Source organism: Streptomyces sp. NPDC028419, assembly GCF_055565515.1.
This window is the reverse complement of sequence record NZ_JBVHUE010000009.1, coordinates 182,727-237,657: the sequence shown is the minus strand read 5'-3', so window position 1 is coordinate 237,657 and position 54,931 is coordinate 182,727. Positions and strand designations below refer to the sequence as shown.

The window sequence follows — 54,931 nt, the reverse complement described above, 5'->3', positions numbered from 1 at the left end:
ACCACCCCCCCCCCCCCCCCCCCCCCCCCCCCTCTCCCCCCCCCTCCTCCTCCCCCCCCCCCCCCCCCCCCCCCCCCCCCCCCCCACGGCGGTGTCAGGCGCCGGTGCCACCGTTGAGGTGGTGGACGCGGACCATGTTGGTCGTGCCCGGGACGCCGGGGGGCGAACCGGCCGTGATGATCATGGTGTCGCCCTGGTTGTAGCGCCCGAGCTTGAGCAGCTCGTCGTCCACGAGGTCGACCATGGCGTCGGTGTTGTCGACGTGGCGGACCACGTACGACTCGACGCCCCAGCTCAGCGACAGCTGGTTGCGGGTGCTCTCGCTGGTCGTGAAGGCCAGGATCGGCTGGACCGCGCGGTAGCGGGACAGGCGGCGGGCCGTGTCACCGGAGTGGGTGAAGGCGACCAGGGCCTTGCCGTCGAGGAAGTCGGCGATCTCGCAGGCCGCACGGGCGACGGAGCCGCCCTGGGTGCGCGGCTTCTTGCCCGGGACCAGCGGCTGCAGGCCCTTGGAGAGCAGCTCCTCCTCGGCCGCCACGACGATCTTCGACATCGTCTTGACGGTCTCGATCGGGTAGGCGCCGACCGAGGACTCGGCCGACAGCATGACCGCGTCGGCCCCGTCGAGGATGGCGTTCGCGACGTCGGAGGCCTCGGCGCGGGTCGGCCGCGAGTTGGTGATCATCGACTCCATCATCTGGGTCGCGACGATCACCGGCTTGGCGTTGCGGCGGCACATCTCGATGAGCCGCTTCTGGACCATCGGGACCTTTTCGAGCGGGTACTCGACGGCCAGGTCACCACGGGCCACCATGACCGCGTCGAAGGCGTCGACGACGGCCTCCATGTTGGCGACCGCCTGCGGCTTCTCGACCTTGGCGATGACGGGGACCCGGCGGCCCTCCTCGTCCATGACCTTGTGGACGTCCTTGACGTCGTTGGCGTCACGGACGAAGGACAGGGCGACCATGTCGCAGCCCATCCGCAGCGCGAAGCGCAGGTCGTCGATGTCCTTCTCCGACAGGGCGGGGACGTTGACGGCCGCACCCGGCAGGTTGATGCCCTTGTGGTCGGAGATGACACCGCCCTCGATGACGATGGTCTTGACCTGGGGACCCTCGACCGAGGTCACCCGGAGCTCGACGTTGCCGTCGTTGATCAGGATCGGGTCGCCCTTGGAGACGTCACCCGGCAGGCCCTTGTAGGTGGTGCCGCAGATGGACTTGTCGCCCGGGACGTCCTCGGTGGTGATGGTGAACTCGTCACCGCGCACCAGCTCGACGGGACCCTCGGCGAAGGTTTCCAGACGGATCTTGGGACCCTGGAGGTCGGCGAGGACGCCGACGGCACGCCCGGTGTCCGCGGAGACCTTCCGGACGCGGTCGTACCGCTCCTGGTGTTCTGCCTGGGATCCGTGGCTGAAGTTGAATCGGGCCACGTTCATACCTGCCTCGATGAGCGCTTTCAGCTGCTCATACGAGTCGACGGCGGGGCCCAGCGTGCAGACGATTTTGGAACGGCGCATGGAGCGGATCCTATCGGTTTGTTTCGTAGCGGAATATTCCGTCTGGTGGAAAGTCCAAAGTGACTAACGGGTAACCAGCTCGTACGCCTGCGTGGCGATCTCCAGCTCCTCCTCCGTCGGTACCACGGCCACGGCCACCCGGGCGTACTCGGCCGAGATCAGCCGGGGCTCGGAGGAGCGCACCGCGTTGGCCTCCAGGTCCAGCGCGAGCCCCAGCTCGGCGAGACCGTCCACGGCAGCTTCGCGCACCTGGTGGGCGTTCTCGCCGACCCCGGCCGTGAACACCACCGCGTCCACCCGGCCGAGCACGGCCGAGTAGGCACCGATGTACTTCTTCAGGCGGTGGACGTACGCCGCGAAGGCGACGCCGGCCGCCTCGTCGCCCTCGCCCGCGCGCCGCAGCACCTCGCGCATGTCGTTGTCCCCGCACATGCCCAGCAGACCGCTCTTCTTGTTCAGGAGCGAATCGATCTCATCCACCGAGAGGCCGCCCACCCGGGCCAGGTGGAAGACGACGGCCGGATCGAGGTCCCCGGAGCGGGTTCCCATGACCAGGCCCTCCAGCGGGGTGAGCCCCATGGAGGTCTCCACGCACACCCCGCCGCGGACGGCCGAGGCCGAGGCGCCGTTGCCCAGGTGCAGCACGATGACGTTCACGTCCTCGGGCGCCCTGCCCAGCAGCGCGGCGGTCGTGCGGGACACGTAGGCGTGCGAGGTGCCGTGGAAGCCGTACCGCCGGATGGAGTACTTGTCGGCGGTCGCGGCGTCGATCGCGTACCGGGCCACGTACTCCGGCATCGTCGCGTGGAAGGCCGTGTCGAAGACCGCGACCTGCGGGAGGTCCGCGCGCAGCGCGCGGGCCACCTCGATGCCGGTCACGTTCGCCGGGTTGTGCAGCGGCGCCAGCGGCACGAGCGCGCGGATCTCCGCCAGCACCTCGTCGTCGATGACGGTCGGCCGGGTGAACCGGGTGCCGCCGTGCACCACCCGGTGGCCGATGGCGGCCAGTTCGGGGGAGTCCAGGCCCATGCCGTCGGCGGCCAGCTCGGCCGCGACGGCCGTCAGGGCCGCCCGGTGGTCGGCGATCGGCCCGAGGACCTCGCGCTTGGCCTCGCCGGCCTCCGGATCCGGGTCGGCGGTGAGCCGTTCGTGCACCAGCCGGGAGGTCTCCTCGCCGATGCGCTCCACCAGCCCGACGGCCAGGCGGGACCGGTCCGCCATGTCGAGCAGCTGGTACTTGACCGACGAGGAGCCGGAGTTGAGGACGAGTACGCGCGATGCGGTCACGGGTGCGGAACCTTCTCGTGTGGGGGGTGCGGGGTGGTCGTGCGGCGTGCGGGGTCAGCCCGCGGTGGGCTTGGACTGGGCCTGGATCGCGGTGATCGCCACCGTGGTGACGATGTCCTGGACCAGCGCGCCGCGCGAGAGGTCGTTGACCGGCTTGCGCAGGCCCTGCAGGACCGGGCCGACCGCCACGGCGCCCGCGGAGCGCTGCACGGCCTTGTAGGTGTTGTTGCCGGTGTTCAGGTCCGGGAAGATCAGTACGGTCGCCCGCCCGGCCACCTCGGACTCCGGCAGCTTGGTCGCCGCCACGGACGGCTCGACGGCGGCGTCGTACTGGATCGGGCCCTCGATCAGCAGGTCCGGGCGCTGCGCGCGGACGATCTCGGTGGCCTTGCGGACCTTGTCGACGTCCGCGCCCGAACCGGAGGTGCCGGTCGAGTACGAGAGCATCGCGATCCGCGGCTCCAGCCCGAAGGCGGCGGCGGTGGTGGCCGACTGGATGGCGATGTCGGCGAGTTGCTCGGCATTGGGGTCCGGGTTCACGGCGCAGTCGCCGTAGGCGAGGACCTTGTCGGCCAGGCACATGAAGAAGACCGAGGAGACGATGGACGCCTCCGGCTTGGTCTTGATGATCTCGAAGGCGGGCCGGATGGTGGCGGCGGTCGAGTGCACCGCGCCGGAGACCATGCCGTCGGCCAGTCCCTCCTGGACCATCAGCGTGCCGAAGTAATTGACGTCCGTGACCACGTCGTTGGCCAGCTCGACCGTCATGCCCTTGTGGGCGCGGGCCGCGGCGTAGTACTCGGCGAACCGTTCCCGCAGCGGCGAGGTCCCCGGGTCGATCAGCTGCGCCGCGCTGATGTCGATGCCGAGGTCGGCGGCCTTCTTCAAGATCGCCTGCTCCTCGCCCAGCAGGGTCAGGTCGCACACCCCGCGGCGCAGCACCACGTCCGCGGCGCGCAGCACCCGCTCCTCGGTGCCCTCGGGCAGGACCACCCGGCGCCGCTCGGAGCGGGCCTGCTCCAGCAGCTCGTGCTCGAACATCATCGGCGTGACCCGGGTGGAGCGGGTGAGCGAGATGCGGTCGCGCAGCGCGGCCGTGTCGACGTGCCGCTCGAAGAGGCCGAGCGCGGTCTCCAGCTTGCGCGGGGTCGCGGAGTTCAGGCGGCTCTGCAGCGCGAAGAGTTCGGCGGCGATCGGGAAGCTGTTGCCCGCGACCGAGACGACCGGGGTGCCGGGCGCCAGCTTCGAGGCCAGCGTCAGGATGTCCTTGCCGGGGCGCTCGTTCAGGGTCAGCAGCACGCCGGCGATCGGCGGGGTGCCGGAGGTGTGCGCGGCGAGCGCGCCGATGACCAGGTCGGAGCGGTCCCCGGGGGTGACGACCAGGCAGCCGGGGGTCAGCGCGTTCAGGAAGTTCGGCAGCATGGCGCCGCCGAAGACGAAGTCCACGGCGTCGCGGGCCAGCCCGGCCTCGTCGCCGAGCAGCACCTCGCCCCCCAGCGCCCGGGTGATCTGGGCGACGGTCGGCGCGGAGAGCGTCTTGTCGTCCGGCAGCACGTAACAGGGCACGGGAAGGCGCGCGGCCAGCCGCTCGGCTATCACCTCGCGTTCCTCGGGGACCACCCGGTTGACGATGACGGCCACGACCTCGCAGCCCAGGCTCTCGTAGGCCCGGTAGGCGTTGCGGGTCTCCGCGCGGACCGACTCGGAGCTCTGCTTGGTGCCGCCGACCACCGGGACGACGACCGCGCCCAGCTCGTTGGCCAGGCGGGCGTTGAGCGCCAGCTCGTCCGGGAGGTTGGTGTCGGCGTAGTCGGTGCCGAGGACCAGCACGACCTCGTAGTCGCGGGCGGCCCGGTGGTAGCCGTCGACGAGCTGGGAGACCAGTTCGTCGGCCCCCTTCTCGGCGAGCAGCGCGGAGGCCTCGTGGTACTCCATGCCGAAGGCGGTGGAGGGGTCCTGGTCGAGCCGGTAGCGCGCCTTGAGGAGGTCGAAGAGGCGGTCGGGCCCGTCGTGCAGCAGCGGGCGGTACACGCCCACCCGACCCGTCTGGCGGGTCAGCAGCTCCATGAGTCCGAGCTCGATGACCTGCCGGCCGTCCCCCCGGTCGATGCCGGTCACGTACACGCTGCGCGTCACGCGTGCTCTCCGTCCATGTGTGTCGGTTGGCGGCGTCACCGCCGGCCCCGGACGGGGCAGGCTGCGGATCTTCCGAGTCAATTTACCCATTTAGTATGGGCTTGCCCTCTTGACAATACCTCTGCTGATGGATAGGGCGCCCGCCGGGAAAAAGGCCTGTCCAGGGGGGTCGAAAGGCCCTCGGGGGGCAGCCGCTCGGAGCGCGGCCCACCGGTGGCCCGTGGAACAATCGGACAGGCTTCATCAATACGGCCTTCATCTGTACGGCGGTCCGCCCGCACGCGGTCCGCTCGGTACGACCAGGAGCAGGAGACACAGCACGATGCGTATCGGAGTTCTCACCGCAGGCGGCGACTGCCCGGGCCTCAACGCTGTCATCCGGTCGGTCGTACACCGTGCCGTGGTCGGACACGGCGACGAAGTCATCGGCTTCGAGGACGGTTTCAAGGGTCTCCTCGACGGTCATTACCGCCCCCTCGACATCAATGCGGTCAGTGGCATTCTGGCCCGCGGCGGAACGATTCTGGGCTCAGCCCGGATGGAGCGCGCCCGGCTGCACGAGGCCGCCGAGAACGCGGTGGAGCTGGCGCAGCGGTACGAGATCGACGCCCTCATCCCGATCGGCGGCGAGGGCACGCTGACCGCGGCCCGGATGCTGTCGGACGCGGGCATGCCGGTGGTCGGCGTGCCGAAGACCATCGACAACGACATCTCCTCCACCGACCGTACCTTCGGCTTCGACACCGCCGTCATGGTGGCCACCGAGGCGATCGACCGGCTCAAGACCACCGCCGAATCGCACCAGCGCGTGATGGTCGTCGAGGTCATGGGACGCCACGCGGGCTGGATCGCCCTGGAGTCCGGCATGGCGGGCGGCGCCCACGGCATCTGCCTGCCGGAGCGGCCGTTCGAGGTCGACGCCCTGGTGAAGATGGTGGAGGAACGATTCGCCCGCGGCAAGAAGTTCGCGGTCATCTGCGTCGCCGAGGGTGCGCACCCGGCCGACGGCTCCATGCCGTACGAGAAGGGCGCGATCGACCAGTACGGTCACGAGCGCTTCGCCGGGATCGGCAACCGTCTGGCCGTCGAGCTGGAGCGGCGCCTGGGCAAGGAAGCCCGCCCGGTCATCCTCGGCCACGTCCAGCGCGGCGGCACCCCGACCGCCTACGACCGCGTCCTCGCCACCCGCTTCGGCTGGCACGCCGTCGAGGGCGTCCACCGCGGCGACTTCGGCAACATGACCGCGCTGCGCGGCACCGACATCGTGATGGCCCCCCTCGCGCAGGCCGTCACCGAGCTGAAGACCGTCCCCGAGGACCGCATGTACGAGGCGGAGTCGGTCTTCTAGAGCGCCCCGGCCGGCGCCATCCGGCCCCGCGCCCGGGACCTTCGTCCTGGATCCGCGCGCCGAAGGGCCCCGATCTCGTCCCCTCCCGGGACCGGTCGGGGCCTTCGCGCATCCGCGCCGCCGGCGCTACGGCACCTGCGCGAGCTCCCAGAACCGGTCCACGATGCCCACCAGGAACTCGCGCCCCGCGTCCCCGCTGTCGGCCCGGCCGCCCGAGCCGCCCCAGCTCAAGGTGGACAGCATCCGGGCCTGGTAGTCCCCGTGCAGCAGCTCCAGCACCCGCTCCAGCTGGGCCTTGGGCACGGGGAGCAGCTTGGCCAGCGGCTTCACGTGGGCCTGCCAGCGGGTGGTGACCGCGTTGCGCAGCAGCTCCGCCAGCTCGTCCTGCTTGCCCGTGGCGGTCACGAACTGGGCCAGCGTCAGCCCCAGCACCGAGGAGAGGGTGGCCGACTGGCGCTCGTTGCCCTTCCAGCGCCCGGTGTCCTCCATCTTCTGGTAGGAGGCGGGCTCCAGCCCGACCCGCCGGGCCAGCTCCTCCGGTGACACGCCGCGCGCGATCCGGTGCTCCCGCAAGGTGACCGGTTCGGCCAACAGCTCGCCGGGCGCGCACCACAGCACGCCGGCGAGGGCCGTCAGCTCGGCCGAGGTCGGCGTGATCTCGCCGCGCTCCCAGGCCATGACGGTCTCGGGGGTCACGAGGAGTCCGTACTGGGCGCGCAGGCCGTAGGCGACGTGGCCGGGTGCCATGCCCAGGGCCGCCCTCAGGCGGCGGGCGGCGGGCGCATTGAATGGGGGGCTGGAGTGCACGAGCCACACCGTAGAAGCGAAATGGGTTTGGCGACTACAGACCGTTCAAACAAGCCCACAACTCGTAGGAACCTCCTACGGTGTTCAGGTATTTCGTCCGGTATTTGCGCGACCGTCCGGTAATCGGATCGTGTGAAGATCCATTTCTCGGGGTCCGCTTCAAGCCAAGGCTACGTCCGCCGTTCGAGTGAACCCCGTCACACCCCGTCACGTCCCCTGAACCACTGCGGCCACGCGGGCGTGCACCAGACGGGGGCCCTCGTACACGGGGGTGGCGAGGGCCCTCCATAGACCTTGCCTTGACGTGGACGTCAAGGATTACGGTCGGCCCATGCGAATCGGCGAACTGGCGGAGCGGGCCGGCACCACCACCCGGGCCCTGCGCTACTACGAGGACCGGGGTCTGCTGCCCGCACGGCGGACCGGCAACGGCTACCGCTCGTACGACGAGGACGACCTGCGGCTGCTGCGCGAGATCCGGGTGCTCCAGGACTTCGGCTTCGAGCTGGAGGAGACCCGGCCCTTCGTGGACTGCCTGCGGGCCGGCCACCCGGCCGGCGACGCCTGCCCCGCCTCCCTCGCCGTCTACCGCCGCAAGCTCGCCGAGCTGGACTCGCTGATCGGCAAGCTCGCCGACGTACGCGACCAGGTCGCGCGGCAGCTGGCGAGCGCCGAGGAGGCCGCCGGAGAGGCGGCCACCCCGCGCTGCGAGACCACCGCACGGGACTGACGACACACGACGAACGACAAGGGAGAAGAACATGCCGCGTGCCCACGGAGTGGACGAGGTCACCGACGAGACCTTCGCGGCGGAGGTGCTCGCCGAGCGCGGGCGCCCCGTGCTGGTCGAGTTCACCGCCGACTGGTGCGGGCCCTGCCGCCAGCTGGCGCCGGTGCTGTCCGCCGTCGCCGCCGAGGAGGCGCACCGCCTGAAGGTGGTGCGGATCGACGCGGACAGCAACCCGCAGACCATGGTCCGCTACGGCGTGCTGTCCATGCCCACCCTGCTGGTCCTGCGCGACGGCGAACCGGTGAAGACGCTCATCGGGGCCCGGGCCAAGCGCCGGCTGCTCCAGGACCTCGAAGACGTCCTGGAGCAGCCGGCTCCCGTCACGGCCTGAGCCACACGGTGGACAGCGGCGGCAGCGTCATCCGCAGGCTGGCCGCCCGCCCCTGCGCGGGCACCGGCTCCGGCCGCAGCGGCCGCAGGTGGCGCACCCCGCTGCCGCCGAACCGCTCCGCGTCCGTGTTCAGCACCTCGTGCCACTCGGCCACCTCCTCCGGCACGCCGATCCGGTACCCGTGGCGCACCACCGGGGAGAAGTTCGAGACGCACAGCAGCTGCGAGCCGTCCACCGCGTAGCGCAGGAAGGCGATGACGTTGTCCTCCGCCGCGTCCGACGCCACCCAGGCGAACCCCTCCGGCACGGTGTCCCGCTCCCACAGCGCGGGCGTTGCCGTGTAGGTCCGGTTCAACTCGCCCACCAGGGCGCGCACCCCGCGGTGGTCGGCGGCCGCGGCGTAGGAGGAGTCCAGCAGCCACCAGTCCGGCCCGTGCGCCTCCGACCACTCGGCGCCCTGCGCGAACTCCTGCCCCATGAAGAGCAGCTGCTTGCCGGGGTGGGCCCACATGAAGCCCAGGTACGCCCGGTGGCAGGCCCGTTGCTGCCACCAGTCGCCGGGCATCTTCCCCACCAGCGACCGCTTGCCGTGCACCACCTCGTCGTGCGAGATCGGCAGCACGTAGTTCTCGCTGTAGGCGTAGACCATCCCGAAGGTCATGTCGTGGTGGTGGTACTTGCGGTGCACCGGCTCCTTCGCCACGTACCGCAGCGTGTCGTGCATCCAGCCCATGTTCCACTTCAGCCCGAAGCCGAGCCCGCCCGCGTCGGTGGGCCGGGTCACGCCCTCCCAGGCCGTGGACTCCTCGGCGATCGTGACCACGCCCGGGCAGCGCCGGTAGACCGTCGCGTTCATCTCCTGGAGCAGCGCCACCGCGTCCAGGTTCTCCCGCCCGCCGTGCTCGTTCGGCGTCCACTCGCCCTCGCCGCGCGAGTAGTCCAGGTAGAGCATCGAGGCCACCGCGTCCACGCGCAGCCCGTCGACGTGGAACTCCTGGCACCAGTACACGGCGTTCGCCACCAGGAAGTTGCGGACCTCCTTGCGCCCGTAGTCGAACTCCAGCGTCCCCCAGTCCGGGTGCGCGGCCCGCTGCGGGTCGTGGTGCTCGTACAGCGGCCGTCCGTCGAACTCGGCCAGCGCCCAGTCGTCCCGCGGGAAGTGCGCGGGCACCCAGTCGACGATCACCCCGATCCCGGCCCGGTGCAGGGCGTCGACCAGGCCGCGGAACTCGTCGGGCGTGCCCATCCGCGAGGTGGGCGCGTAGAAGCCGGTGACCTGGTAGCCCCAGGAGCCGCCGAAGGGGTGCTCGGCGACCGGCATCAGCTCGACGTGGGTGAACCCCAGCTCCTTCACGTAGGCCGGCAGCTGCTCCGCCAACTGCGCGTAGCTCAGCCCGGGCCGCCAGGAGGCCAGGTGCACCTCGTACACCGACAGCGGCGCCTGGTGCGCCGGCCGCAGCCCGCGCGAGGCCATCCACTCGGTGTCCCGCCAGGTGTAGTGCGAGGCGGTCACGATCGACGCGTTCGCGGGCGGCACCTCGGCCCGCCGGGCCATCGGGTCGGCCCGCAGGGTGTGGCTGCCGTCCGGGCGCGTGACGTCGTACTTGTACATCGCGCCCTCGCCGACGCCGGGCAGGAACAGCTCCCACACCCCGGTCGCGCCGAGCGAGCGCATCGGGTGGGCCACCGCGTCCCAGTAGGAGAAGTCGCCCGTGACCCGGACCCCCAGGGCGTTCGGCGCCCAGAGCGTGAAGCGGGTGCCGGCCACGCCCTGGTGCTCCATCGGCTCCGCGCCCAGCGCCGTCCACAGCTCCTCGTGCCGGCCCTCGCCGATCAGGTGCAGGTCCAGCTCGCCGAGCGCCGGCAGGAAGCGGTAGGGGTCGTGGACCTCCACCTCGTCGCTGTCGTACGTCACCAGCAGCCGGTAGTCGGGCACGCCGGTCAGCGGCAGCAGCCCGGAGAAGAAGCCGTCGCCCTCGTCGTGGAGCTCGGCGCGCAGCCCCTTGGCGACGATCGTGACCGCCTTCGCGTGCGGACGCAGCGCCCGGAAGGCCACCCCGCCCCGGTGGGTCCGGGCGCCCAGCACCGCGTGCGGATCGTGGTGGCGGCCCTCCAGCAGCCGGGACCGTTCGTCCGCGCCCAGCGCCGGTGCGGGCCGGACGCCGTGCGGCGGGGCGGTCCGCCGGGCCCGGGGCGTGCGCGGTTTCTTCGCCGCCTCCGCGGGGGCGGCGGGGGCGGTGGTCGGGCGGGACGTCGGCGACGGCTGTCGGGCGGCGCTCACGTGTGCGGCCTCCTAGGGGGCTGCTCGCGGGGGTGGGGTGTGGTGGGGGAGAGCGGGAGGGAATCGGCGGCGGGCGGCGGGGGCGGCAGGCGGTGGGCCGGCCGCTCGCGTTCGGAGAGCCGCCGGACGGCGGCCATCGGGACGTGCAGCCAATCGGGGCGGTGCCGGGACTCGTAACGGGCCTCGTAGACCGCCTTGTCGGTCTCGTAGGCGCGCAGCAGGACGGGGTCCTCGCGCGGGTCGCGGCCGGTGGTCCGGGCGTACCCCTCGCAGAACGCCGCCCGGCAGGCGTCCGCCCAGGCGGGGGCGAACGGCCGGTGGGAGCGGGCCGCGTAGTCGAAGGAACGCAGTATCCCGGCGATGTCCCGGACCGCCGGTTCGGGGCGGCGCCGGTCGGCCAGCGGCCGGGCCGGTTCCCCTTCGAAGTCGATCAACGACCAGCTGCCGTCGAGGGTGCGCAGGGTCTGCCCCAGGTGGAGGTCCCCGTGGATGCGCTGGGCGCGGACCCCCGCCCCCCGCGAGGACGCCAGCGCGTCGAAGGCGCCGCGCAGCCCCGCCTCGTACGGGCGCAGTGACGTCACCTCACGTGCGGTGGCGGCCAGCCGCGCGGTCATCCCGGCGGCCAGCCGGGCCGTCTGCTCCGGGCCCAGCGCGACGGTCGGCAGGGCCTCGGCCAGCGCGCTGTGCACCTCGGCGGTGGCCCGGCCCAGGGCGTGCGCCTCGGCGGTGAAGTCGGCGCCCGCGCCGAGGCGGTGCAGCGCGAGCTGCCAGCCGTCGTCGGAGCCCCGCAGGTAGGGCTGGAGCACGCCCAGGGTCAGCGGCTCGGACCCGGGCAGCTGGGCCTCGTACCAGGCGACCGGCGCCGGCACCCGGGTGCACCCGGCGGCGGCCAGGGCCCGCGGCAGCTCCAGGTCCGGATTGACCCCGGGGCCGACCCGCCGGAACACCTTGAGGATGTACGCGTCCCCGTAGATCAGCGAGGAGTTGGTCTGCTCGCCGGACAGCGGCCGGGCCGCCAGCGTCGCCGGGATCGGCGCCGCCGGGTCCCGGTCGAAGCGGAGCGGGCCGAGGGAGCCCGGGGCGCGCAATCGTTCCAGCAGCAGGGCCGCGAGCCGTGGATCGCCCAGGCCCTCGTAGATCGTCTGGCCGGCGTACGGGCCCTCCTCGGCCCGGCCGATCAGCGCGGGCGCGAGCGCGGGCGGCAGCTCGGGACGGATGCCGAGCAGCAGTTGGTAGCAGTCGCCGTCCACGTCGAGCAGGAGGTGCAACAGCCCGGGCGAGGACCCCGGCGGCAGCAGTTCGGCCGCCGAGACCGGGCGCAGGGTGGCGATGGCGCGCCCCTTGCCGGCGAACCAGCGCTGTCTCGGCAGCCAGGCGCGCAGCAGGGGTTCGAGCGGGCGGAGCCGGTCCGGGTGGGGGGTCCCGCGATCGGCCGCCCGGCGGTCCGGCCGACCGACCTCGCTCCGGGTGGATGCAGCCTCCGACATGGCATCGCGTCCTTTCCCCGGGCCGTCACAGAATGCGCAGAGTGTCCCGGATCGCGGCAGTTGCTGTCCGGTGGTGTGTGCGAGTGTCGGGTCAGGATGGTCCGTACAGGGCGGCGATTGACCCATTCGCCGCCCACGGATCCGCACGTGGTGAGGTCCTCTCCGCCGTGCGGCGGGCGCCGTCCGCTACTGCTCGGCGCGCAGCCGGAACCAGTAGAAACCGTGCCCCGCCAGGGTCAGCAGGTACGGCCACTCGCCGATCGGCGGGAACCGGACGTCACCGGTGAGTTCCACCGGCACCCGCCCGTTGAAGGACCGCAGGTCCAGCTCCGTCGGCTGCGCGAAGCGCGAGAAGTTGTGCACGCACAGCACCAGGTCGTCCGCTTCGCCCCCGGTGGAGGGTGCCTCGCGGAGGAACGCCAGCACCGCGGGGTTGGACGACGGGAGTTCGGTGTAGGAACCGAGGCCGAAGGCGGGGTTCGCCTTGCGGATCTCGATCAACCGCCGGGTCCAGTGCAACAACGACGAGGGCGAGGACATCGCGGCCTCGACGTTGGTGACCTGGTACCCGTAGACCGGGTCCATGATGACCGGCAGGTTGAGCCTGCCCGGATCGCACGAGGAGAAACCGGCGTTGCGGTCCGGGGTCCACTGCATGGGGGTCCGGACCCCGTCCCGGTCGCCCAGCCAGATGTTGTCGCCCATGCCGATCTCGTCGCCGTAGTACAGGATCGGCGAGCCGGGCAGGGACAGCAGCAGGGCGGTGAACAGCTCGATCTGGTGCCGGTCGTTGTCGAGCAGCGGGGCGAGCCGTCGCCGGATGCCGATGTTGGCCCGCATCCGCGGGTCCTTGGCGTACTCGGCGTACATGTAGTCGCGCTCTTCGTCCGTCACCATTTCGAGGGTCAGCTCGTCGTGGTTGCGCAGGAAGATGCCCCACTGGCAGCTCGCCGGGATCTCGGGGGTCTTGGCGAGGATCTCGGAGACCGGGTAGCGCGATTCGCGGCGCACCGCCATGAAGATGCGCGGCATGACGGGGAAGTGGAAGGCCATGTGGCACTCGTCCCCGCCCTTGCTGTAGTCGCCGAAGTAGTCGACGACGTCCTCCGGCCACTGGTTGGCCTCGGCGAGCAGCACGGTGTCCGGGTAGTGCGCGTCGATCTCGGCGCGGACCCGCTTGAGCAGGGTGTGGGTGCGCGGGAGGTTCTCGCAGTTGGTCCCCTCCTCGGCGTAGAGGTACGGGACCGCGTCGAGCCGGAAGCCGTCGATGCCGAGGTCGAGCCAGAAGCGCAGGGCCGAGACGATCTCCTCCACGACGGCCGGGTTCTCGTAGTTGAGGTCCGGCTGGTGGGAGAAGAAGCGGTGCCAGTAGTACTGCTTGCGCACCGGGTCGTAGGTCCAGTTCGAGGACTCGGTGTCGACGAAGATGATCCGGGCGTCCTGGTACTGCTTGTCGTTGTCGGCCCACATGTAGTAGTCGCCGTACGGGCCGTCCGGATCCTTGCGCGACTGCTGGAACCACTCGTGCTGGTCGCTCGTGTGGTTCATGACGAAGTCGATGATCACGCGCATGCCGCGCTGGTGCGCCGCGTCGACGAACTCCACGAAGTCGGCGAGGTCGCCGAACTCCGGCAGCACGGAGGTGTAGTCGGAGACGTCGTAGCCGCCGTCGCGCAGCGGCGAGGCGAAGAAGGGCGGCAGCCAGAGGCAGTCGACGCCGAGCCATTGGAGGTAGTCCAGCTTGGCGGTGAGCCCCTTGAGGTCGCCCACTCCGTCGCCGTTGCTGTCGTGGAACGAGCGGACGAGGACCTCGTAGAACACCGCCCGCTTGAACCAGTCGGGGTCGCGGTCCTTGGCGGGGGTGTCCTCGAAGAGGTCGTGGACGGGATCGTTGATCATCATGAGGTGGGTGACCCTCCGGTGAGCGGGGACGGTCGCAGAGCGGCCAGCACGTGCGCGGGCGTACGGCCCGGTTCCAGACGCACGTAATTCGCCCTGCCCCAGTGATAGGTCTCGCCGGTGAGCTCGTCGCGCACCGCGAGGGACCCGTGCCAGTCGAGGCCGAGTACCGGCATGTCCAACGAGACCGTCGCCTCCTGGGTGTGGTGCGGATCGAGGTTGACGACCACCAGGACGCAATGCGATCCGCCGTGCTTCGAATAGGCGATCACTTGCTCGTTGTCGGTCGGATGGAAATGCACGTCGCGCAGTTGCTGGAGTGCGGGATTGCGCCGGCGCAGCCGGTTCAGCGCGGTGATCAGCGGGGCGATCGTACGGCCCTCGCGTTCCGCTGCGGCCCAGTCGCGCGGACGCAGCTCGTACTTCTCGGAATCGAGGTACTCCTCGCTGCCCTCCCTCACCGGGGTGTTCTCGCACAGCTCGTAGCCGGCGTAGATCCCCCAGGTGGGCGAGAGGGTCGCGGCCAGCACGGCCCTGATCTCGAAGGCGGGGCGGCCACCGGTCTGCAGGTACTCGTGCAGGATGTCCGGCGTATTGACGAAGAAATTGGGCCGCATGCAGGAAGCCGAATCACCCGACAGCTCGGTGACGTATTCGGTGAGTTCCCGCTTCGTATTGCGCCAGGTGAAGTACGTGTAGGACTGCTGGAACCCGATCGCGGCGAGCGTGCGCATCATCGCGGGCCGGGTGAACGCCTCGGCCAGGAAAATCACGTCGGGATCGCTCTTGTTGATGTCCGCGATCACCCTTTCCCAGAAGACGACGGGCTTGGTGTGCGGATTGTCGACCCGGAAGATGCGTACTCCGTGGTCCATCCAGTACCGCAGGATGCGCAGGGTCTCCGCGACGATCCCGGCCATGTCGGTGTCGAAGTGGATCGGATAGATGTCCTGGTACTTCTTCGGCGGGTTCTCCGCGTAGGCGACCGTCCCGTCCGCGCGGTGGCGGAACCACTCCGGGTGCTTCTCCACCCACGGGTGGTCCGGCGAGCACTGGAGGGCGAAGTCGAGCGCGATCTCCAGGCGCAGCTCCCGGGCCCGGGTCACGAAGCGGTCGAAGTCCTCGATCGTGCCCAGCTCGGGGTGGACGGCGTCGTGCCCGCCCTCGGTGGAGCCGATGGCCCAGGGCACACCGGGATCCCAACTGCCCGCGGAGAGCGTGTTGTTGGGTCCCTTGCGGTACGTGCTCCCGATCGGGTGGATCGGCGGCAGGTACACCACGTCGAAGCCCATGGCGGCGACGGCCGGCAATCGCTCGGCCGCGGTCGCGAAGGTGCCGCTGACCGGAGCCGCGCCGGGCTCCAGCACCGCGCCCTCCGAGCGCGGGAAGAGCTCGTACCAGGCACCGAAGAGAGCCCGCTTGCGCTCGACCAGCACGGCCAGCGGCTTCGAGGCGCTCACCAGCTCCCGGAAGGGCTTGCGGGCGAGCGCCGCGTCGACCTCGGGGGCCAGGGCCGCGGCCAACCGGGCCCCGGCCGGGCGGTCCCCGTCGCGCATCGCGTCGGCGGCGGCCAGCACCGCCTCGCGCCCGTCCCGCTTGGGGACCTTGGCGGCGGCCCGCTCGTACAGCTCGGCCCCCTCCAGCAGCACCAGGTCCGCGTCGATCCCGGCCGGCACCTTGATCGCGGCGTGCGCGCGCCAGGTCGCGACCGGATCGCTCCACGCCTCGACGACGTACGTCCACCGCCCCTCCGCGTCGGCGGACACCCGGGCGCCCCACCGGTCGGTGCCGGGCGCCAGCTCGCGCAGGGGCACGGGCGGGCGCTGGCGCCCGCTCGGATCTCGCAGCACCACGTGCGCCGCGACCGCGTCGTGTCCCTCGCGGAACACGGTGGCGGAGACTTCGAATACCTCGTCCACGACCGCCTTGGCGGGTCTGGCGCCGCAGTCGACGGCGGGGCGGACGTCCAGCACGGGAATGCGACCGATCATGATGGGATCACCTGGGGGCAGTTCGCAGGGCTCGGTGACAACGGGACAGCCGATGACGTTCCGGCTGGTCGTGCACGCTCTGTTCGCTCTGTTTCTAGCCGCTCAGTGGACGGCTGGGCTGCGGGCATGGCCGCTCCTGTCCGCGTTCACTCGGGTGGCGGGAGGTGGGGCGGGGGGTGTGCCGTGCGCGGTACCCGGGGAGCCCTTCCCACTCTCGGCCCGCCCAATCCGCGCGCTTGGTTAACTACTCGTACGTAAGGGCGAGCGCAAGGGACGAGGGGCCGCCGTGGCCGGCCGGCACTACGTCAGATCGGTTGCCGTGCCGGGGCCTTGTCCGGCGGTGGAGGCGGGATGGCCGAGGAGCGGGCGCGCCGCTAGCCTTCCCGGGGTGATGCGCGGGTGCACAGCGTGGTGCGGCCGCTCCGGTGCGTATGCCCCTGCGAAGGTGGACTCGTGAAGGCTATCCGTCGATTCACCGTGCGCCCTGTCCTGCCGGAACCCCTCCTGCCGCTCGCCGATCTCGCGCGCAACCTGCGCTGGTCGTGGCACGGGGAGACCCGGGAACTCTTCCAATCCGTCGACCCCGAGGGCTGGCTGGCCGCCGGAGGTGATCCCGTCCGGCTGCTGGGGGACGTCGCCGCGGCCCGGCTGGAGGAACTCGCGCGGGACCGCAGGTTCCTGCGCCGGCTCCACGCCGTCTCCGCCGACCTCGACGACTACGTCCACGGCGAGCGGTGGTACCAGGGGCAGGAGAACAGCGCCGAGCTGCCCGCCGCCATCGCCTACTTCTCGCCCGAGTTCGGCATCACCGCCGCGCTGCCGCAGTACTCCGGCGGCCTCGGGATCCTCGCCGGCGACCACCTCAAGGCCGCCAGCGACCTCGGCGTCCCGCTCATCGGCGTCGGCCTGCTCTACCGCCACGGCTACTTCCGCCAGTCCCTCTCCCGCGACGGCTGGCAGCAGGAGCACTACCCGGTCCTCGACCCCAACGAACTGCCCGTCTCCCTCCTGCGCGGCCCCGACGACCTCCCCGCCCGGATCACCCTCTCCCTGCCCGGCGGCCGCAGCCTGCACGCGCACGTCTGGCAGGTCCGGGTCGGCCGGGTGCCGCTGCTGCTCCTCGACTCCGACGTCGAGGACAACGACACCGCCGCGCGCGAGGTGACCGACCGCCTCTACGGCGGCGGCAGCGAGCACCGGCTGCTCCAGGAGATGCTGCTCGGCATCGGCGGCGTCCGCGCCGTGCGGACGTACTGCGCGCTCACCGGCCACCCGGACCCCGAGGTGTTCCACACCAACGAGGGCCACGCCGGCTTCCTCGGCCTCGAACGCATAAGGGAACTGGCGGGCGGGGGACCGACGGGCGGGGGCCTGGCCTTCGACGCGGCCGTCGAGGCGGTCCGGGCCGGAACCGTGTTCACCACCCACACCCCGGTCCCCGCGGGCATCGACCGCTTCGAGCGCGGGCTGGTCGCCCGGCACTTCGCCGACGGCGGCGAACTGGTCGGCGTACCCGTGGACCGGATCCTCGAACTGGGCGCCGAGAGCTACCCGGGCGGCGACCCCGGCGTCTTCAACATGGCCGTCATGGGGCTGCGGCTCGCCCAGCGGGCCAACGGGGTCTCCACCCTGCACGGCGCCGTCAGCCGCGGCATGTTCGCGGGACTGTGGCCGGGATTCGACCCCGCGGACGTCCCCATCGTCTCCGTCACCAACGGCGTGCACGCACCGACCTGGGTCGCCCCCGAGGTGGTCCGCCTCGGCGCCCGCCAGATCGGCGCCGGGCGCACCGAGGACGCCCTGTCCGTCGGCGGCTCGCAGCGCTGGGACGCGGTCGCCGACATCGCCGACCAGGACGTGTGGGACCTGCGCCGGGTCTTGCGCGAGCAGCTCGTCCAGGAGGTCCGCGACCGGCTGCGCGCCTCCTGGCGCCAGCGCGGGGCCGGGGACGCCGAGCTCGGCTGGGTGGACTCCGTCCTCGACCCCGACGTGCTCACCATCGGCTTCGCCCGCCGGGTGCCCTCCTACAAGCGGCTCACGCTCATGCTGCGCGACCCGGAACGGCTGCGCCGACTGCTCTTGGACCCCGAGCGGCCCGTGCAGATCGTCGTCGCGGGCAAGGCCCACCCGGCCGACGACGGCGGCAAGCGGCTCGTACAGGAACTGGTGCGCTTCGCCGACGACCCGCGGGTGCGCCACCGCATCGTGTTCCTGCCCGACTACGGCATGGCCATGGCGCAAAAGCTCTACCCCGGCTGCGACGTGTGGCTGAACAACCCGCTGCGCCCGCTGGAGGCCTGCGGGACCAGTGGGATGAAGGCCGCGCTGAACGGCTGCCTCAACCTCTCGGTCCTGGACGGCTGGTGGGACGAGTGGTTCGAGCCGGACTTCGGCTGGGCCATCCCCACCGCCGACGGCTACGGCACCGACGAGGAACGGCGCGACGACGTCGAGGCGAACGCCCTCTACGACCTGATCGAGGACCGGGTCGCCCCGCGCTTCTACGACCGCTCCGGGCGCGGAGCGCTGCCCGTCCGGTGGATCGAGATGGTCCGGCGCACCCTCGTCTCGCTCGGACCGAAGGTCCTCGCCGGGCGCATGGTCCGCGAGTACGTGGAGCGGCTGTACACACCGGCCGCGCTGGCCCACCGCACCCTGACCCCGGACGCGGCGCGGGACCTCGCCGCCTGGAAGGGCCGGGTGCGGGCGGCCTGGCCGCGGGTCGCCGCGCTGCACGTGGAGGCGCTGGCCGCGGGCCCCGGCCCCGTGGGGGGCACCGCCGAACTGGGCGCGACCCTCACCCTGCGGGTCCAGGTCGCGCTGGACGCGCTCGGGCCCGACGAGGTCGAGGTGCAGGCCGTCGCCGGACGGGTGGACGCCCAGGACGTCATCGGCGGGGCGCGGACCTTCCCGCTGAAGCCCGCCGCCGGACCCGACCTGGAGGGCCGCTGGCTGTACGAGGGCCCGCTCGCCCTGGACCGTACGGGACCCTTCGGCTACACCGTGCGGATCCTGCCGGCCCACCCGCTGCTGGCCACCCCCGCCGAACTCGGCCTGGTCGCCGCCCCGGTGGACCCGTCGGCCGCCCCGGGCGGCGGGGTGGTGCTGCGCTGAGCCCCGCGCACCGGGGTCAGGGGGCGGGCGGCGGATCCACCAGCCGCCCGCCCTCGACCAGCATCCCGGCCCGCTTGATGTTGCGCAGGGTCGGGATCACCTCCACCTGCCGCACGCCCTCGACCGCGCCGATCCGCTCGGTCAGGTAGGTGTAGAGCGCGTCCCGGTCCCGGCACACCACCACCGCCAGCAGGTTCGCCGCCCCCGTGACCGCGGCCGCGAAGGGCACCTCGGGGTGGGTGGTGAGCGCGGCGCCCACCTCCGCCAGCCGGGCCGGCGCCGCCGTGATCAGCAAGGTGGCCTCCGCCTCGTACCCCAGCACGCCCGGGACCGTCTCCACGTCGAAGTAGAGCGCCCCCAGCTCGCGCAGCCGCTCCAGCCGACGGCGCGCCGTCGACTCCGACAGGCCCGAGGCGCGTGCCAGTTCCGGATAGCCGGCCCGGCCGTCCTGGCCCAGCACCGCCAAGAGGGCCAGCTCCGCCTCGTCCAGGACGTACCGCTCCCGCGACGGGGGCGGCCCGGCGGCCGGCTGCGCGAGCGCGGCCACCTGCTCGGGACCCAGCACGTCCATGCCGAACCAGGCCAGGGGCCCGCCGACGAAGGTCCGCAGGATGGTGTGGGCGCTGATCCCCGTCACCCGCCGGGTGCTCGGCAGCTTGTCCAGCAGCAGCCCGTCCCGCTCCCGCCGGCTCCGGGCCTTGGTCATGCAGTGGATCTCGGTCCCGCCCGAGGCGAGCTGCACCCACGCGATGTCCGGGCGCCGCGCCAGCGCCCCCGCCACCGCGAGCGCCGCGTCCGGTGCGCACTGCACGCGCAGCCAGGACTCCAGCAGCCCGACCCGGCTGCCGAGCGGCAGCCCGACCACGCGCACCAGCCCGGTGGTGCGCATCCGGCGGTAGCGGCGGACCACCGTCTGGTCGGAGACTTCCAGCACCTCGGCGAGGCGGCTGAAGGGCGCCCGCCCGTCGATCATCAGGGCCTGGATGAGGGCGTGGTCGAGCCGGTCCAGCTCCGCGGTCTTCATGGTTTCCATCATCCCAGAGCCGCCGGTGACGGAAATCCGGCAGGACACGGGTCCTGGATGGGTGATCCGGTGGCCGGCTGAAACCTTGGGAGCACCGGGTGCCAGAGCCCCGGCCGCCGGAACTCCGGCCCCGGACCGACAGGACCCGGAGCCCCCGGACCCGGACCCCAGAACTGCCCAAGGAGATTCCCCATGCGTAAGTGGCTGCCGTTGACCGCGGTCTGCCTCGGCGCGTTCATGCTGCTGGTCGACGTCACGATCGTGACCGTCGCCCTCCCCGACATGGCCACCGACATGCACAGCGGATTCGCCGGGCTCCAGTGGGTGATGGACGTCTACGCGCTCGCCCTCGCCGCCCTGCTCCTCGGCGCGGGCTCGCTCGCCGACCGGATCGGCCGCCGCCGGGTCTACCTCGGTGGCCTCGCCGTCTTCGCCGCGGCCTCGCTCGCCTGCGGCCTCGCCGACGGCCCGGGCACCCTGATCGCCTTCCGCGCCGTGCAGGGCATCGGCGGCGCCGCCATGTTCGCCACCACCATGGCCCTGCTCAGCGCCGCCTACCAGGGCCGTGACCGCGGGATCGCCTTCGGCGTGTGGGGCGCGGTCAACGGGGCCGCCGCCGCGGCCGGGCCGATCATCGGCGGCCTGCTCACCGAGCACTTCGGCTGGCGCTGGATCTTCTTCATCAACCTGCCGGTCTGCGCCCTCGCCGTCCTCGTCACCCTCAAGGCCGTCGCCGAGTCCCGCAATCCGCACGCCAAGGGCATCGACCTGCCCGGCATGGTCACCTTCACCGTCGGCGCCGCCGCCATCACCTACGCCCTGATCCGGGTCGGCGAGAACGGATGGACCTCCATCACCACCCTCGGCCTCTTCGCGCTCGCCGTCCTCTCCTTCGTCGGCTTCGTCGTGGTCGAACTGCGCGCCGCCCATCCGATGCTGGACCTCTCGCTCTTCCGCAGCCCGGTCTTCGTCGCGGTCATGGCCGCCGGACTGCTGCTCTCCGGCGCCGCCTTCTCCTACCTCATGTACACCTCGCTGTGGCTCCAGAGCGCCGAGGGCATGAGCCCCGTCGGCGCCGGCCTGGTGCTGGTGCCGCTCAGCCTGGCCGCGTTCCTGGTCGCCGCGGTGGCCGGGCGGCTGCTGCACGGGCTCTCGCCGCGGCTCACCATCGGCGGCGGGCTGCTGCTGATCGGTGTGGGGGCGCTGCTCCAGGCCCTGATGCTGGACGCCGGTGACGGCTGGTCCGCGCTGGTCCCGGGGCTCGCGGTGACCGGGGTGGGCGTGGGCATGGCGACCCCGGCGCTGGCCGCGGCCGCGATGGGCGCGGTGGCCCCGGCCCGGGCGGGCATGGCGGGCGGCGCGCTGAACACCGCGCGCCAGCTGGGCACGGCCCTGGGCATCGCGGTCCTCGGCGCGGTCTTCCACGCCGGCCTGGTCTCCGGGCTGGGCGATGCGCCGGGCGCCCGCCCGACGGCCGACGCGCTGGCCTCGGGCGGAGCCGGGCAGCTGCTCGGCGCGGCCCCGGCGGGGGAGGCCCGGCAGGCGCTGGACCACCTGGTCGACGCGGCCTTCGCGAGCGGGCTGCGGGAGACGTTCCTGGTGTCGGGGGCGATGGGCCTGGTCGGGGCGGCGCTGGTCTTCGTCCTGGTACGGAGCACCGCGGGCACCCCGGCTCCGGCCGCTGCCCCGGGGGCCGCCGGGTCGGTGGTCGCCCAGCCGAACGGGGAGCGTACGCCCGTACGACCGTGAGCGCGTCCGGGCCAACGATCCGGCCCCGCTCGGGTGAACCTTCGAACGTGCTGTGCATGGCGAACCGTTTGGGCGACCCCGTCCGCTCCTACGCTGCCGGCGGATGCCCACCGGACCCGGTATCCGTGGAACCCGAGAAACGGACTCCCCATGCGTCTTCGCACCACTGCCGCAGCCACGTTCGTCAGCGCGCTGGCCCTCGTCCTCCCGGCCGCGGGCCAGGCGCTGGCCAACGACGACGACGGCCACCACACGCTCGGCGAGCTGCACTACAGGATCGAGGGCGACGGCTGGGAGACGATCCGTCCGCCGGAGAACGACACCTGCTACCGGCTCACGGGGACCGACTGGGACGACGCCGCGACCAGGGTGAAGAACGAGACGCGCTCGCTGGCGCTGCTGTTCGAGGACCGCAGCTGCGGCGGCCGGCCGGAGCGGACCCTCAACCCGTGGGACTCGGTGAACGGTGTGGAGGTCCGCTCGGTCCTCTTCAAGCCGGCCGACGACGATGACGACCACCACGGCGGTCACGGGCGCTGGGACGACGACGATGACGACCGTCACCACCAGCGCCGGGACGGCGAGGGCCGGCACGAGCAGGGCGCCCGCGACGAGCAGAGCCGCATGGAGGACGACGGCCCGGAGCCGGCGACCCCGGACCAGGCGTCCCCGGACCAGGCCCAGCGCCCGGACCAGGAGCAGGGCCCGGACCAGGCCCAGCGCCCTGACGAGAACCAGCGACCGGACGAGAACCAGCGCCCGGACCAGGAGACGGGCCCCGACGAGGCGATGGGCCCGGACGAGAACCAGGGTCCGGAGGAGAACCAGCGGCCGGACCAGAACCAGGGGCCGGACGAGAACCAGCGCCCGGACCAGAGCCAGGGCCCGGACCAGAGCCAGGGCCCGGACGAGGCGATGGGTCCCGACGAGGCGACGGGCCCGGACCAGAGCCAGGGCCCGGACCAGGCGCAGGGGCCGGACCAGAGCCAGGGCCCGGACCAGGCGCAGGGGCCGCGTGAGGACGAGGGCCGGCGCGCCCAGCAGGCCCCGCGGAGCTACCGCGGCGACCGGATCGCGGCGAAGGCGGACGACGACTCCGACGACCACCTCATCCACGACGACGGCCTCGGCTTCTTCGAGGACGGCTTCCTCGGCCACCTCGGCTGACCCCGGCACCACGTGAAGGGCCCGGCCCCCCTGGCAGCGACCAGGGGGGCCGGGCCCTTTCGGCCGCGCGGCTACGCCGCCTCGGCCTCCGCCGCCAGGCCGCCCGCCAGCCACGCCACCACGTCCGCCGCCGTGTAGGGGGTGGCGTCCGGGGACACCTCCGGCAGGAACGAGAGGTCCTTGCCGATCGTCACCAGCGGCGGTTCGACCCGACCGCCCGGGCGCCGCTGTGCCAGCCCGATCGTGGCCAGCAGCCCGTTGCACAGGCACTGCTTGCCCTCGGCGGCGGCCGCCTCGCCGCCCTTGCGGACGTACGCCGCCACCGGCTCCGCGGCGCACCGGTACACCAGCCCGCGCGGGCCGCGCACCGGCGTGCGCAGGAAACCCAGGTCGCAGACCCGGCGCCGGGCGGCGGCGACCTCCGGCTCGGAGACCGTGCCCGGCAGCTCCGCCACCTTGAAGGGGAAGGCGGTCGGCGAGGCGTTCGGGTCGTTGCGGACCACCAGCGTCCCCGCCCGGGCCCGCTCCAGCACCTCCGCGCGCAGGTGGCGGGCCATGCCGGACTCCTCGCACAGGGCGAAGGCGCTGCCGATCTGCACCCCGGCCGCGCCCTGGGCCCGCGCGGCCGCCAGCGCCCGCGGCGACGCCTGGCCGCCGGCCAGCCAGAAGGGCAGCCCGAGCGCGGCCATCTTGGCGAGGTCGGGATGGTCGCGCGGTCCGTAGACCGGCTCGCCGGCCGCGTCCAGGGTCATCGGACCGCGCGGCGGGGCGCTGTGGCCGCCGGCCGAACTGGTCTCGATGACGAACCCGTCGGGCCGGGTGGCCGCGTCCCGGGCGAGGTAGGTGGCCAGCACCGGCAGCGACACGATGGCGAGCACCCGCGGGCGCCGCAGCGGCCCCGGCAGGTGCCCGGCGAGCAGGGCCCGCGGGTCGAAGAGCTGGTCCAGCGGCTCCTCGTCGCCCTCGACGTGGATCCGGGAGACGACGGGCTCGTAACGGGCGAGGCGGGTCGCCAGCGCGGGGATGTGCCCGGGGACCCCGGCGCCCACGCAGACGTAGTCGGCCCCCGCCAGGATCGCCCCGAACATCGCGGGCGCGGTCGCCAGCTGGATCTTCTCCAGGTAGTTGATGCCGACGGGGCCGTCGTGGCCCTCCTTGGCGAGCCACACCTCGACGAAGTTCCCGAGCACGGTGAGGACTTCGGCCTGGCTGCCGCCGGTGGCGCGCAATCGCGGGGTGGTGCGCATCGGGGCGCCGTCCGCGAGGTCGCCCTCCTCGCGGAAGTAGCAGTCGAGGGCGGTCCGGGCGAGCTCGGGCAGCGGGAAGGCGGCGAGCGCGCGGCGCGCGTGGCCGCCGGGGTCGCCGGTCTGCAGGACGCGGGCCAGGACCACGTCGAGGGCCGTGCCGGAGACGACGCCCAGCTGGCCGGTGACGGCCACCGCGCGGGCGAGCCGCCAACCGGAGACCCCGACGCCCATGCCGCCCTGGATCAGCCACGGGTGGTCCTCGGACCCGGTGCGCGCGGGGGTGTCGGCGAGGGGCTGCTGTGCTGTCGCGGGCATGTGTGCGTCCGTCCGTGCCGGTGCGGGTGTCCCGAACCTACGGTTCCGTAGGTTCGCTCCCGTTCAGTGTGAACCGGCCCGGCACGCCTGTCCGGCGCCGAAGGTCCCGCACCCGCGGGGAGCAGGTCCCGTAGCGGAGCGGCCGTTCGGCCGTGGCCCCGGACATGGGACAGGGCCGCCCGGGGAGGTTTCCTCCCGGGCGGCCCCGTGTCAGGTCAGTTGGTGCTCACCGTCCCCGAGGGGATCAGAAGGTGAGCTTCCAGCTGTTGATGTAGCCGACGTCCGCGCTCGCGAGGTCCGCGACGCGCAGCTTCCAGACACCGTTGGCGACCTCGGAGGAGGCGTTCACGGTGAAGGACTGGACGATGTTGTCCGCGCTGCCGCCGCTGCGGTTGCGCAGGTTGTACACGCTGCCGTCGGGGGCGACCAGGTCGACCTTGAGGTCACCGACGTAGGTGTGGACGATGTTCACGTCGACCTTGAGGGTGCTCGGCGCGTTGCCCGCGCGGGCCACGGTGATCGGCGACTCGACCGTCGAGTTGTCGTTGATCGTGTAGTCGGTCGTGTTCTCGAAGACGTTCTGGTCCGTGGTGCCGACGGTCCAGGTGAAGGACGTCGTACCCGTCTTCGAGGCGGAGTCGGTCACCGTGACGGTCACGTTGGACGTGCCGGCGGTGGTCGGCGTGCCCGAGATCAGACCGGTCGAGGCGTTGATCGACAGGCCGGCCGGGAGGCCGGTCGCCGCGTAGCTCAGCGCGCCCGGGTTGGTGCTGGTGGCCTGGACCTGCAGGCTCACCGCGGTGTTGACCTTGGTGTTCTGGTTGGCGATCGCGGTGACGGAGACGCCGCTCTGCGGCGGGCGGGCTCCGACGGCGATACCGGCCCAGGCGTTGGCCACGTTGTTGTAGGTGGCCGAGCTGGCGCCGTACAGGTCGGCCGCCGCCTGCAGGGTCGCCGTACGGGCGGCCGCGTAGTTGGTGTTCGACTTGAAGTAGCCGACCGTCAGGGCGCGGAACCAGATCTTCGCGGCGGCGTCGCGGCCTATCGCGGTGACCGGGAGGTTGTCCGAGGTCGGGGAGTTGTAGCTGACCCCGTTGATGACCTTGGCGCCGGAGCCCTCGGACATCAGGTAGAAGACGTGGTTGGCCGGGCCCGACGAGTAGTGCACGTCGAGGTTGCCGAGGCCGGAGTACCACGAGTCCTTGGACCCGCCGTCCTTGCTCGGCTTGTCCATGTAGCGCAGCGGGGTGCCGTCGCCGTTGATGTCGATCTTCTCGCCGACGAGGTAGTCGCCGACGTCGTTGGCGTTGTTGGCGTTGAACTCGACGGCCGCCGCCATGATGTCGGAGGTCGCCTCGTTCAGGCCGCCGGGCTCACCGCTGTAGGTCATGTTGCCGGTGACCGAGGTGAGGCCGTGGGTCATCTCGTGCGCCGCGACGTCGATCGAGGTGAGCGGGTGCGTGTTGCTCGTACCGTCGCCGTACGTCATGCAGAAGCAGGAGTCGTCCCAGAACGCGTTCACGTACGCGTTGCCGTAGTGGACCCGGCTGTACGGGGCCACGCCGTCGTTGCGCAGGCCGTTGCGGCCGTGCACGTTCTTGTAGTAGTCCCACGTCAGCTGAGCGCCGTAGGCCGCGTCCGCACCGGCGGTCGCGCGGTTGGAGGCCGCGCCGTTGCCCCAGGTGTCGGTGGTGTTGGTGAAGAGGGTGCCGGTGCCCGACGAACCACCGTTGAGGTCGTACGTCTTGTGGTTGCCGCGGCTCGCGTCGTTCAGCGTGTAGTTGCTGCCCGACTGCGTGCTGCCCAGGGTGACCTGGCCGCTGTACATGGTGTTGCCGACGCCGGACTCGATCTTCTGCCACTCGGTGATCTTGGCGCCGGTCTTGGCGTCGGTGACCACGTGCAGCTCGCTCGGGGTGCCGTCGTGCTGGACGCCGCCGACCACGGTCTCGTAGGCGAGGACCGGGGCGCCTTCGGCTGCCCAGACGACCTTCTTCGCGCCCTTGGCCGCCTTGACGTCCTTGCCGCCCGCCGCGGACGCGGCGGAGAACGCCGTGCCCTCGGCCGCCGACGGGGTCACCGCGGCGGTGGTGTCGACCTTGATCTCGGCGTTGGTGGCCTTGGTGACGCTCTTGGTGACGCCGCCCTTGGCGTGGACGGTCAGGTCACCGCCGAGCACCGGCAGGCCGCCGTAGGTGCGCTCGTAGGTGGTGTGGGTGGTGCCGTCCACGTCCTTGACGACGTCGCGGACGATCAACTTCTCCTGGTCGCCGAGGCCGAGGGCCTTGGCAGCCTGCGCGGTGGTCGAGTTGGCCTCTGACAGGAGCGTCGCACGCTCCGAAGCCGACAGGTTGTAAGCGGCCGCGCCCGGGTTGGGCTGAGCGGCGGTGCGGGCCTGCGACGCGGTGGCGTCGGCGGAAGCGGTGCCGGTCTGGATGCCTACGGCCAGCAGTGCGGCGGCGGCAACGAGAGCGCCGGCCGCGGTGGCACGCCGGTGGGGGGTGGGACTCAACGCAGACTCCTTCTGCAAGGGGGTTCCGGAGGCTGGGTGGGTCTCCGGGCAGAACAGGCTGGTGCGCAGAACGGATCGAAGAGTGCCATCAACCGAGTGGGATGTCAGGGGCGCGTCAAAAGGTTGGCCAGAAACGGTTCGTTGTCCGAAGAGACGAGTCCGCTATACGAACTGTTCACCAACGTGTGCGTGCTGGAAGGGCGGTACATGTGGAACCGGTCGTACCGGCCGCTAACGAACGGGCAACGAGACGCCTCGTTCACGTAAACGGCACTTACCGTACGGGTGTTTGTCGTAGTGTTTCCCGGTGCGACGCATGTTCGGGGCCAGGGGAAGCCACGGGCATACGCCATCGTCATAGTCCACGTGCCAGGGGGGCCCATGAGGCATGTCCATTTTCCTGCGCAAAGAGTGGCCGGAACGGCGCAGGGGACAGCTGCGCCCGTGCGACGCCTCGGTGACAAAGCCCGTTGGTACCTGCCCGCGGCCCTGACCGCGGACCTCGTCGGCGCGGCCGTGCCCGTCGGCCTGGTCTTCGAGGCCGCCGAACAGGCCCGACCCCTCTACTGCGCGCTCGGCGCGGCCTTCGCCTGGGTCACCGTGCAGGCGCTGCGCCGCCGTTATGCCTCCCGATTGCTGGGAGAATCGCGCGGCGTCCTGCCCGTCGTGCACGACTGGCTGATTCTCATCGGCGTTCTGGCCGTGGCCCGCGTGGTGACGGACGAGAGCACCCCCCGGATGGCCGCGCTCGGGGCGCTGTTGCCCGCCCTCCTCATCACGGTCGCCTGCCACAAGCTCACCTACCGGCACCTCTCCGGCGCCCGCCGCGAGGCCCAGGCGGTCAGCCGGGTGCTCGTCATCGGCGAGCCCGAAACGGCCGAGGACGTCATCGCCCACCTCGCCGCGCGCACCGACCACCCGTACGTGGTCGTCGGCGTCGTGCCGGTCGGTCAGGGCGCGCTCGGCAGCGGCCTCCCGGTCGCGGCCCGACTCGCGCCGGACATGCCCGCCCTGCCCGGCGGCGACGCCGGGGCCGTGCTCGAAGCGGTCGCCAGCCACCACGCGGACCTGGTGCTCGTGGCGCCCGGCGCCCGGATGGCGGGGGAGCGACTGCGCCGGGTCGCCTGGGCCCTGCACGACGCGGGCCTCGAACTGGCCGTCTTCCCCGGTCTGGTGGAGGTATCCGTCAAGCGGCTGGAGACGCTGACCGTCGGTGGGCTCACCGTGCTGCGGATCGCGCCGCCGGTCCGCCGCGGCGTCCAGCCCGTACTGAAGTCCGTACTGGACCGGGTCGGGGCCGCGCTCGGGCTGCTGCTCCTGTCCCCGCTCTTCCTCGGGGTCGCCCTGGCGATACGTTTCGGCTCCCGCGGCCCGGCCTTCTACAGCCAGCGCCGGATCGGCCGCGACGGCGCCCCCTTCGTGATGTGGAAGTTCCGCACGATGGTGGTCGACGCCGACGCGAAGAAGGCGGAGCTCACCGGCGCCAACGAGAACGACGGCCTGATGTTCAAGATGCGCCGCGACCCGCGGGTGACCCGGGTCGGCCGGCTGCTGCGCCGGACCTCGCTCGACGAACTCCCCCAGCTCCTGAACGTGCTGACGGGCGACATGTCCTTGGTCGGCCCGCGCCCGCCGCTGCCGGACGAGGTGGCGCGGTACGACGAGGTCGCACTGCGCCGGCTCACCGTGCGCCCCGGGATGACCGGCCTGTGGCAGATCAGCGGACGCTCCGACCTGTCATGGGACGAAACGATTCAGCTTGATCTGCAGTACGTCGACAACTGGTCCTTCACCAGCGACGTCGACGTCGTGGCCCGTACGTTCCGCGCCGTCGTCGACGGTCGCGGAGCGTACTGAGGCCGGCGGATGCGTTCAGTTCCCGACCTGGGAGTCCAGCCACCACCGGTAGGTGGACGTGATGCCCTCGCGCAGGCCGATGCCGGGCTTCCAGCCCAGCGACGTCAGCCGGCCCACGTCCAGCAGCTTGCGGGGGGTCCCGTCGGGCTTGGACGTGTCCCAGGCGAGCCGACCCCGGAAGCCGGTCACCTCGGCGACCGTCTCGGCCAGTTCCTTGATGGTGAGGTCCTCGCCGCAGCCGATGTTGACCGGCTCGTCGCCGTCGTAGGACTCCAGCAGCACCACGCAGGCCGCCGCGAGGTCGTCGACGTGCAGGAACTCCCGGCGGGGAGTGCCCGAGCCCCAGAGCGCGACCTCGTCCTTGCCCGCCGCGGCCGCCTCGTGGAAGCGCCGGATCAGGGCGGGCAGGACGTGCGAGGACTCCAGGTCGAAGTTGTCGCCCGGGCCGTAGAGGTTCGTCGGCATGGCCGAGACGTACGAGGCCCCGTACTGCTTGCGGTACGACTGCACCTGGACGATGCCGGCGATCTTGGCCAGCGCGTACGCCTCGTTGGTCGGCTCCAGCGGGCCGGTCAGCAGCGCGTCCTCGCTGATCGGCTGCGGCGCCAGCTTCGGGTAGATGCAGGAGGAGCCGAGGAAGAGCAGCCGGCCCACTCCCGCGTCGTGCGCGCCGGCGATCACGCTGAGCTGGATCTTGAGGTTGTCCTCCAGGAACTGCACCGGGTAGGTGCTGTTGGCCATGATCCCGCCGACCTTGGCGGCCGCCAGGACGACGGCGTCCGGGCGGACGTCCTTCAGGTAGGCGGCGGTCGCGGCGGCGTCCCGCAGGTCGAGGTCCGCACGGCCCCGGGTGAGCACGTCGTGGCCGTCGGCGGTCAGCCGTCGGGCGACCGCGGACCCGACGAGGCCGCGGTGGCCGGCGACGAAGACGCGGGCGTGCGGGGGCAGGAGCGGGAGCGAACTTGTCATACCGGCGATGATGCCAGTCCGCGGGGCCGGTCCGCGGCCCAGGTGCCGGCGTGCGCCCCGGCAGATCCGGATCAGTGGACTCCGCAAGTGCCGTGTACGGTACGCATCCAGTTCCCCGGCTCCCGCCGGACCCGGACCCGGACCCGCGGCCGGACCCGGATCCGGGCCCGCAGTCCCGCGGGTACTCCCGCCGCCGCGCCCGGGGGCCGACCGTCCGGGCCGAACTCCGGGGCGCCGCCCCGCCGCAGTGGGGTGGGCCGCGCCCACCCGTACCGAACCGCAACGACCACCAGGGGAACCACATGGGCAAGACCGCACTGATCACCGGCGTCACCGGACAGGACGGCTCGTACCTCGCCGAGCTCCTGCTCTCCAAGGGCTACACGGTGCACGGCCTCGTGCGGCGGTCGTCCAGCTTCAACACCGAGCGCATCGACCACGTCTACCAGGACCCGCAGACCGCCAACCGGTCCTTCGTCCTGCACCACGCCGACCTCTCGGACGGTGTCGCCCTCGTGAACCTGCTGCGCGACATACGGCCCGACGAGGTCTACAACCTCGGCGCGCAGTCCCACGTCCGCGTCTCCTTCGACGCCCCGCTCTACACCGGCGACGTGACCGGCCTCGGCGCGCTGCGCCTGCTGGAGGCCATCCGGGCCAGCGGTGTGGACACCCGGATCTACCAGGCCTCCTCCTCGGAGATGTTCGGCGCCACTCCGCCGCCGCAGAACGAGGGCACCCCCTTCCACCCGCGCAGCCCGTACGGCGCCGCCAAGGTCTTCGCGTACTGGACCACCGTGAACTACCGCGAGGCGTACGGCATGTTCGCGGTGAACGGCATCCTCTTCAACCACGAGTCCCCGCGCCGCGGCGAGACCTTCGTGACCCGCAAGATCACCCGCGCGGTGGCGCGGATCAAGGCCGGCCTCCAGGAACACCTCTACCTGGGCAACCTGGACGCCGTGCGCGACTGGGGCTACGCGCCCGAGTACGTCGACGCGATGTGGCGCATGCTCCAGCAGGACGAGGCGACCGACTACGTCGTGGCGACCGGCGTCGCCGCCACCGTCCGCGAGTTCGTCGAGGCCTCCTTCACCCACGCGGGCCTCGACTGGAACGAGCACGTGCGCTACGACGCCAAGTACGAGCGCCCGAGCGAGGTCGACGCCCTCATCGGCGACGCGAGCAAGGCCCACGCGCTGCTCGGCTGGAAGCCGACGGTCCTGGTGCAGGAACTGGCCCAGATCATGGTGGACGCCGACGTGCGCCAGGTCGAGGACCAACTGGCCGGAGCCACCGTCCGCATCGACCGCTGAGGTGCTGTAACACCGCGCGCCTCGCTTAAGGTTTGCCGTGTCCCGGTCGTGTCTTCCAGGGCGTGACCGGGCCTTTCCCGCCGTATGTCCGCACCGCACCCTCCATCCTGATCCCCGTTGATTCCAAGTTGGTATGCAATGGGTCAAGTGAGGTGACCAGGCCGTCCAGTGAGCCCTAGTCTGCGCCAGTACATATGGCTGTTCGGATAGTTTCAGCCAATTGAAACCGGGCTATTGCCCTGGGGGGCTCATGCGTAGATCCAGAGGGCTGACTGCTGCCCTCGCCCTGTCACTGGTCGGTGCCGGCGCCGGATTGGGCCTGGTGCTCATGCCCCAGGCCTCCGCCATCACTCCGCCCGTGGCCTTCACCGCCGACGACCTGCCGACCTGGCAGCCGAACGGCATCGTCTTCGCGATGGCGCAGACGAACGGGACCGTCTTCGCCGGTGGCACCTTCTCGACGGTCCGTCCGCCGGACAACGCCGGCAGCGGTTCCGAGCAGGAAGCGGTCAACTTCGTCGCGCTGGACGCCGCGACGGGCAACCCGACCGACTGCAAGCTCAGCTTCACCGTGGGCGACGGCACGGCGACCGTGCGCGCCCTCACCGTCTCCAAGGACGGCAAGACCCTGTACGCGGGCGGCTACTTCGGCGCCGTGAACGGCACCCCGGTCGCCAGCCTCGCCGCGATCGACATCGCCACCTGCGCGCCCAAGGCCACGTTCCACCCGAGCTTCCCCGCCACCGTGCGCGCGCTCGCCGTCACCGACGACACCCTGTACGTGGGCGGCGACTTCAACACCGTCGAGGGCCAGACCCGCGGGCGGTTCGCCGCGGTCGACGCGACCTCCGGTGCCCTCAAGCCCTTCGTCGCCGACGCCGACGAGCCGGGCCGCGCCATCGCGGTCACCCCGGACGGCAAGAACGTGATCCTGGGCGGCGACTTCTTCGACGTCAACGGCAAGGACTCGCACGCGCTGGCCGTGGTGAACGCGACCACCGGCGCGCTCACCAAGACGTACAGCAACATCCCGAGCAACTCCGTCGTCAAGACGATCGCCACCGACGACAACGGCGGCTTCTACACCGGCAACGAGGGCTCGGGCGGCGGCGTCTTCGACGGCCGCATCGGCCTCAACCTCAGCGACTTCAACGAGAAGTGGCGCGACCGCTGCCTCGGCGCGACCCAGGCCGTCCTGCCGTACGACGGAGTGCTCTACAGCTCCTCGCACGCGCACGACTGCTCGCTGGAGAACGAGTTCCCCGACGGCAAGCGGAACTTCCTGCTGGCCGAGCCGACCAACCACACCGGTCCGGCTCCCGCGCCCGTCGACGGCTTCGTGCACAGCCCGCGCAAGCTCGGCTGGCACCCGACCGCCAACGACGGCATCGGCGAGGGCATCGGCCCGCGCGTCATGGCCGTGTCGGAGAAGAGCGACGTCAAGTACCTCTGGGTCGGCGGTGAGTTCACCCTCATCAACGGCAACCCGCAGCAGGGCCTGACCCGTTTCGCCTCCACCGGTGACGTCGGCGCCCCGACCACCCCGGTCGCCAGCGCCGCGAGCGTCAAGCCCGGCGAGGCCCAGGTCCGCTGGCGCACCAGCTACGACCAGGACGACAGCAAGCTGACCTACCGCATCTACCGCAACGGCTCGGCGAACCCGATCGCCTCGGTGGTCGCGGACTCCGTCGAGTGGGAGCGCCCGCAGGCCTCCTGGGTCGACACCACGGTCAAGCCCGGCCAGTCCTACACCTACCGGGTGACCGCGAGCGACGCGGCGGGCAACACCAGCGCCCTGTCGGCGAACGTCTCGGTCACGGTCCCGACCTCGGTCCAGACCTACCCGAACCAGGTCCGCGCGGACGGCGCCAACCTGTACTGGCGCTTCGACGACACCGTCAGCCCGTACGTCGCCGACTCCTCCGGCGGCGGCAACACCAGCGGCATCCAGCTGAACGCCCCGGCCCTGCGCCAGAGCCCCGGCGCGGTCTCCGGCACCAGCACGGCCATGGGCTTCAACGGCACCAGCCAGCAGGTGTACAGCGACCACCGCCAGACGGTGGGCAGCTCGTACTCGATCGAGACGTGGTTCAAGACCAACACCACGCGCGGCGGCAAGCTGATCGGCTTCGGCAACAACACCGACCGCGCCAGCTCGTCGAACGACAAGCAGATCTACATGACCAACACCGGTCGCCTGATGTTCGGCACCTACAACGGCTCGCCGCGCACCATCTCCACCGGTCTGTTCGACACGTACAACGACAACAAGTGGCACCACGTGGTCGGCACCCAGGGTCCCGGCGGCATGGCGCTCTACGTCGACGGCCAGAACAAGGGCACGCTGAACGTCACCAACTTCACGTCCTACGCCGGCTACTGGCACGTCGGCGGCGACAACCTCGCCAACTGGCCGTCCCGCCCGACGAGCAACTTCTTCGCCGGTCAGATCGACGAGACGGCCGTCTACCCGAACGTCCTCACCCAGGCCCAGGTCAAGAACCACTTCGACCTGGCGAAGGCGCCGACCGACACCGTTTCCAAGGTCTCCGCGAACGAGGACACCTACATCAACCAGGGCGCCCCGAGCACCGCCTACGGCACCTCGTCGTCGCTCGCGGTGCGCGGCACCTCGGCCTACGAGACGTACCTGCGCTTCAACCTCCCGGCCGCTCCGGCCGGTCAGGTCCTGAAGGCCGCGTCGCTCCAGGTCAAGACCAGCACCCAGGCGAGCGCCGGGACGACCGACACCATCAACGTCGTCCCGATCACCGGAACCTGGAACGGCACGGACACCACCTTCAACACCAAGCCCGCCCTGGGCGCCACCCCGCTCGGCTCCCTCGCCGGCGTCCCGGACGGCTCCGCCATCCAGAACGTCGAGCTGGACACCACCGCGGTCACCGCGGTGCTGGGCGGCAGCTACAGCATGGCCCTGACCAGCACGGGCACCGACCCGCTCTGGATCTGGTCCAGCGAGTCGACCGCCGCGGACGCCGTTCCGCAGCTCGTGCTCACCTTCGGCCCGAAGTAGCCCCGGCCGGACGAAGAGGGGTACGGGGCCCGGCACACCGCCGGGCCCCGTACCCGTATCCACAGCCCGCACCACCCAGTACCACGGGAGCCCCCTGATGTACCGACGCTCCGCAGCGGCCGCGGTCCTGCTGGCCGCCGCCCTGACGCTGACCGCCTGCGGTTCGGACGCCAAGCCCGAGGCCGCGGGAGCGGCCAAGCCGAAGCCCCCGGCCTCCTCGGGGGTCCCGGACCCGGCGGACGCCCCGGCCACGGCCACCGGGTCGCCCGCGGCGAAGCCGACCGGGCCGGTGCTGCCGGACGCGAAGCTCACCCCGGCGACGGGCAGCTTCACGGCCCAGGAGAAGAAGTACCTGAGCGGGCGCGTGCCGGAGAAGATGGATCCGGCCGCGGTGCTCCAGACCGGGCAGGAGGCGTGCCAGCGGGTGCAGCGCACCGCGAAGCGCGACAAGGACGCGGCGATCGGCTCCATCATCGCGGGGGAGATCCCCACGGCGAAGGACGCGATCCCGGCGCTGTGCCCCGACCAGCAGGCGGTGCTCACCGCGGCGCAGAAGGGCTTCCCCGACGGTTCGCGTACGGACCTGGCGGCGGGGTCGTACCGGGCGCTGACCCAGAGCACGTCGTGCACCTGGCAGGCGAAGGGCAAGGACGGCTCCGTCCTGGCCTCCAGCCCGATGACGCTCCCCCCGGGGGCCAAGATCACGGCCGAGGTCCCCGCCGGCACGGCGGAATTCGTCTCCACGGGCTGCTACGCCTGGATCCCCGCCTAGCCCACGGTGCCTCCGGCGGCGCTGCATTTCAGCCGCCCGGCATTTGAGGGCCCGCCGGGGGCGACCTTGGCCCCGGCGGGGGCGGGCTGGCCCGGCGCGGCTTGGTGTGCCTCTGGCGGCGCCTCAATCGCCGGCGGGGCTCAATGTCAGCCCGCCCGGCATAGCCTGCGGGGCTGTATTTCAGCCGCCCGGCGTTTGAGGGCCCGCCGGAGGCGACTTCGGCCCTGGCGGGGGCGGGCTGGCCTGGCGCGGCTTGGTGTGCCTCCGGCGGCGCCTCAATCGCCGGCGGGGCTCAATGTCAGCCCGCCCGGCGTTTGAGGGCCCGCCGGAGGCGCGATCCGGCTTCGGCGGGGGATCGGAGTCAGCCTGACCGGCGGTTGAGGGCTCGGGTGTAGGCGGACAGGAGGGTGTCCAGGACGCCGGCCATGGAGAAGGACTCCGCGGCCAGCTTGCGCGCGGCCAGCGACGCGGCCCCGTTCACCCCCGGATCCAGCAACTCCAGGACGGCCTCGGCCACCCCCTCCGGCCCCGGCTCCACGGCCCGCCCGGCCCCCGCCGCCACCACGTCCCGCGCCAGCCCGTTGGAGTGGGTCACCACCACCGGTACGCCCACGGACAGCGCCTCCAGCACCGACATCGGGAACGGCTCGTCCACCGACGGCAGCACGTACACGTCCGCCCGGCGCAACTCCTCCAGCACCTGATCGCTGCTCAGCGCCCCGGGAATCGTCATGCTCCCGTCCAGCCGCATCGTCATCATCTGGTGGAACACGGCCCCGTACTCGCCCTCGTCCGGCCCCGCCACCACGTACCGCGCCTCCGGCACCCGCGCCGCCACCAGCGACATCGCGTTCACGAAGTCCACCGGACGCTTGCGTTCCTGGAGCCGCGCCGAGTAGAGGATCCGCGGCGGCCCCGACAGCGCGGGCCGCGCCTCCTGCGCCGGTACGCCGTTCACCAGCCGCACGGTGTTGTCCAGCCCGGCCCCGCCGACGACCGCGTCCAGGGCCTCCCGTTCGTGCGGGGTCAGGTACAGCACCGCGTCCGCCCCGCGCAGCAGCCGTCGTACCGCCACCGCGTCCAGGACCTTCGCCAACAGCTTCCCGCTCGGGTCGACCATGCCGTGGGTCTGGAGCACCAGCGGCTTGCCGGCGCGCAGCGCGGCCAGCGCGATCGGCAGGGTCACCAGGTCCCGGGCCAGGTGCACGTGGACCAGGTCCGCCCCCCGGACCAGCCGCCCGGCCGCCGCCAGCAGCGCGGGCGAGGTCATCCCGCTGAAGCCCAGCGGCAGCAACCGCTTCGCCGGGTACAGCGCGGCCGGCACGCCCTCGACATCGGTGGGCCAGGGGTCCGGGAACCCTTCCCCGAGCGCCAGCAGCGAGGCCTCGTGCCCGCGCTCCCGCAGCCCCTTGGCGAGGTTGAGCGCGACCCGTACCGGCCCGCCGAAGGCGTGCGTGGGGGAGTGCAGGGTGACGGCGTGCAGAACTCTCACCGGCGGGGCCTCACTTCGGTTCGTCGACCGGGCGGCGCGTGCCGTCCGCGGTCTGCAGGGTCAGCTCCGGCAGGTCCTTGTGCACGACGGCCCCCGCGCCCGCCACGGCACAGCGGCCCACGGTCACCCCGGCCAGCACGGTCGCCCGTACGGCCACCCACGCGCCGTCCTCGACGGTGATCGGGGCGTTGCGGTACCGGAAGTCGGCGGCCCGGTGGTCGTGCGAACCGGTGCACAGCAGGGCCTCCTGCGAGACGCAGGCGTGCGCGCCGATCGTGATCGGCTCCAGGTTCAGCAGCCAGGCGCCCTCGCCGATCCAGGCGTGGTCGCCGATCGTGAGCTTCCACGGCCACAGCACCCGCACCTTGTGCCGGATCAGCACGCCTTCGCCGATCTTCGCGCCGAAGGCGCGCAGCAGCGCGACCCGCAGCCGGGCCGGACAGAACCACGCCATGAACACCGTGTTCATCACGGCGAACCAGAGCGCCTGCGTCGGCAGACCGCGCCCCTTGTCGTAACCGGCCAGTGTGAAGGCCGGGAGATTGCGCACCGAAGTACCCCCCACTCCATCCCCGTCGGGTCAGACTAGACTGCGCGCGGACCAGGCACGGGGGGCGGGGGCACAATGGCGACGGACATGCGCGGACCCGTGTCCGCACCCCCGAAGACGGCGGCCGCCGCGCACCCGTGGGACGCGGACCGGCGCTGGGGGAAGGTCACCACCCCGCGCACGCTGCTCTCCCGCGCGCTGTCCGTCCCGCTCGCCCTCGGCTTCAGCATCTTCCTGCCGCTGTTCGTGGCCTCGCAGTCCGGCGCGGGCGCCCGGGACGCCGCGTTCTGGCTCCAGTTGGCCCTCACCGTGTACTCCGGCGCCCGTCTCTCCGCCATGGTCCTCACCAGCCGCCGCAAGCTGCTCCAGGGCTCCTTCTGGCTCTTCGTCTACATGGCGATGGGTGTCGCCCCGCTCGCCCAGGCCGTCCTCGGCCAGGTCCCGACGCCCGTGGTCGGCCCGCGCTCCGACCTCACCGTGGCGATCGGCCTGGTGTTGCTCGGCTGCACCGCCTTCGACGTCGGGGTGCTGCTGGCCCGGCACCGGCCCGCGGGGCGCGCGGGCGGTTCGCAGCGCGAGCCGCGCCCCGTGATGACGCACCACCGCCGGCTCCAACTGCTCACCCTGCTGGCCTTCCTGGGCAGTGCGGCGCTGATCCTGAAGCTGGGCGGCCCGGCCGTGTTCTTCAGCAGTCGCCAGGAGATCATCGCGGGCATCCAGGAGGCGGGGGTCTCCACCGACGGGCAGGCGGGCCAGGCGTTCCTGCGCGGCTTCGGGACCGTGCCGGCGCTGCTCGCGCTGCTCTGCTACACCCGCTGGCTGGTCACCTCGGTGCACGCCCGCCGCAAGCCCTCCGTGATCGCGGTGTGGGGCGCGCTGGCGGTGCTCAACATCATCGTCAACAACCCGATCTCCAACCCGCGGTACTGGTTCCTGACGGTCATGTTCTCGCTGCTCTTCACGGTCTTCCCGGTCAGTGCGGCGATGTACCGGGCGGCGCTGTCGATGGCCGTGGTGGTCGCGCTGCTCGTCTTCCCCTTCGCGGACCGCTTCCGGTACGACGAGAAGAACTACAAGCCGGTCGAGACGACCTCGTTCCTGGAGCCGATGGCGCTCAAGGACTACGACCAGATCGGCATGTTCGCCAACACGATCACCTTCTCGAACTCCGGTCCCGGCCACTTCTACGGGCGTCAGCTGGCCGGGTCGATCTTCTTCGCCGTGCCGCGGTCGGTGTGGCCGGGCAAGCCGCGCGACACCGGGGTGATGGTCGGGCAGTGGATGGGCACGGTCAACACCAACCTGTCCTCGCCGATCTGGGCCGAGCTGTGGCTCGACTTCGGGCCGCTGGGGATGGGGGCCGGGCTGCTGGGCATGGGGTACGCCGCCGCCCGCGTCGACCGGCGGTACGCGAAGCGGGCCGTGCGGAGTACGCCGCCGGGGAGCCTGATCTCGATCGTCGTCCCGCTGGTCGCGGGCTACTCCTTCATCCTGCTCCGCGGGCCGCTCCTCCAGGCCTCTGGGCGCGTCGCGATCGCCGGCATGTGCCTGGCCCTGATCGCCACCTACCGCCAGGACCGCGCGACAACCCTCCGCTGACCCCCCTACCCCCAACCACCGAGCAGACCGCAGCCAGCGCCCCCCGACCGGCCCGCTCCAGCCCCGCCGCCTGGGCGCCCCCATTCAGCCTCGCCGGCGTTTGAGGCGCCCCCGGAGGGTCCACAGCCTGCGCCCGGCGTCGGTCCGGTGGTGGTCCGGTCTCGGCCGGTGTCGCCTCCGGCGGGCCCTCAATCGCCGGGCGGGCTGGGGGTGCTCGGGCTCTACCGCCAGCCCCGCCGCCTGGGCGGCCCCATCCAGCCTCGCCGGCGTTTGAGGCGCCCCCGGGGGGTCCACGGCGTGCGCTCGGCGTCGGTCCGGTGGTGGTCCGGTCTCGGCCGGTGTCGCCTCCGGCGGGCCCTCAATCGCCGGGCGGGCTGGAGGTGGTCGGGCTCAATCGCCGGGCGGGCTGGAGGTGGTTGGGCTCAGTTGTTTTGAGGTGGTGTCGGGGGAGGGGAGGCGGGAGGCTCGGGTCCAGGCGGCGGTGGCTTTGAGGGTTGAGCCGGCCGCCAGGCCCCAGGCGGCGCCCTGCGCCCCCCACAGGACGTAACCCGCGAGCAGCAGCACCACGGACAGCACCGAGAAGACCACCTGCACGGCGAGCGTCGCCTTGGGCGCGAGCACCCGCAGGGTCAGCAGGGCGCAGGTCCCCAGCCCCATCGCCGCGTACTGCGCCCCGGTCGCCGGCAGCAGCGCCGCCGCCGCCCCCCAGGTGTCGCCGAGCAGCTGGCGGCCCAGCCGGTCGGGCAGCAGGGAGAGCGCGGTCGCCCAGCCGGCGCCCAGTACGGCCAGGACCAGCCCGAGCGCGGCCGTCGTACGGACCACCGCCCGCTTGCCCCCGCGCCGCCCCAGCATCGGCGGCCCGAAGGCGTTGGCGGAATTGAACAGCACGTTCAGCGGCCCGAAGAGGGTGGTCGCCCCCCGCAGCGCCCCCACCGCGAGCGGGGTCGCGAAGACACCGAGCCCGAGCACGGCGAGCTGGCTGGAGCCGTTGCCCACCGCGAACTCGACCACGAACCGCTGCCCGAGGTGCCCCCGGCGCAGGTACGGGCGCAGGTCGGCGCGCACCCCCCGGACGTACGGACGCAGCAGGAACAGCCCGAGCGCGAGCGCGGGCAGCGCCGAGACCCCCCACACGAGCACCAGCCGGCCGGGGGAGGCCCCCGACGGCTGGAGCAGCAGCGCGGCCACCACGCACACCAGGCGCAGCGCGTCCGCGGCCAGGGCCCGTTCGGGCGTGCGCAGGGCCGAGAAGCAGTACCGCAGCCCGTCCTGGACCAGGACCAGCGGCAGCACCACCCCGAGCGCGAGGAACGCCCCGCCCGCCGGCCCCGGCATCCCGAGGCCGATGAGGGCCAGCGCGGCCCCCACGAGCACGGAGGCGGAGCCGGTGAAGGCCACCGCCGAGCGGCAGACCACGGCCCGCCGCTCCCCGTGCTCCAGGACCACGCTCTGGCCGACGTACGCCATGTTCAGGCCGAGCAGCACGCTGAAGGTCACGTAGACCATCGAGAACGCGGCGAAGCCGGAGGCCGAGGACAGCCGCGCGGCCAGCACCAGGACCAGGATGTTGGTGGCGCTGGACGCGGCCTGGTCCAGGACCGAGGAGAGGGCGGCGAGGCCGCGCCGGCTCATCTGCGTCCCGTGCGGACCGTGCGCAGGGCGACCGTGTCGCTGCCGTCGCCGGGGACCTCCTGGTCCGGCTCGGGCGATGCGCCGGCGGCCGCGGGGTCGACCACGGGGGCGGGCGCCGGCGCGGCGGCCGCCTTCTTCGTGCGCGCCGCGGACCGGCCGCGCTTCTCTCCCGGCAGCGGACCGTGCAGGACCGCCCCCAGTACGGTGCCGCCCGCGCCGCTGATCAGTTCGCGGATCCGGGACAGGTCGGTGCGGTGCACGGCGCGCGGGTCGCAGACCACCAGGACGCCGTCGACCCGGTCGACGAGGGCGAGCGCGTCGGCGTAGGAGAGGACGGGCGGGGCCAGCACGACCACGGTGGAGTTGGGGGAGTCGGCCTCGGAGACCAACCGGGTCGCGCGCGGGGAGGTGAGCGCGCGGGCGACGTTGCGCACCCGTTCGCCGGGGATCAGGTCGAAGGCGCCCGACTCGCCGGCGTCCACGACCAGCTGGCGCCCGTCGGGCCAGTCGGAGTCGCCCTGCCCGGGCTTGCCGCCCTGGCCCGGCCCGCCCGGCGGCTGGCTCCAACGGGGCCGCCCGCCCGCGTCGGTGGGCAGCTGGCTGGCGAGCAGCGGGGTGCGCAGGTCCGCCTCGATGAGGAGCACGTCCTTGCCGGTCTCGGCGAAGGAGGCGGCGAGGTTCACGGCCACCGCGGCGGCCGTCTCGCTGCTGCCGCGCGGGGCGACCACGAGCAGCCGCCGGCGGTCGGCGAACCGGGAGTCGTAGGCGAGCCGGAAGGCCACCGACCGGTACTCCTCCGCGAGCCGCGGATCGGCCTCGCCGGCGGCGAGCAGGGGGCCGCCGCCCGTCTTGTCGCGGGGCAGCGTGCCGAGCACGGGCGCGCGCAGGGCGCGTGAGACGTCGCCGTCGGAGCGCGGGGAGGGGTCGAAGACCAGGCGGACCCAGGCGGCCAGCAGGCCGAGCGCGAGGCCGACGGCGGCGCCGAGCGCGAGCGACATGACGATGCCGGGGCCGTCGGGCTGCGTGGGCACGGTGGCCGCGCTGGTGACCCGGCCCGGGGTCATGTCGAGCGCGTCGAGCTTGGCGATGTTCCCGTTGAGCTGGCCCACCTTGCTCTGCAGGTCGGTCCGGGAGGAGTACGCGGCGTCGCGCGCGCTGCCGGCGGGCATCTGGGCGATCTGCTTGACCAGGTCGTCGAGCTGCTTGGCCACCGGGTCGCGCTGGTCCTTGTAGCTCTTGACCATGGCGTCGCGGGTGACGTCGAGGGCGTCGCGCCGCTTGAGCAGGTACGCCTCGGTCATCGCGTTGGCGCGCTTGGCGGCCTGCGCGGGGGAGCTGGAGGTGTAGGTGAAGCGCAGCACCATGGTCTGCGGCGGATTGGTGACCTGGAGTCCGGAGCGCAGCGCGGCGAGGCCGGAGTCTCCGATGCCGAGCTTCTTCGCGGCCTCGCCCGCGATGGAACTGCTGAGCGCGACCTGCCGTTCGGAGCCGATGTTGATCGCCTTGTCGGGGGCGATGCTCGGGTTGAACGGGTCGTCGGTGGGTGTGCGCAGCACCACGTCGGCGGTGGCGACGTAGGTGTCGGACGTCGATATGCCGAGGTACACACCGCCCAGCAGGCCGATCCCGATGCCCGCGCCGATGAGCCTGCGGTAGCGGGTCAGCTGGCGGAACTGGTCCCTGAGGAGGTCGGGTTCGTCCTCGACCGGGACCGCTGCCGGACGGTTCGTCTCGATCACGGCCGGGGACCCCCAAGTGCTTCGTCCATCAGTGCGTCGATGCGGGCGAGGCCCGCCGCACGGCTCAGGTGAGCCGCCACGTGGCGCGGACCGGCCGCGCCCAGCGCGTCCGCTCCGCGCGGATCCTCGGCCAGCGCGCGCACGGCCTCCAGCAGCGCGCCCGGGTCCTCCGGGGCGACGAGCACACCGGCTCCCGAACGCTCCACCTCCTGCGCGGTGCCGCCTTCCGCCGCCACCGAGGCGACGACGGGTCGGCCGGCGGCGAAGTAGGAGGTGAGCTTGGACGGCACGCTCATGTCGAGGACGGCCGCGTGCTGCGTCACCGTCAGCACGTCCGCCGCCGCGAGGATATCGGGGAACTCCCCGTCGGCGGCAGGGGGGATGATGTCCAGGTTCGGTACGTCCGCCGACAGGCCGGCCAGGGCGCCGCGCTGGCTGCCGTCGCCCATGAGGACGAAGCGGACGCGCGGGTCGAGGCGGGCCGCGCCGACGAGGACTTCGAGGCCCTGCTTGAGGCCCATGTTCCCGGAGTGCAGCACCACGGTCTGGCCGGGGGCCCAGCCCAGGTGGCGGCGGGTCTCGGCGCGCGGCTTGGTGGGCGCGGGCACGTGCGACCAGTTGGGGACCAGGCGGATCTTCTTCGGGTCCACGCCCATGCCCACGACCCGGTCCACGAAGGTCTCGTGGATGACGCCGACCAGCGTGGCCCGCTTGAGGGCGTACGCCTCGGCGCGGGCGGCGATGACGGCCGCCTTGTCGCCGCCGCTGATCCCGCTCTGCGCGGCGGCGGCGCCCATCAGGTCCTGGACGACGGGAACGAAGGGGACCTTCCAGCGCGCCGCGAGGCGGGCCGCGAGCACGCCGCCGGCCAGGCTGGGCATCTGGGCGAGGATCGCGTCCGGCTTCGGCATCCGCGGCGGAGCCACGGCGCCGTGCAGCAGAATCGATCCTTCAAAAAGGGCGCGCTTGACGGCGGTCTGGCGGGCGGGGACGGTGTGCGCACGCCGGTGCACGGTGACTCCGGAGCGCTCCTCGGTGCGCCGCAACGCCCCCTTGTACTCCGGTTCGAGGGACCAGGAGGGATAGTGGGGCATGCCCGTGAAGGCGTGGGCGTCGTGGCCGGAATTCGCCCAATGTTCCGCGATTTGTGTGGCGTACGGGCCTATGCCCGCGTGCTCGGGAGCGTAATTGGTGGAAACCAGCAGCAGGCGCCGGTGACCGGATATGGACACTGAACGTTCCCTTCCCCCCACGTTGATGCGCTGCACACCCTAATCGTTCACCCGCACGGCGCAGGACGTGCACGCTATTGTCTGCTAATCCGCCGCGCCGGGGGGCGCGGCTCCTGGGGGGTAACAGATGACGGAGCTCGACATGTCCGGACTTGGCGCGCCCGCGCGCAGGCCGTATCGGGTCGGCTACGCGCCGGGCGCCTACGACCTGTTCCACATCGGGCACCTCAACATCCTGCGGCACGCCCGTAGTCAGTGCGACTACCTGGTCGCGGGAGTGGTCTCCGACGAGATGGCGGAACTGGCCAAGGGGCGCCGCCCGATGATCCCGCTCGTCGAGCGGCTGGAAATCGTCCGCAGCGTCAAGTACGTCGACGCCGCCTTCGTGGAGACGGTTCCGAACAAGGTCGAGACCTGGAAGCAGGTCCGCTTCGACGTCATCTTCAAGGGCGACGACTGGCGCGGCACGCCCAAGGGGCAGCGTCTGGAGCAGGACTTCGCCGCCGTCGGCGTCGACGTCGTCTACTTCCCCTACACCGTGCACACGTCCAGCACCCAGCTGCGCCGGGCCCTGGACGCGCTCGCCGCCCCGGCCGCCCCGCTCAGCGCCGAACTGCGCTGAGCTCGCGGAACCACTTCGCGAGGAACGCCAGCAGGAACAGCGCGGCCACCGCGCCGAGCAGCGCGTACGCCCACCGGAACAGCTCCCCGCCGCCCAGCAGCAGGAACACCAGGCAGAACACGCCGTAGTCCACCGGCAGCAGCGCGACGGCCCGCAGGGTGGAGGGCGCGGCGGCGGGGCTCCCCGGAGCGGGCTTGGGCTTGAGCTTCTCGGTCAGCAATCCGCCGAAGAAGGTCACCACCGCCGCGAACTGGAAGCCCAGCGGCACCAGGAGCCATCCGTCCCCGGTGGTCCCGTAGGCCTCGGGGAAGCGGTAGAAGGCGATCAACACGCAGGTGTGCAGCGCGGTCAGCTTCGCGCAGTCCACCACGTGGTCGAGCCACTCGCCGGCCGCGCTGCCGCCGCCGCGCAGCCGCGCGAGCTGCCCGTCCGCCGAGTCGAAGGCGAAGCCGACGGCCAGCGCCGCCCACACCACGATCCCGAGCGCCCACGACGGCTCGCTCAGTGCCACCACGGCCACGGCGGCGAAGCTGAAGGCGGCGCTGATCAACGTCACCTGGTTCGGGCCGAGTCCCACCCCGTACGCGCCGGCGGCCAAGTACCGGCCGGCCGGCCGGTTCACGTAGCGCGAGTACAGGGACACCCCCTTCGCCGACTTCTGCGCCCCCCGCAACTCCCGCAGCGCGGTCCCCACACTCGCCATCCGCACACAGCCCCTTCGACCTCACGATGCCCCGACGCCCCCGTTGACACGCGCGCGCAGGGGCACGCGTGTACGACGGCACATCATCGCAGGGAGATCCGCGGCGCCCGCCGCCGTCGGCCGAAAGGACCGGCCGGGCCCCCGGGCCACCGCGCGCCGTTCAGGACACCACCCGCAGCAGCACCACCGACCGCGCCGGGACCGTCATCGAGCGACCGCCCCGGTGCCGCACCCCGGGAGCCGCCTCCTGGTCCTCCCGCGAGGTGTCCAGCACCACCTCGTACTCCGCGGCCCAGGGCGCCCCTGGCAGCGTCCACGACACCGGCCGGTCCCCGGCGTGCAGCAGCGCCAGGAAGCTGTCGTCCGTCACCGGCCGGCCCCGCTCGTCGCGCCCGGGGATGTCCCGCCCGGACAGGTACAGGCCCAGCGCCGCCGTGGGCGCGTACCAGTCCCGCTCGGTCATCTCCGCACCGTCCGGGGCGAACCACGCCAGGTCCCGCAGCCCGTCCGCGCCCTCGGCCCGCCCCGAGAAGAACGCCCGCCGCCGCAGCACCGGATGCGCCCGGCGCAGCCGCACCAGCCGGGCGGTCAGCGCGAACAGCTCCCGCCAGGACGGGTCCTCCAGCAGCGACCAGTCGACCCAACCCGTCTCGTTGTCCTGGCAGTACGCGTTGTTGTTGCCGCCCTGGGTCCGGCCGAACTCGTCGCCCGCCACCAGCATCGGCACCCCCGTCGACAACAGCAGCGTGGTCAGCAGGTTGCGCAGCTGGCGCCGGCGCAGCGCCGCGATCCGCGGGTCCGTGCCCTCGGCCGGATCCCCCTCCACGCCGCCGTTCCACGACCGGTTGTCATTGGTCCCGTCACGGCCCCCCTCGCCGTTCGCCTCGTTGTGCTTGCGGTCGTAGGAGACCAGGTCGCGCAGGGTGAAGCCGTCGTGCGCGGTCACGAAGTTCACCGAGGCGTACGGGCGCCGCCCGCCCCACGCGTAGAGGTCGCTGGAGCCCGACAACCGGTAGCCCAGGTCCCGCACGTCGGGCAGCGCGCCCCGCCAGAAGTCGCGGACCGCGTCCCGGTAGCGGTCGTTCCACTCGGTCCACAGCGGCGGGAACGCGCCCACCTGATAGCCCCCCGACCCCACGTCCCACGGCTCCGCGATCAGCTTGACCCGCCGCAGCACCGGGTCCTGCGCGATCACCGCCAGGAACGGCGAGAGCATGTCCACGTCGTGCATGGAGCGGGCCAGCGCGGCCGCCAGGTCGAAGCGGAAGCCGTCCACCCCCATCTCCGTCACCCAGTACCGCAGCGAGTCGGTGATCAGCCGCAGCACGTGCGGGCGACCGGCGTGCAGGGTGTTGCCGCAGCCGGTGTAGTCGGCGTAGCGCCGCTGGTCGTTCTGCAGCCGGTAGTAGCCCCGGTTGTCGATCCCGCGCAGCGACAGGGTCGGCCCCAGCTCGCCCGCCTCCGCGGTGTGGTTGTAGACCACGTCGAGGATCACCTCGATCCCCGCCGCGTGCAGGGCCCGGACCATCCGCTTGAACTCGCCGACCTGCTGGCCGGTGGTGCCCGAGGCCGAGTAGCCGGCGTGCGGGGCGAAGTAGCCGATCGAGTTGTAGCCCCAGTAGTTGCGCAGCCCCCGGCGCAGCAGGTGGTCCTCGTGCGCGAACTGGTGCACCGGCAGCAGCTCCACCGCCGTCACCCCGAGCCCGGTCAGGTGCTCGATCGCCGCCGGATGGGCCAGCCCCGCGTAGGTGCCGCGCAGTTCCTCGGGGACGCCGGGGTGGCGCATGGTGAAACCGCGCACGTGCAGCTCGTAGATGACGGAGTCCGCCCAGGGCGTCTTGGGCCGCACGTCGTCCGCCCAGTCGTCGTCGTCGTGCACCACCACCCCCTTCGGCACGAAGGGCGCCGAGTCCCGGTCGTCGCGCACGGTGTCGGCGATGTACTGCTGCGGCCAGTCCCGTACGTGCCCGTACACCTCCGGGGGCAGCGTGAAGTCCCCGTCCACGGCGCGGGCGTACGGGTCCAGCAGCAGCTTCGCCGGGTTGTGGCGGGCCCCCGTCCACGGGTCCCACCGGCCGTGCACCCGGAAGCCGTACCGTTGCCCCGGGCGTACGCCCGGCACGAATCCGTGCCAGATCTCGTGCGTGAGCTCCGTCAGCCCGCACCGGGTCTCGGCGCCGGCCTCGTCGAAGAGGCACAGCTCCACCGACTCCGCCCCCTGCGCCCAGAGCGCGAAGTTGGTGCCCATGGCCCCGTCCGGGCCGGCCCGGAAGCGGGCCCCCAGGGGGTGCGAGGAGCCCGGCCACACGCTCGGTCCCGGGCGGGCGCCGGTCCGTACCGGATCCGCGGCCACCCCGCTGACCGGCGCGCTGACCTGGCCGTTGCCGTACCCGCTGCCCCGGCCGCCCCGCCGGGCGTCGGTCCTGCCCGCGGCGTGCGGAACGGATTCCACCGCCTCGTCCTCGGCTGCGCTCGTCACTGCCCGCCTCCACGGCTCCTGGGTACCTGCGGGGGAGGGAAGGGGGCCCCGGCGTCCCGGCCGGGGCCCCTCTCCCTCTGGTCCTTCCCACTGTTCTGCCCGGAACCTGGGCCGCACTCACGTTTCCCCTGGACGGCACGGTCGTTGGACGCACCGTGAGACATGTGAAGAGGCGGGCACGGGCGGCGGTCGTCGCCATCGCGGCGTGGGCGGGACTGATGGGCGCACTGGCCGGATGCACCGAGGGCGGCGGGTCCCCGGTGGAGATCCAGCTCCCCGGGAAGGCCAGGTCCCCGCAGGAGGCCATCCGGGTCACCCCCGAGGACAACGCCAAGGGCGTGCCGGCCGAGGGGCCACTGACCGTGCACGTGCCCGAGGGCCGCCTGGAGCGGGTCGTGGTCACCAAGGTGGAGGACGCCACCGAGGAGCAGGTACCGGGATCGATCGACCCCGACGGCCTGAGCTGGCACCCCGACGCGGCGGCCGGACGGCTCGCGCTCGCCGCCAAGTACACGGTGGACGCCGTCGCGGTCGACGGCCACAACCGTCGCCAGGCCCGGCACACCAGCTTCACCACCTACGTCCCCGAGGAGCGGTTCATCGGCTACTTCAAGCCCGAGAACCGCTCCACCGTCGGCACCGGCATGATCGTCTCCTTCAACTTCAACCTGCCGATCAAGAACCGCGCCGAAGTCGAGCGGGCCATCACCATCACCTCCGAACCTCCGGTGGAGGTCACCGGCCACTGGTTCGGCAACGAGCGGATCGACTTCCGGCCCAAGGAGTACTGGAAGCCCGGGACCGAGGTCACCGTGGACATGAAGCTCCGCGACGTCGAGGGGGCGCCCGGCTCGTACGGGGTGCAGAGCAAGACCGTCCGCTTCACCGTCGGGCGCCGGCAGGTCTCCCTCGTCGACGCGGCCGCCCACACCATGGAGGTCCGCCGCGACGGCCAGCTGCTCTCCACCATCCCGATCAGCGCCGGGGCGCCCAAGAACACCACCTACAACGGCAAGATGGTGATCAGCGAGATGTTCGACGTGACCCGGATGAACGGCCAGACGGTGGGCTTCGGCGGCGAGTACGACATCCCCGACGTCCCGCACGCCATGCGGCTCACCGCCTCCGGCACCTTCCTGCACGGGAACTACTGGGCCAGCCCCGACACCTTCGGCGCCACGAACACCAGCCACGGCTGCATCGGCCTGCGCGACAACAAGGGCGGCGGCTCGGACACCCCGGCGGGCTGGTTCTTCGACCGGACGCTGGTCGGGGACGTGGTCGAGATCGTGAACTCCCAGGACAAGACCGTCGCGGCGGACAACGGCCTCGGCGGCTGGAACCTCTCCTGGCCGGACTGGGTCGCGGGCTCCGCACTCGGCTGAACCGCGCCGACCGGCCACGGCCCGACCGACCACGGCCCGATCGAGTGATTATCGGACCGGAATGTCGTAGCGGGGAGTGTCGGTCCGCCCGGCTCGCCGGCACCGCCGTCCAGCCTGTCAGCGCACACAGCGGCGACAGCGGTGACCGCGGCAGGCAACGGACGGAGCGTCATGTCAGCAAGGAAGTGGACCCTCGGGGTCGCGATCGGGGCCGTACTGGCCACGGGTGCGCCCACGGCCCTGGCGGCGGGCCCCGGCGGCTCCGCGGGCGAGCGCCCGGCGGCGGCAGCGGCACGCGCCCCGCTGCCCGGCGGGCTCGGTCCCTGCGTACCGGGGGACTGCCCCGACCCGTACCCGCAGATCGGGTTCGACGGCATCCCCAAGGGCCGCGACAACGGCATCAACATCTTCGTCGGCGGCGACTTCCTGGTCCGCGAGCGCGCCGCCGAGGCCGAGGGCCGGGTCGTCGTGCTCGGCAGCTTCGACCAGGACAAGGTCGCCGGGGCCAGCGCCGGCTACAACATCGGCATCGTCGGCGCCGGCTCCCTCGTCCCGCCGCCCGTCGGCGCGGACTTCCTCACCACCGGCCGGAACGTGAACATCGCCGCCGGCGAGCGACTGATCTCCGACGGCGGCGTGGTCCGGCACGCGGGCACCGCCCCCGGCGCCGGTGTCGTCACCGGCCCGCTGGTCCACGACGTGAACGCCGCGGCCCCCTACACCCCGCTGCGCGACCGGCTCACCGCCGCCAGCACCTGCTACGCGCACCCCGGCGGACAGCGCCGCCCGGCCACCGGCACGGTCACCAACGAGTTCGGCACCGTCACCTTCACCGGCGACAACACCTCGCCGCTCCAGGTCTTCGACGTGGACGCCGACCTGGTCGGGCGCAACAACGGGCAGGTCACCATCGCCTTCGCCCGGATCCCGGCGCGCGCCACGATCCTGGTCAACGTCTACGGCGCGACCCGGACCGTGAACGTCTCCAACGGCACCATCAACGACACCGGCCCGGGCGCCGACCCCTGGAACGCCCTGCGCAGCCGGCTGCTGTGGAACTTCCCCGACGCCACCACGGTGCACCTGAACGGCACCGGCCAGTTCCAGGGCAGCGTGCTGGTCGGCCCGCAGGCCTCGGGCACCGAGGTCACCCTGCCCGGCATGAACGGCCGCTTCTTCACCACCGGCAACCTCACCCACACCGGCATCCAGGGCGGGGGCGGCGGCCAGGAGTTCCACGCCTACCCCTTCAACGGCGACCTGCCGGACTGCGCGCCCCCGGTGGTCAACGGCAAGACCTCCGTCGTCAAGCACGACGCGCAGGGCGCGGCCCTGGCCGGCGCGAAGTTCGAGCTGTGGCACGAGACCAACGGCAGGCCGGGCGCGCAGTTCACCGGCACGGACGCCGACACCAAGGTCAAGGACTGCACGACCACGGCCACCGGACTGTGCGACTTCACCGGCCCGCTCGGCACGTACTACTGGCGCGAGACGGCCGCCCCGAGCGGCTACGTGCTGCCCGCGAACCCGGTCCACACGGTGCGGCTGACCCCGCAGAACGCCGAGGAGGGCGTCCGCGTCGTCGCGGTCAACGAGAAGGAAGTGGTGCCGCCCGCCACCGCCAAGGTGGTGCTGTGGAAGACCGACAAGGAGACCGGCGTACCGCTGCGCGGCGCGCGGTTCGAGCTGTGGAAGGAGTCCAACGGCACGCGGGGGCTGCAGACCACGGCTTCCGGCGGCACCGGCCCCGACACCAAGCTCCCCGGTGACTGCGTGACCGACGCGCAGGGCAGCTGCACCGTCGAGCTGCCGATCGACGCCACGTACTACTGGCGCGAGACCGGCACCCCCGAGGGGTACGAGCGGCCCGCCAACCCGGTCACCGAGTTCGCCCCGGACGAAGGGGACGTCAAGGACGGCATCGTCCTCAACGTCCCGAACCAGAAGAAGCCCGAGGACCCCACGGGCAAGATCAAGGTCCTGAAGGTGGACAAGAAGACCCAGCGGCCGCTGCGCGGCGCGGTGTTCGAGGTCTGGAAGGAGACCAACAACACCAAGGGCCTCCAGCGCCGCGGCATCAACGCCGACACCTTGGTCTCGCAGGGCTGCGCCACCGACCGGGCGGGCGTCTGTGAGTTCCCGAACCTCTCCGACGGCTACTACTACCTCGTCGAGACGGACGTCCCCGACGGCTACGTGCTCCCGAGGAACCGGGTGACCGGACCGCTGCACCTGGACGAGCGGACCCCGAACCACGTCTACGTCCAGCGCCTCGCCAACGAGCGCGACCACCACGGCAAGGGCAACGACGGCCGCGAGCCGAACGGCCGCCGCGGCTGAACCACGGCGCGGGCCGCACGTCTCCCGGGTGCGCCGGTGGGGTGACCTCGTCACCACATCGGCGCACCCGCGCGCGCCGGGAGGGCCGGAGCCGGTTTAGCTGGCAGCGGCGGCCCGGCCGGCGGGCGCGAGGAGGCGGGCATGGCGACTGGCGCGATACGTGGAGCGGCCGCACTGGCCGCCGTACTGGCCCTGGGCGGTCTGACCCGGCCCCCGGGGCCCCAGCGGCCGCCGGACCCGGCGGCGGCCGGATCGCCCCGGTCCGCGCCGGCGGCCCCCTGCACCGCCCGCACCGGCCCCTACCAGCGCGAGCTGGAGGCGTACCTGAAGCGTCCGGTCGACGGGGTGCAGAGCCCGGCGGACTGCGCCGCCGTGCGGACCTTCCAGCAGGCCCAGGGGCTGCGGCCCGCCGACGGGTACGCGGACCTCGGGACCTACCGCACGATGGTCGCCGTACAGGCGCGCCCCGACCCCAACGCGCGGGGGCTCTGCCCGGTCCGCCCGCACCGGGTCACCTGCGTGGACATGGACCGCCAGCTCCTGTGGGTGCAGCGCGACGCCAAGGTCGTCTTCGCCCCGGTCCCCATCCGGACCGGCCGCGACACCCAGGAGACCCGACCCGGCTGGCACGAGGTGTACTGGCGGGACGAGGACCACTACTCCTCCCTCTACGACAACTCGCCCATGCCGTACTCGCAGTTCTTCGACGAGGGCCAGGCCATCCACGGCCACCGCGGGAACCTCTACAGCTACGGCGGATCGGCCGGGTGCGTGAACCTCACCGTGCCCGACGCGGCCCGGCTGTGGGACCTGCTGACCGAGGGGGACGCCGTCTACGTCTGGGGCACCAAGCCCGGCACCGACGACTGAGCGGCCCACCCGCGCGTTCCCCGCCTGTTCACAGGCTCTTGGGACGGAACGGTGACACACCCGTTTCCGTTCGTGATCCCCCCGTGTGATTCCATTTCGCCATGCGCGCGACTGCCCGCGCGCGGGGGACATGGGGGAGAACAAGAGTGAACCTGCAGCCGATCCGCGGCCGCTTCCGCACGGGGCTGCCGGCCCTGCTGCTCGGAGCGGCCCTGCTGCTCACCACCGGGTGCAGCGGCGGGTCGCCCGACGCCAAGGTGGGTGGCGGGGACAACGGCAAGGGCGGAGCCGTCGCGAACGGCAAGACGGGTACCGAGGCCTCCCAGGCGACGGTCACCATAAAGCCCGACGACGGCGCCAAGGAGGTCGCGACGAGCGGCATCCTGAAGATATCCAGCACGGGCGGCAAGCTCACCACGGTGACGGTCGCCGATACGAAGGGCAACGCGGTCGAGGGCAAGCTGGCCGGCGACGGCGCCAGCTGGGAGCCCGCCCGCAACCTCGCCTCCGCCACCGAGTACAAGGTGCACGCGGTCGCCAAGGACGGTTCCGGGCGCGAGTCCGCGAAGGACATCACCTTCACCACGCTCACCCCGACGAACACCTTCGTCGGCCACTACGTGCCCGAGGACGGCGACACCGTCGGCGTGGGCATGCCGGTGTCGATCAACTTCAGCCGCGGGATCACCAACCCGCAGGCCGTGGAGAAGGCGATCACCGTGACCGCCGAGCCCGCGGTTCCGGTCGAGGGCCACTGGTTCGGCAACGACCGGCTCGACTTCCGTCCCGAGAAGTACTGGGCGGCGGGCACCAAGGTCACCGTCAAGATCGCCCTGGACGGCGTCGAGGGCCGCCCCGGCGTCTACGGCAAGCAGACCCGCACCGTGACCTTCAAGGTCGGCCGTTCCCAGGTGAGCACCGTGGACGCGGCCGCCCACACGATGCAGGTGGTCCGTGACAACGCCGTCCTCAAGGACGTCCCCATCACCGCGGGCGCCGCGGCCAACACCACGTACAACGGGCAGATGGTCATCAGCGAGAAGTACAAGGTGACGCGGATGAACGGCGCCACCGTCGGCTTCGGCGGCGAGTACGACATCTCCGACGTCCCGCACGCGATGCGGCTGTCGAACTCCGGCACCTTCGTCCACGGCAACTACTGGGCCTCCTCCGACACCTTCGGCTCGGAGAACGTCAGCCACGGCTGCGTGGGCCTGCAGGACGCCCGCGGCGCCGGTGACAACGACATGCCCGGCGCCTGGTTCTACAACGAGTCCCTCATCGGCGACGTGGTCGTGGTGAAGAACTCCAAGGACAAGGAGATCGCCCCCGACAACGGCCTCAACGGCTGGAACATGCCCTGGGCGGACTGGATCAAGTAACTCCCCCCGCGCGGGCGGCGGCCCGCCGCCGTACGGACTCCGGGTGGCCCGGTGCTGTGACCCACAGCACCGGGCCGCTCCCGGTTAACCCCCGCTAACCTTCCCCGTATGACCATCACCCTCGAAGTCTCGGCAGGCGTCGGCACCATCCGCCTGGACCGTCCGCCCATGAACGCCCTGGACATCGCCACCCAGGACCGCCTGCGCGAGCTGGCGGTGGAGGCGACGGAGCGGCCCGACGTGCGCGCGGTGATCCTCTACGGCGGCGAGAAGGTCTTCGCCGCGGGCGCGGACATCAAGGAGATGCAGCGGATGGACCACGCGGGCATGATCGCCCGCTCCCGCCCCCTGCAGGACGCCTTCACCGCCGTCGCGCGGATCCCCAAGCCCGTGGTCGCGGCCGTCACCGGCTACGCCTTGGGCGGCGGCTGCGAGCTGGCCCTCTGCGCCGACTACCGGATCGCCGCCGCCGACGCCAAGCTCGGACAGCCCGAGATCCTGCTCGGCCTGATCCCCGGCGCGGGCGGCACCCAGCGGCTGTCCCGGCTGATCGGCCCCTCCAAGGCCAAGGACCTGATCTTCACCGGCCGCATGGTCAAGGTCGAAGAGGCCCTGGCCCTGGGCCTGGTGGACCGCGTGGTGCCCGCGGCCGAGGTGTACGAGCAGGCGCACGCCTGGGCCGCGAAGCTCGCCCAGGGGCCGGCGCTCGCCCTGCGCGCCGCCAAGGAGTGCGTGGACGCGGGCCTGGAGGCGGACATCGACACCGGGCTCGCCATCGAACGCAACTGGTTCGCGGGCCTGTTCGCGACCGAGGACCGCGAGCGCGGCATGCGCAGCTTCGTCGAAGAGGGCCCGGGCAAGGCCAAGTTCCTCTGAGCGCGGGCGTCGTCCGCGGGGGTCCTCCCTGCGGGTGGATTAGCCAGGGCTTAAGGGAACCTTAAAGAATCGTGGAGATCCACTGTGGGTGATGATCTCGCAGCGGTGAGTCATCGCAGGTGAGAGGGGCGCAACGGCCTCTTGATTGCCTTCGGCATATGACAGGGCGCCCCCCGGAATGAAGCATTCCGAGGGGGCGTTTTCGCGCGGAACCGCTCCGGGGAGCGGCTTCGCCCTTCATGATGGGTGCATGGCGGGCCTGGAGGGTGTGGAACAGCCGCGGCAGCGCAGCAGCGCTTCCGCCGTGCGATCGACGGCGGCCCTGGAGGACGAACAGGGCCTGAAAGCAGTGGAGTTGTACGGCAGTCCGGCCGACGGCGAGGTGACGCTGCCCTCGCTCCCCGAGTCCGCGGCGATCGCCCGCCGTCTCACCCAGTGCGTGGCCGCCCGGTTGTGGGGGCTGTCCCCGCAGACCGCCGAGCACGCCGTCCTGCTCGTTTCCGAATTGGTCGGCAACGCGGTCCGGCACACCGGGGCCCGTTCCTTCGGGCTGCGGATGCTGCGCCGCCGCGGCTGGATCCGGATCGAGGTGCGCGATCCCTCGCGCGGCCTGCCCTGTCTGATGCCGGTCCACGAGATGGACACCACCGGTCGCGGCCTGTTCCTGGTCGACAAGCTCTCGGACCGCTGGGGCGCCGATCTCTTACCCCGGGGCAAGACCACCTGGTTCGAGATGCGCGTCTCCGACCGCTGAGCCGCCCCGTGGCCCGCCCCCCTCCGCAACGCAGAAGCCCCCTGTCGCCGTAGTGCGGCGCCTCGGGGGCTTCATGAGTGAGCCGAGGATCGAAGGGGGTGTGATCCTCGGCCGGCGACTTCGCTCGGGTCAATGGGGAAGCCGTGGTTCCGACTATGGCAGACGAGGGCCCGAATGCCAAAAGTCCCAAGTCGGGCATAAGTGTGCATATCCTAAGACTTTCCACCTAAATCCTAGGTGAGGTGGGCCACTCACCTCGCAATCAGTGAATAAATATTGACCGCTCTGCGTAAATCGTTGATCACATAGTGGACAGCC

Annotated in this window: 37 protein-coding genes; 18 read left to right on the top strand and 19 right to left on the bottom strand. The window is 72.2% G+C overall.

Annotated elements, in window-relative coordinates; all coding sequences use genetic code 11:
- Nucleotides 1-94: 94 nt before the first annotated feature.
- The 3 genes from pyk to pta all read right to left on the bottom strand — a co-directional run bounded on the left by pyk (nucleotide 95) and on the right by pta (nucleotide 4,948).
- Nucleotides 95-1,525: a pyruvate kinase gene (gene pyk / locus ACZ4UB_RS13820; protein ID WP_468070291.1), complete on the bottom strand. Its 1,431-nt coding sequence runs from the start codon at nucleotides 1,523-1,525 to the stop codon at nucleotides 95-97.
- Between the two features lie 63 nt (nucleotides 1,526-1,588).
- The gene (locus ACZ4UB_RS13815; RefSeq protein WP_354379943.1) at nucleotides 1,589-2,812 is read right to left on the bottom strand and encodes an acetate kinase; all 1,224 of its coding nucleotides are present in this window, start codon (nucleotides 2,810-2,812) and stop codon (nucleotides 1,589-1,591) included.
- A 54-nt stretch (nucleotides 2,813-2,866) separates the two neighbouring features.
- A complete protein-coding gene (gene pta / locus ACZ4UB_RS13810; protein ID WP_468070290.1) occupies nucleotides 2,867-4,948 on the bottom strand; it encodes a phosphate acetyltransferase in 2,082 nt (693 codons plus the stop codon).
- A gap of 322 nt (nucleotides 4,949-5,270) precedes the next feature.
- On the opposite strand from pta, the gene ACZ4UB_RS13805 reads away from it, so the two are divergent.
- Complete coding sequence (locus ACZ4UB_RS13805; RefSeq protein WP_354379945.1) at nucleotides 5,271-6,296, top strand: ATP-dependent 6-phosphofructokinase; 1,026 nt, start codon at nucleotides 5,271-5,273, stop codon at nucleotides 6,294-6,296.
- Between the two features lie 126 nt (nucleotides 6,297-6,422).
- Here the strand turns inward: ACZ4UB_RS13805 and ACZ4UB_RS13800 are convergent, their stop codons facing one another.
- Nucleotides 6,423-7,043, bottom strand: a complete 621-nt coding sequence (locus ACZ4UB_RS13800) for a helix-turn-helix domain-containing protein (protein ID WP_468070289.1) — start codon at nucleotides 7,041-7,043, stop codon at nucleotides 6,423-6,425.
- A 391-nt stretch (nucleotides 7,044-7,434) separates the two neighbouring features.
- On the opposite strand from ACZ4UB_RS13800, the gene ACZ4UB_RS13795 reads away from it, so the two are divergent.
- Nucleotides 7,435-7,833: a MerR family transcriptional regulator gene (locus tag ACZ4UB_RS13795; RefSeq protein WP_354379946.1), complete on the top strand. Its 399-nt coding sequence runs from the start codon at nucleotides 7,435-7,437 to the stop codon at nucleotides 7,831-7,833.
- A 31-nt stretch (nucleotides 7,834-7,864) separates the two neighbouring features.
- Nucleotides 7,865-8,224, top strand: coding sequence for a thioredoxin family protein (locus ACZ4UB_RS13790; RefSeq protein ID WP_468070288.1), 360 nt, complete (start codon nucleotides 7,865-7,867; stop codon nucleotides 8,222-8,224).
- On the opposite strand, the gene glgB is transcribed toward ACZ4UB_RS13790, so the two are convergent.
- The 4 genes from glgB to ACZ4UB_RS13770 all read right to left on the bottom strand — a co-directional run bounded on the left by glgB (nucleotide 8,214) and on the right by ACZ4UB_RS13770 (nucleotide 15,882).
- The gene (gene glgB, locus ACZ4UB_RS13785; RefSeq protein WP_468070287.1) at nucleotides 8,214-10,505 is read right to left on the bottom strand and encodes a 1,4-alpha-glucan branching enzyme; all 2,292 of its coding nucleotides are present in this window, start codon (nucleotides 10,503-10,505) and stop codon (nucleotides 8,214-8,216) included. The genes ACZ4UB_RS13790 and glgB overlap by 11 nt on opposite strands.
- Complete coding sequence (locus ACZ4UB_RS13780; protein ID WP_468070286.1) at nucleotides 10,502-11,992, bottom strand: maltokinase N-terminal cap-like domain-containing protein; 1,491 nt, start codon at nucleotides 11,990-11,992, stop codon at nucleotides 10,502-10,504. Before ACZ4UB_RS13780 ends, glgB begins: the two co-directional genes overlap by 4 nt.
- A 186-nt stretch (nucleotides 11,993-12,178) precedes the next feature.
- The gene (gene treS / locus ACZ4UB_RS13775; RefSeq protein ID WP_468070285.1) at nucleotides 12,179-13,894 is read right to left on the bottom strand and encodes a maltose alpha-D-glucosyltransferase; all 1,716 of its coding nucleotides are present in this window, start codon (nucleotides 13,892-13,894) and stop codon (nucleotides 12,179-12,181) included.
- The gene (locus tag ACZ4UB_RS13770; RefSeq protein ID WP_468070284.1) at nucleotides 13,891-15,882 is read right to left on the bottom strand and encodes an alpha-1,4-glucan--maltose-1-phosphate maltosyltransferase; all 1,992 of its coding nucleotides are present in this window, start codon (nucleotides 15,880-15,882) and stop codon (nucleotides 13,891-13,893) included. Before ACZ4UB_RS13770 ends, treS begins: the two co-directional genes overlap by 4 nt.
- A 453-nt stretch (nucleotides 15,883-16,335) precedes the next feature.
- Between ACZ4UB_RS13770 and glgP the strand changes: the two genes are divergently transcribed.
- On the top strand, nucleotides 16,336-18,996 hold the full coding sequence (gene glgP / locus ACZ4UB_RS13765) for an alpha-glucan family phosphorylase (RefSeq protein WP_468070283.1): 2,661 nt from the start codon (nucleotides 16,336-16,338) through the stop codon (nucleotides 18,994-18,996).
- A gap of 16 nt (nucleotides 18,997-19,012) precedes the next feature.
- Here glgP and ACZ4UB_RS13760 read toward each other — a convergent pair whose 3' ends face one another.
- Nucleotides 19,013-20,020: an Lrp/AsnC family transcriptional regulator gene (locus ACZ4UB_RS13760; RefSeq protein ID WP_468070282.1), complete on the bottom strand. Its 1,008-nt coding sequence runs from the start codon at nucleotides 20,018-20,020 to the stop codon at nucleotides 19,013-19,015.
- 192 nt (nucleotides 20,021-20,212) lie between these two features.
- On the opposite strand from ACZ4UB_RS13760, the gene ACZ4UB_RS13755 reads away from it, so the two are divergent.
- Together ACZ4UB_RS13755 and ACZ4UB_RS13750 are read left to right on the top strand one after the other, a co-directional pair.
- On the top strand, nucleotides 20,213-21,769 hold the full coding sequence (locus tag ACZ4UB_RS13755) for an MFS transporter (RefSeq protein WP_468070281.1): 1,557 nt from the start codon (nucleotides 20,213-20,215) through the stop codon (nucleotides 21,767-21,769).
- A 150-nt stretch (nucleotides 21,770-21,919) separates the two neighbouring features.
- Nucleotides 21,920-22,936 carry an ICP22 family protein gene (locus ACZ4UB_RS13750; RefSeq protein ID WP_468070280.1) on the top strand — a complete coding sequence of 339 codons (1,017 nt, stop codon included), beginning with the start codon at nucleotides 21,920-21,922 and terminating at the stop codon, nucleotides 22,934-22,936.
- 71 nt (nucleotides 22,937-23,007) lie between these two features.
- Here ACZ4UB_RS13750 and ACZ4UB_RS13745 read toward each other — a convergent pair whose 3' ends face one another.
- Both ACZ4UB_RS13745 and ACZ4UB_RS13740 read right to left on the bottom strand, forming a co-directional pair.
- The gene (locus ACZ4UB_RS13745; RefSeq protein ID WP_468070279.1) at nucleotides 23,008-24,498 is read right to left on the bottom strand and encodes a nitronate monooxygenase; all 1,491 of its coding nucleotides are present in this window, start codon (nucleotides 24,496-24,498) and stop codon (nucleotides 23,008-23,010) included.
- A 244-nt stretch (nucleotides 24,499-24,742) separates the two neighbouring features.
- Entirely contained in the window at nucleotides 24,743-27,010 is a 2,268-nt protein-coding gene (locus ACZ4UB_RS13740) for a M4 family metallopeptidase (RefSeq protein ID WP_468070278.1), read from the bottom strand.
- Between the two features lie 381 nt (nucleotides 27,011-27,391).
- On the opposite strand from ACZ4UB_RS13740, the gene ACZ4UB_RS13735 reads away from it, so the two are divergent.
- Entirely contained in the window at nucleotides 27,392-28,867 is a 1,476-nt protein-coding gene (locus ACZ4UB_RS13735) for a sugar transferase (RefSeq protein WP_468070277.1), read from the top strand.
- A 15-nt stretch (nucleotides 28,868-28,882) separates the two neighbouring features.
- Here ACZ4UB_RS13735 and ACZ4UB_RS13730 read toward each other — a convergent pair whose 3' ends face one another.
- Complete coding sequence (locus ACZ4UB_RS13730; protein ID WP_468070276.1) at nucleotides 28,883-29,836, bottom strand: GDP-L-fucose synthase family protein; 954 nt, start codon at nucleotides 29,834-29,836, stop codon at nucleotides 28,883-28,885.
- Between the two features lie 302 nt (nucleotides 29,837-30,138).
- Between ACZ4UB_RS13730 and gmd the strand changes: the two genes are divergently transcribed.
- From gmd to ACZ4UB_RS13715, 3 genes are all read left to right on the top strand, one after another.
- Complete coding sequence (gene gmd / locus ACZ4UB_RS13725) at nucleotides 30,139-31,152, top strand: GDP-mannose 4,6-dehydratase (protein WP_399262859.1); 1,014 nt, start codon at nucleotides 30,139-30,141, stop codon at nucleotides 31,150-31,152.
- Nucleotides 31,153-31,402: 250 nt separating this feature from the next.
- The gene (locus ACZ4UB_RS13720) at nucleotides 31,403-34,186 is read left to right on the top strand and encodes a CBM96 family carbohydrate-binding protein (RefSeq protein WP_468070275.1); all 2,784 of its coding nucleotides are present in this window, start codon (nucleotides 31,403-31,405) and stop codon (nucleotides 34,184-34,186) included.
- A 97-nt stretch (nucleotides 34,187-34,283) separates the two neighbouring features.
- The gene (locus ACZ4UB_RS13715) at nucleotides 34,284-34,958 is read left to right on the top strand and encodes a hypothetical protein (protein ID WP_468070274.1); all 675 of its coding nucleotides are present in this window, start codon (nucleotides 34,284-34,286) and stop codon (nucleotides 34,956-34,958) included.
- A gap of 361 nt (nucleotides 34,959-35,319) precedes the next feature.
- On the opposite strand, the gene ACZ4UB_RS13710 is transcribed toward ACZ4UB_RS13715, so the two are convergent.
- Complete coding sequence (locus ACZ4UB_RS13710; RefSeq protein ID WP_468070273.1) at nucleotides 35,320-36,450, bottom strand: glycosyltransferase; 1,131 nt, start codon at nucleotides 36,448-36,450, stop codon at nucleotides 35,320-35,322.
- A gap of 10 nt (nucleotides 36,451-36,460) precedes the next feature.
- Nucleotides 36,461-37,000: a WcaF family extracellular polysaccharide biosynthesis acetyltransferase gene (locus ACZ4UB_RS13705; RefSeq protein WP_468070272.1), complete on the bottom strand. Its 540-nt coding sequence runs from the start codon at nucleotides 36,998-37,000 to the stop codon at nucleotides 36,461-36,463.
- Between the two features lie 87 nt (nucleotides 37,001-37,087).
- Here ACZ4UB_RS13705 and ACZ4UB_RS13700 point away from each other — a divergent pair, with 87 nt between their 5' ends.
- Nucleotides 37,088-38,599, top strand: coding sequence for a hypothetical protein (locus tag ACZ4UB_RS13700; protein WP_468070271.1), 1,512 nt, complete (start codon nucleotides 37,088-37,090; stop codon nucleotides 38,597-38,599).
- A gap of 390 nt (nucleotides 38,600-38,989) precedes the next feature.
- On the opposite strand, the gene ACZ4UB_RS13695 is transcribed toward ACZ4UB_RS13700, so the two are convergent.
- Genes ACZ4UB_RS13695 through ACZ4UB_RS13685 form a run of 3 tightly spaced genes read right to left on the bottom strand, consistent with a single transcriptional unit; the run spans nucleotide 38,990 to nucleotide 43,172 of the window.
- Entirely contained in the window at nucleotides 38,990-40,231 is a 1,242-nt protein-coding gene (locus tag ACZ4UB_RS13695) for an MATE family efflux transporter (protein WP_468070270.1), read from the bottom strand.
- The gene (locus tag ACZ4UB_RS13690) at nucleotides 40,228-41,970 is read right to left on the bottom strand and encodes a lipopolysaccharide biosynthesis protein (protein ID WP_468070269.1); all 1,743 of its coding nucleotides are present in this window, start codon (nucleotides 41,968-41,970) and stop codon (nucleotides 40,228-40,230) included. Before ACZ4UB_RS13690 ends, ACZ4UB_RS13695 begins: the two co-directional genes overlap by 4 nt.
- Nucleotides 41,967-43,172: a glycosyltransferase family 4 protein gene (locus ACZ4UB_RS13685; protein WP_354380110.1), complete on the bottom strand. Its 1,206-nt coding sequence runs from the start codon at nucleotides 43,170-43,172 to the stop codon at nucleotides 41,967-41,969. Before ACZ4UB_RS13685 ends, ACZ4UB_RS13690 begins: the two co-directional genes overlap by 4 nt.
- A gap of 172 nt (nucleotides 43,173-43,344) precedes the next feature.
- On the opposite strand from ACZ4UB_RS13685, the gene ACZ4UB_RS13680 reads away from it, so the two are divergent.
- The gene (locus ACZ4UB_RS13680; protein WP_468070268.1) at nucleotides 43,345-43,824 is read left to right on the top strand and encodes an FAD synthase family protein; all 480 of its coding nucleotides are present in this window, start codon (nucleotides 43,345-43,347) and stop codon (nucleotides 43,822-43,824) included.
- On the opposite strand, the gene ACZ4UB_RS13675 is transcribed toward ACZ4UB_RS13680, so the two are convergent.
- Both ACZ4UB_RS13675 and glgX read right to left on the bottom strand, forming a co-directional pair.
- The gene (locus ACZ4UB_RS13675; RefSeq protein WP_468070267.1) at nucleotides 43,805-44,527 is read right to left on the bottom strand and encodes a CDP-alcohol phosphatidyltransferase family protein; all 723 of its coding nucleotides are present in this window, start codon (nucleotides 44,525-44,527) and stop codon (nucleotides 43,805-43,807) included. The two genes, ACZ4UB_RS13680 and ACZ4UB_RS13675, sit on opposite strands and share 20 nt — an antisense overlap.
- Before the next feature lie 160 nt (nucleotides 44,528-44,687).
- Nucleotides 44,688-46,880, bottom strand: a complete 2,193-nt coding sequence (gene glgX / locus ACZ4UB_RS13670) for a glycogen debranching protein GlgX (RefSeq protein ID WP_468070303.1) — start codon at nucleotides 46,878-46,880, stop codon at nucleotides 44,688-44,690.
- A 281-nt stretch (nucleotides 46,881-47,161) separates the two neighbouring features.
- Between glgX and ACZ4UB_RS13665 the strand changes: the two genes are divergently transcribed.
- The 6 genes from ACZ4UB_RS13665 to ACZ4UB_RS13640 all read left to right on the top strand — a co-directional run bounded on the left by ACZ4UB_RS13665 (nucleotide 47,162) and on the right by ACZ4UB_RS13640 (nucleotide 54,613).
- Nucleotides 47,162-48,391: a L,D-transpeptidase gene (locus tag ACZ4UB_RS13665; protein ID WP_468070266.1), complete on the top strand. Its 1,230-nt coding sequence runs from the start codon at nucleotides 47,162-47,164 to the stop codon at nucleotides 48,389-48,391.
- Between the two features lie 171 nt (nucleotides 48,392-48,562).
- A complete protein-coding gene (locus ACZ4UB_RS13660) occupies nucleotides 48,563-50,731 on the top strand; it encodes a choice-of-anchor A family protein (protein ID WP_468070265.1) in 2,169 nt (722 codons plus the stop codon).
- Between the two features lie 141 nt (nucleotides 50,732-50,872).
- Nucleotides 50,873-51,601 carry a L,D-transpeptidase family protein gene (locus tag ACZ4UB_RS13655; protein WP_468070264.1) on the top strand — a complete coding sequence of 243 codons (729 nt, stop codon included), beginning with the start codon at nucleotides 50,873-50,875 and terminating at the stop codon, nucleotides 51,599-51,601.
- Between the two features lie 146 nt (nucleotides 51,602-51,747).
- Nucleotides 51,748-52,983 (top strand): L,D-transpeptidase, encoded by a 1,236-nt coding sequence (locus tag ACZ4UB_RS13650; protein WP_467957805.1) that lies wholly within the window; start codon nucleotides 51,748-51,750, stop codon nucleotides 52,981-52,983.
- A gap of 108 nt (nucleotides 52,984-53,091) precedes the next feature.
- Entirely contained in the window at nucleotides 53,092-53,859 is a 768-nt protein-coding gene (locus tag ACZ4UB_RS13645; protein ID WP_468070263.1) for an enoyl-CoA hydratase/isomerase family protein, read from the top strand.
- 250 nt (nucleotides 53,860-54,109) lie between these two features.
- Nucleotides 54,110-54,613 carry an ATP-binding protein gene (locus tag ACZ4UB_RS13640; protein WP_468070262.1) on the top strand — a complete coding sequence of 168 codons (504 nt, stop codon included), beginning with the start codon at nucleotides 54,110-54,112 and terminating at the stop codon, nucleotides 54,611-54,613.
- Nucleotides 54,614-54,931: the final 318 nt, after the last annotated feature.

Excerpts from the sequence above, each read along its gene's own strand:
- ACZ4UB_RS13660 (WP_468070265.1), top strand. The coding sequence starts at position 48,563 with ATGTCAGCAAGGAAGTGGACCCTCGGGGTCGCGATCGGGGCCGTACTG.
- ACZ4UB_RS13700 (WP_468070271.1), top strand. The coding sequence starts at position 37,088 with ATGCGCGGACCCGTGTCCGCACCCCCGAAGACGGCGGCCGCCGCGCAC.
- ACZ4UB_RS13805 (WP_354379945.1), top strand. The coding sequence starts at position 5,271 with ATGCGTATCGGAGTTCTCACCGCAGGCGGCGACTGCCCGGGCCTCAAC.
- ACZ4UB_RS13800 (WP_468070289.1), bottom strand. The coding sequence starts at position 7,043 with ATGGCACCCGGCCACGTCGCCTACGGCCTGCGCGCCCAGTACGGACTC.
- ACZ4UB_RS13645 (WP_468070263.1), top strand. The coding sequence starts at position 53,092 with ATGACCATCACCCTCGAAGTCTCGGCAGGCGTCGGCACCATCCGCCTG.
- ACZ4UB_RS13680 (WP_468070268.1), top strand. The coding sequence starts at position 43,345 with ATGTCCGGACTTGGCGCGCCCGCGCGCAGGCCGTATCGGGTCGGCTAC.
- ACZ4UB_RS13730 (WP_468070276.1), bottom strand. The coding sequence starts at position 29,836 with ATGACAAGTTCGCTCCCGCTCCTGCCCCCGCACGCCCGCGTCTTCGTC.
- ACZ4UB_RS13695 (WP_468070270.1), bottom strand. The coding sequence starts at position 40,231 with ATGAGCCGGCGCGGCCTCGCCGCCCTCTCCTCGGTCCTGGACCAGGCC.
- ACZ4UB_RS13790 (WP_468070288.1), top strand. The coding sequence starts at position 7,865 with ATGCCGCGTGCCCACGGAGTGGACGAGGTCACCGACGAGACCTTCGCG.
- ACZ4UB_RS13715 (WP_468070274.1), top strand. The coding sequence starts at position 34,284 with ATGTACCGACGCTCCGCAGCGGCCGCGGTCCTGCTGGCCGCCGCCCTG.
- ACZ4UB_RS13770 (WP_468070284.1), bottom strand. The coding sequence starts at position 15,882 with ATGATCGGTCGCATTCCCGTGCTGGACGTCCGCCCCGCCGTCGACTGC.
- ACZ4UB_RS13750 (WP_468070280.1), top strand. The coding sequence starts at position 21,920 with ATGCGTCTTCGCACCACTGCCGCAGCCACGTTCGTCAGCGCGCTGGCC.
- ACZ4UB_RS13735 (WP_468070277.1), top strand. The coding sequence starts at position 27,392 with ATGAGGCATGTCCATTTTCCTGCGCAAAGAGTGGCCGGAACGGCGCAG.
- ACZ4UB_RS13795 (WP_354379946.1), top strand. The coding sequence starts at position 7,435 with ATGCGAATCGGCGAACTGGCGGAGCGGGCCGGCACCACCACCCGGGCC.
- pyk (WP_468070291.1), bottom strand. The coding sequence starts at position 1,525 with ATGCGCCGTTCCAAAATCGTCTGCACGCTGGGCCCCGCCGTCGACTCG.
- ACZ4UB_RS13675 (WP_468070267.1), bottom strand. The coding sequence starts at position 44,527 with ATGGCGAGTGTGGGGACCGCGCTGCGGGAGTTGCGGGGGGCGCAGAAG.
- treS (WP_468070285.1), bottom strand. The coding sequence starts at position 13,894 with ATGATGATCAACGATCCCGTCCACGACCTCTTCGAGGACACCCCCGCC.
- ACZ4UB_RS13720 (WP_468070275.1), top strand. The coding sequence starts at position 31,403 with ATGCGTAGATCCAGAGGGCTGACTGCTGCCCTCGCCCTGTCACTGGTC.
- ACZ4UB_RS13780 (WP_468070286.1), bottom strand. The coding sequence starts at position 11,992 with ATGTCGGAGGCTGCATCCACCCGGAGCGAGGTCGGTCGGCCGGACCGC.
- ACZ4UB_RS13655 (WP_468070264.1), top strand. The coding sequence starts at position 50,873 with ATGGCGACTGGCGCGATACGTGGAGCGGCCGCACTGGCCGCCGTACTG.
- ACZ4UB_RS13640 (WP_468070262.1), top strand. The coding sequence starts at position 54,110 with ATGGCGGGCCTGGAGGGTGTGGAACAGCCGCGGCAGCGCAGCAGCGCT.
- ACZ4UB_RS13745 (WP_468070279.1), bottom strand. The coding sequence starts at position 24,498 with ATGCCCGCGACAGCACAGCAGCCCCTCGCCGACACCCCCGCGCGCACC.
- ACZ4UB_RS13760 (WP_468070282.1), bottom strand. The coding sequence starts at position 20,020 with ATGAAGACCGCGGAGCTGGACCGGCTCGACCACGCCCTCATCCAGGCC.
- gmd (WP_399262859.1), top strand. The coding sequence starts at position 30,139 with ATGGGCAAGACCGCACTGATCACCGGCGTCACCGGACAGGACGGCTCG.
- ACZ4UB_RS13755 (WP_468070281.1), top strand. The coding sequence starts at position 20,213 with ATGCGTAAGTGGCTGCCGTTGACCGCGGTCTGCCTCGGCGCGTTCATG.